This window comes from Chryseobacterium sp. PTM-20240506 (assembly GCF_048296755.1).
GTDB lineage: Bacteria > Bacteroidota > Bacteroidia > Flavobacteriales > Weeksellaceae > Chryseobacterium > Chryseobacterium proteolyticum.
Genome location: NZ_CP182581.1, coordinates 1 through 57,671 on the forward strand (window position 1 = coordinate 1; position 57,671 = coordinate 57,671).

General features: G+C 36.0%; 48 protein-coding genes (1 of these 48 running past the window's edge). 35 read left to right on the forward strand and 13 right to left on the reverse strand.

Annotated features, from left to right (window positions below; translation table 11 throughout):
- From dnaA to ACNFU2_RS00025, 5 genes are all read left to right on the forward strand, one after another.
- A complete protein-coding gene (dnaA, locus tag ACNFU2_RS00005) occupies window positions 1–1,455 on the forward strand; it encodes a chromosomal replication initiator protein DnaA (protein WP_172277724.1) in 1,455 nt (484 codons plus the stop codon).
- A gap of 103 nt (window positions 1,456–1,558) precedes the next feature.
- Window positions 1,559–2,008, forward strand: a complete 450-nt coding sequence (locus ACNFU2_RS00010) for a low molecular weight protein-tyrosine-phosphatase (RefSeq protein WP_273647496.1) — start codon at window positions 1,559–1,561, stop codon at window positions 2,006–2,008.
- Complete coding sequence (locus tag ACNFU2_RS00015; RefSeq protein ID WP_273647497.1) at window positions 2,009–2,509, forward strand: nuclear transport factor 2 family protein; 501 nt, start codon at window positions 2,009–2,011, stop codon at window positions 2,507–2,509.
- A 4-nt stretch (window positions 2,510–2,513) separates the two neighbouring features.
- The gene (locus ACNFU2_RS00020) at window positions 2,514–3,212 is read left to right on the forward strand and encodes an SAM-dependent methyltransferase (RefSeq protein ID WP_172277727.1); all 699 of its coding nucleotides are present in this window, start codon (window positions 2,514–2,516) and stop codon (window positions 3,210–3,212) included.
- Window positions 3,213–3,361: 149 nt separating this feature from the next.
- Window positions 3,362–3,739: a hypothetical protein gene (locus ACNFU2_RS00025; RefSeq protein WP_172277728.1), complete on the forward strand. Its 378-nt coding sequence runs from the start codon at window positions 3,362–3,364 to the stop codon at window positions 3,737–3,739.
- Window positions 3,740–3,779: 40 nt separating this feature from the next.
- On the opposite strand, the gene ACNFU2_RS00030 is transcribed toward ACNFU2_RS00025, so the two are convergent.
- Window positions 3,780–4,640 (reverse strand): DUF4349 domain-containing protein, encoded by an 861-nt coding sequence (locus ACNFU2_RS00030; RefSeq protein WP_418123160.1) that lies wholly within the window; start codon window positions 4,638–4,640, stop codon window positions 3,780–3,782.
- A 53-nt stretch (window positions 4,641–4,693) separates the two neighbouring features.
- Window positions 4,694–5,167 (reverse strand): DUF962 domain-containing protein, encoded by a 474-nt coding sequence (locus tag ACNFU2_RS00035; RefSeq protein WP_273647499.1) that lies wholly within the window; start codon window positions 5,165–5,167, stop codon window positions 4,694–4,696.
- Window positions 5,168–5,238: 71 nt separating this feature from the next.
- Here ACNFU2_RS00035 and ACNFU2_RS00040 point away from each other — a divergent pair, with 71 nt between their 5' ends.
- From ACNFU2_RS00040 to ACNFU2_RS00065, 6 genes are all read left to right on the forward strand, one after another.
- Window positions 5,239–6,084, forward strand: a complete 846-nt coding sequence (locus tag ACNFU2_RS00040; RefSeq protein ID WP_172277731.1) for a helix-turn-helix domain-containing protein — start codon at window positions 5,239–5,241, stop codon at window positions 6,082–6,084.
- A gap of 89 nt (window positions 6,085–6,173) precedes the next feature.
- Window positions 6,174–7,484: a TolC family protein gene (locus ACNFU2_RS00045; RefSeq protein ID WP_172277732.1), complete on the forward strand. Its 1,311-nt coding sequence runs from the start codon at window positions 6,174–6,176 to the stop codon at window positions 7,482–7,484.
- Between the two features lie 24 nt (window positions 7,485–7,508).
- Window positions 7,509–8,624: an HlyD family secretion protein gene (locus tag ACNFU2_RS00050; protein ID WP_172277733.1), complete on the forward strand. Its 1,116-nt coding sequence runs from the start codon at window positions 7,509–7,511 to the stop codon at window positions 8,622–8,624.
- 91 nt (window positions 8,625–8,715) lie between these two features.
- A complete protein-coding gene (locus ACNFU2_RS00055) occupies window positions 8,716–10,308 on the forward strand; it encodes an MFS transporter (RefSeq protein ID WP_172277734.1) in 1,593 nt (530 codons plus the stop codon).
- Between the two features lie 262 nt (window positions 10,309–10,570).
- Entirely contained in the window at window positions 10,571–11,383 is an 813-nt protein-coding gene (locus tag ACNFU2_RS00060; RefSeq protein ID WP_172277736.1) for a siderophore-interacting protein, read from the forward strand.
- Window positions 11,384–11,636: 253 nt separating this feature from the next.
- A complete protein-coding gene (locus ACNFU2_RS00065) occupies window positions 11,637–12,341 on the forward strand; it encodes a class I SAM-dependent methyltransferase (RefSeq protein WP_172277738.1) in 705 nt (234 codons plus the stop codon).
- 86 nt (window positions 12,342–12,427) lie between these two features.
- On the opposite strand, the gene metG is transcribed toward ACNFU2_RS00065, so the two are convergent.
- Window positions 12,428–14,464 (reverse strand): methionine--tRNA ligase, encoded by a 2,037-nt coding sequence (gene metG, locus ACNFU2_RS00070; protein WP_172277747.1) that lies wholly within the window; start codon window positions 14,462–14,464, stop codon window positions 12,428–12,430.
- A gap of 335 nt (window positions 14,465–14,799) precedes the next feature.
- On the opposite strand from metG, the gene ACNFU2_RS00075 reads away from it, so the two are divergent.
- From ACNFU2_RS00075 to ACNFU2_RS00105, 7 genes are all read left to right on the forward strand, one after another.
- Entirely contained in the window at window positions 14,800–17,520 is a 2,721-nt protein-coding gene (locus tag ACNFU2_RS00075; RefSeq protein ID WP_418123165.1) for a SusC/RagA family TonB-linked outer membrane protein, read from the forward strand.
- 11 nt (window positions 17,521–17,531) lie between these two features.
- On the forward strand, window positions 17,532–19,124 hold the full coding sequence (locus ACNFU2_RS00080; RefSeq protein WP_418123167.1) for a RagB/SusD family nutrient uptake outer membrane protein: 1,593 nt from the start codon (window positions 17,532–17,534) through the stop codon (window positions 19,122–19,124).
- A 19-nt stretch (window positions 19,125–19,143) separates the two neighbouring features.
- Window positions 19,144–20,214: a SusE domain-containing protein gene (locus ACNFU2_RS00085; protein WP_418123169.1), complete on the forward strand. Its 1,071-nt coding sequence runs from the start codon at window positions 19,144–19,146 to the stop codon at window positions 20,212–20,214.
- 109 nt (window positions 20,215–20,323) lie between these two features.
- The gene (locus ACNFU2_RS00090; protein WP_273647510.1) at window positions 20,324–22,480 is read left to right on the forward strand and encodes a glycoside hydrolase family 97 protein; all 2,157 of its coding nucleotides are present in this window, start codon (window positions 20,324–20,326) and stop codon (window positions 22,478–22,480) included.
- A gap of 74 nt (window positions 22,481–22,554) precedes the next feature.
- Complete coding sequence (locus tag ACNFU2_RS00095) at window positions 22,555–24,417, forward strand: glycoside hydrolase family 13 protein (RefSeq protein ID WP_418123171.1); 1,863 nt, start codon at window positions 22,555–22,557, stop codon at window positions 24,415–24,417.
- A gap of 26 nt (window positions 24,418–24,443) precedes the next feature.
- Entirely contained in the window at window positions 24,444–24,959 is a 516-nt protein-coding gene (locus tag ACNFU2_RS00100; protein WP_418123173.1) for a nuclear transport factor 2 family protein, read from the forward strand.
- 6 nt (window positions 24,960–24,965) lie between these two features.
- Window positions 24,966–26,348 (forward strand): MFS transporter, encoded by a 1,383-nt coding sequence (locus ACNFU2_RS00105; RefSeq protein ID WP_172277761.1) that lies wholly within the window; start codon window positions 24,966–24,968, stop codon window positions 26,346–26,348.
- A gap of 456 nt (window positions 26,349–26,804) precedes the next feature.
- On the opposite strand, the gene ACNFU2_RS00110 is transcribed toward ACNFU2_RS00105, so the two are convergent.
- Entirely contained in the window at window positions 26,805–27,401 is a 597-nt protein-coding gene (locus ACNFU2_RS00110) for an FMN-dependent NADH-azoreductase (RefSeq protein ID WP_418123175.1), read from the reverse strand.
- 90 nt (window positions 27,402–27,491) lie between these two features.
- Between ACNFU2_RS00110 and ACNFU2_RS00115 the strand changes: the two genes are divergently transcribed.
- The 10 genes from ACNFU2_RS00115 to ACNFU2_RS00160 all read left to right on the forward strand — a co-directional run bounded on the left by ACNFU2_RS00115 (window position 27,492) and on the right by ACNFU2_RS00160 (window position 40,956).
- Window positions 27,492–27,878: a winged helix-turn-helix transcriptional regulator gene (locus tag ACNFU2_RS00115; protein ID WP_172277765.1), complete on the forward strand. Its 387-nt coding sequence runs from the start codon at window positions 27,492–27,494 to the stop codon at window positions 27,876–27,878.
- 268 nt (window positions 27,879–28,146) lie between these two features.
- Complete coding sequence (locus ACNFU2_RS00120; RefSeq protein ID WP_172277767.1) at window positions 28,147–28,875, forward strand: pirin family protein; 729 nt, start codon at window positions 28,147–28,149, stop codon at window positions 28,873–28,875.
- Window positions 28,876–28,911: 36 nt separating this feature from the next.
- Window positions 28,912–29,466 carry an NADPH-dependent FMN reductase gene (locus ACNFU2_RS00125; RefSeq protein WP_172277769.1) on the forward strand — a complete coding sequence of 185 codons (555 nt, stop codon included), beginning with the start codon at window positions 28,912–28,914 and terminating at the stop codon, window positions 29,464–29,466.
- A 281-nt stretch (window positions 29,467–29,747) separates the two neighbouring features.
- Window positions 29,748–30,740 (forward strand): phosphoribosylformylglycinamidine cyclo-ligase, encoded by a 993-nt coding sequence (purM, locus tag ACNFU2_RS00130; RefSeq protein WP_172277771.1) that lies wholly within the window; start codon window positions 29,748–29,750, stop codon window positions 30,738–30,740.
- Window positions 30,741–30,816: 76 nt separating this feature from the next.
- On the forward strand, window positions 30,817–31,380 hold the full coding sequence (gene purN, locus ACNFU2_RS00135; RefSeq protein ID WP_172277773.1) for a phosphoribosylglycinamide formyltransferase: 564 nt from the start codon (window positions 30,817–30,819) through the stop codon (window positions 31,378–31,380).
- 149 nt (window positions 31,381–31,529) lie between these two features.
- Complete coding sequence (purH, locus tag ACNFU2_RS00140; protein WP_418123179.1) at window positions 31,530–33,047, forward strand: bifunctional phosphoribosylaminoimidazolecarboxamide formyltransferase/IMP cyclohydrolase; 1,518 nt, start codon at window positions 31,530–31,532, stop codon at window positions 33,045–33,047.
- 92 nt (window positions 33,048–33,139) lie between these two features.
- Window positions 33,140–34,378 (forward strand): phosphoribosylamine--glycine ligase, encoded by a 1,239-nt coding sequence (gene purD / locus ACNFU2_RS00145; protein WP_273647519.1) that lies wholly within the window; start codon window positions 33,140–33,142, stop codon window positions 34,376–34,378.
- Window positions 34,379–34,538: 160 nt separating this feature from the next.
- Window positions 34,539–36,068 carry a glutamine-hydrolyzing GMP synthase gene (gene guaA / locus ACNFU2_RS00150; protein WP_172277779.1) on the forward strand — a complete coding sequence of 510 codons (1,530 nt, stop codon included), beginning with the start codon at window positions 34,539–34,541 and terminating at the stop codon, window positions 36,066–36,068.
- 321 nt (window positions 36,069–36,389) lie between these two features.
- The gene (locus ACNFU2_RS00155) at window positions 36,390–39,365 is read left to right on the forward strand and encodes a glycoside hydrolase domain-containing protein (protein WP_418123182.1); all 2,976 of its coding nucleotides are present in this window, start codon (window positions 36,390–36,392) and stop codon (window positions 39,363–39,365) included.
- Between the two features lie 82 nt (window positions 39,366–39,447).
- On the forward strand, window positions 39,448–40,956 hold the full coding sequence (locus ACNFU2_RS00160; RefSeq protein WP_345989484.1) for a bifunctional GNAT family N-acetyltransferase/carbon-nitrogen hydrolase family protein: 1,509 nt from the start codon (window positions 39,448–39,450) through the stop codon (window positions 40,954–40,956).
- Window positions 40,957–41,022: 66 nt separating this feature from the next.
- On the opposite strand, the gene ACNFU2_RS00165 is transcribed toward ACNFU2_RS00160, so the two are convergent.
- A complete protein-coding gene (locus ACNFU2_RS00165) occupies window positions 41,023–41,184 on the reverse strand; it encodes a bacteriocin-like protein (protein ID WP_172277785.1) in 162 nt (53 codons plus the stop codon).
- Between the two features lie 157 nt (window positions 41,185–41,341).
- Between ACNFU2_RS00165 and ACNFU2_RS00170 the strand changes: the two genes are divergently transcribed.
- The 3 genes from ACNFU2_RS00170 (at window position 41,342) to ACNFU2_RS00180 (ending at window position 44,963) form a co-directional block, all read left to right on the forward strand.
- Window positions 41,342–42,991, forward strand: a complete 1,650-nt coding sequence (locus ACNFU2_RS00170; protein WP_418123185.1) for an ABC1 kinase family protein — start codon at window positions 41,342–41,344, stop codon at window positions 42,989–42,991.
- A 42-nt stretch (window positions 42,992–43,033) separates the two neighbouring features.
- Window positions 43,034–43,543, forward strand: a complete 510-nt coding sequence (locus ACNFU2_RS00175; protein ID WP_418123187.1) for a hypothetical protein — start codon at window positions 43,034–43,036, stop codon at window positions 43,541–43,543.
- A 67-nt stretch (window positions 43,544–43,610) separates the two neighbouring features.
- Complete coding sequence (locus ACNFU2_RS00180) at window positions 43,611–44,963, forward strand: DEAD/DEAH box helicase (protein WP_345989477.1); 1,353 nt, start codon at window positions 43,611–43,613, stop codon at window positions 44,961–44,963.
- A gap of 76 nt (window positions 44,964–45,039) precedes the next feature.
- Here the strand turns inward: ACNFU2_RS00180 and ACNFU2_RS00185 are convergent, their stop codons facing one another.
- From ACNFU2_RS00185 to ACNFU2_RS00200, 4 genes are all read right to left on the reverse strand, one after another.
- Complete coding sequence (locus ACNFU2_RS00185) at window positions 45,040–45,696, reverse strand: GDSL-type esterase/lipase family protein (RefSeq protein WP_273647525.1); 657 nt, start codon at window positions 45,694–45,696, stop codon at window positions 45,040–45,042.
- A gap of 70 nt (window positions 45,697–45,766) precedes the next feature.
- Window positions 45,767–46,228 carry a lipocalin family protein gene (locus tag ACNFU2_RS00190; protein ID WP_172277794.1) on the reverse strand — a complete coding sequence of 154 codons (462 nt, stop codon included), beginning with the start codon at window positions 46,226–46,228 and terminating at the stop codon, window positions 45,767–45,769.
- A gap of 206 nt (window positions 46,229–46,434) precedes the next feature.
- Window positions 46,435–47,598, reverse strand: a complete 1,164-nt coding sequence (locus tag ACNFU2_RS00195; protein ID WP_418123190.1) for an iron-containing alcohol dehydrogenase — start codon at window positions 47,596–47,598, stop codon at window positions 46,435–46,437.
- Window positions 47,599–47,713: 115 nt separating this feature from the next.
- The gene (locus tag ACNFU2_RS00200) at window positions 47,714–48,118 is read right to left on the reverse strand and encodes a winged helix-turn-helix transcriptional regulator (RefSeq protein WP_418123192.1); all 405 of its coding nucleotides are present in this window, start codon (window positions 48,116–48,118) and stop codon (window positions 47,714–47,716) included.
- A gap of 101 nt (window positions 48,119–48,219) precedes the next feature.
- Here ACNFU2_RS00200 and lpdA point away from each other — a divergent pair, with 101 nt between their 5' ends.
- Window positions 48,220–49,620, forward strand: coding sequence for a dihydrolipoyl dehydrogenase (lpdA, locus tag ACNFU2_RS00205; protein ID WP_418123194.1), 1,401 nt, complete (start codon window positions 48,220–48,222; stop codon window positions 49,618–49,620).
- A 249-nt stretch (window positions 49,621–49,869) separates the two neighbouring features.
- Here lpdA and ACNFU2_RS00210 read toward each other — a convergent pair whose 3' ends face one another.
- From ACNFU2_RS00210 to ACNFU2_RS00220, 3 genes are read right to left on the reverse strand one after another with little or no spacing between them, the layout of a single operon-like run.
- Window positions 49,870–50,475 carry a hypothetical protein gene (locus ACNFU2_RS00210; protein ID WP_418123196.1) on the reverse strand — a complete coding sequence of 202 codons (606 nt, stop codon included), beginning with the start codon at window positions 50,473–50,475 and terminating at the stop codon, window positions 49,870–49,872.
- Window positions 50,476–50,512: 37 nt separating this feature from the next.
- Window positions 50,513–50,917 (reverse strand): hypothetical protein, encoded by a 405-nt coding sequence (locus ACNFU2_RS00215; RefSeq protein WP_172277804.1) that lies wholly within the window; start codon window positions 50,915–50,917, stop codon window positions 50,513–50,515.
- A 54-nt stretch (window positions 50,918–50,971) separates the two neighbouring features.
- Window positions 50,972–51,637 carry a hypothetical protein gene (locus tag ACNFU2_RS00220; protein ID WP_418123198.1) on the reverse strand — a complete coding sequence of 222 codons (666 nt, stop codon included), beginning with the start codon at window positions 51,635–51,637 and terminating at the stop codon, window positions 50,972–50,974.
- Window positions 51,638–52,115: 478 nt separating this feature from the next.
- On the opposite strand from ACNFU2_RS00220, the gene ACNFU2_RS00225 reads away from it, so the two are divergent.
- Window positions 52,116–54,650 carry a phosphoenolpyruvate carboxylase gene (locus ACNFU2_RS00225; RefSeq protein ID WP_418123200.1) on the forward strand — a complete coding sequence of 845 codons (2,535 nt, stop codon included), beginning with the start codon at window positions 52,116–52,118 and terminating at the stop codon, window positions 54,648–54,650.
- A 68-nt stretch (window positions 54,651–54,718) separates the two neighbouring features.
- Here the strand turns inward: ACNFU2_RS00225 and ACNFU2_RS00230 are convergent, their stop codons facing one another.
- On the reverse strand, window positions 54,719–56,323 hold the full coding sequence (locus ACNFU2_RS00230; RefSeq protein ID WP_418123202.1) for a S8/S53 family peptidase: 1,605 nt from the start codon (window positions 56,321–56,323) through the stop codon (window positions 54,719–54,721).
- 86 nt (window positions 56,324–56,409) lie between these two features.
- Here ACNFU2_RS00230 and ACNFU2_RS00235 point away from each other — a divergent pair, with 86 nt between their 5' ends.
- Entirely contained in the window at window positions 56,410–57,534 is a 1,125-nt protein-coding gene (locus ACNFU2_RS00235; protein WP_306611551.1) for a DegT/DnrJ/EryC1/StrS family aminotransferase, read from the forward strand.
- A gap of 1 nt (window position 57,535) precedes the next feature.
- A protein-coding gene (locus tag ACNFU2_RS00240) for a hypothetical protein (RefSeq protein ID WP_418123205.1) crosses the window boundary here: on the forward strand, window positions 57,536–57,671 show its beginning. 326 nt of this gene lie beyond the right edge of the window; the window shows 136 of its 462 coding nt (coding positions 1–136); it begins with the start codon at window positions 57,536–57,538; its stop codon lies beyond the right edge, outside the window.

Sequence of the window (57,671 nt, forward strand, 5' to 3'; positions counted from 1 at the left end):
ATGGATGAAAATTTAATGATGATATGGCAGAAGTGCCTTCAGTTTATGCGTGACAATCTTAACGCAGCTGAAGATAATTCTGATTTGAAAAAACTTGAAAAATCCTTCGACTTATTGTTCGATAAGGTGCAGCCAATCTCTTTGGTTGACAATAATCTTACATTAATGGTACCTAGTGATTTTTACAAGGAATATATTGAGGATAATTACTTATCTCTACTTTCTGCGGCCCTGAAGAAAAATATAGGTAAAGGAGTAAAATTATGGTATTCTGTAATGGAAAATAAGCCTAATGGCTTAGAAAAACCAGTTACCATGAACATGAAAGGGAAAAGTGTTCCTACACCGAAAGTGCAGGAAACAATGCCTCAAGGTTTTTCATCCAATATTGTTAATCCTTTTGTTGTACCTGGAATTAAAAAAGTAAATATCGATTCCAATCTGAAATCTGATTTTTCTTTTGATAACTATGTAGAGGGAGAAAGCAATAAATTTGCTGCAACAGTAGCAAGATCTATAGCAAAAAGACCTGGTGCTACTGCCTTTAATCCATTGTTTTTATATGGAGGATATGGAGTGGGTAAAACACACTTGGGACAAGCGGTAGGATTGGAAGTTAAAAGCCAGTTTCCGGATAAAGTAGTCCTTTATTTGTCTTCTGAAAAATTCATACAGCAATTCATTTCAGCAGCAAAGGCACATAAGCAAACCGAGTTTGCTAACTTCTACCAGATGGTGGATGTTTTGATCATTGATGATATTCAGTTCTTGTCCGGTAAATCGGCGACACAGGATAGTTTCTTCCACATTTTCGATTATCTGCATCAGAATGGAAAGCAGATCATTCTGACTTCTGATAAGGCTCCTGTAGATATCATGGATATTCAGGACAGAATCGTTTCCCGTTTCAAATGGGGACTTTCTGCAGAGATCAAATCTCCGGATCTGGAAACCAGAAGAAAAATTATCGTTGATAAGTTAAGCAGAGATGGTATTGTACTGACGGAAGATATGCTCGACTTCTTAGCGGCTGAAGCAAAGACCAACGTAAGAGAACTTATAGGGGTGATCAATTCTGTAATTGCTTACTCCACAATTTATAAATCCGATCTTAGTCTTGAGTTATTGAAAGATACCATCAATAAGATTGCAGCCAATCAGAAAAAAATCATCAACATTCCTTATATTCAGGAGATCGTATGTGATTATTTTGGTATTAAAAGAGAGCAGTTACTTTCGAAAACAAGAAAAAGGGAAATTGCACTTCCAAGACAGCTGGCCATGTATTTTGCAAAGGAATTTACCAATGCTACATTTACTAAAATCGGTGAAGAAATGGGAGGTAAAGATCATTCAACGGTAATGTATGCTTGTGAAACTATTAAAGATGTTTCCAAGATAGACAAAGAAGTGAAAAAGTACGTAAAAGAGCTTACGGAAAGAATCAAACACTAGAATAATTTAATTTGATATAAAGAAAATGAAGGATAGGAATTATTCTTCATTTTTTTGTTTAATTTTGATAGATATGCTAGTCCTTAATTCATAGAATTGTAACATGAAAATATTGATGGTGTGCTTGGGAAACATTTGCAGGAGCCCTTTAGCAGAAGGAATTATGAAAGAAAAGCTCCCTCCCGGTTTTGTAGTGGATTCTGCGGGAACGATTTCAATGCATGAAGGTGAACATCCGGATAAACGGGCGATAAAAACGGCAGCTAATCATGGGATTGATATTTCCAAACAAAGATCCAGACCCATCACCAAAGCGGATCTGGAAAATTTTGATAAAATCTACTGTATGGATATTGATATTTATGGGGATGTAATTTCAAAAGCAAAAAATGAGGAACAAAGGCAGAAAATATTTCTGTTTTTAGAAGCTGCAGGAAATCATGAAAATGCTGAAGTTCCCGATCCTTATTGGGGAAATATGGATGATTTTGAAGATGTGTATCAACTTTTGGATGAAGCATGCAATACGATCCGTAATCAAATTATAAATTAAATGAAATACTTGATTTTCTTTTTTGTTTTAATTGCCAACTTTCTATTTGCCCAGACAAACGACGAGATTGCTATTAGGAAAGTAATGGATGATTTTATGACAAGCATCAAAACCAGGGATGAAAGTAAATTTCTTTCCCTTTTTCAGGAACCGGTTTTATGGACGGGAACATATAGTGAAAGGACTCAATTGAAACGTCTTGAAAAAAATCCAAAAGCAGAAAGCCACTTTACCGATGATTATAAAACCTTTATTAAGGGTTTTAAAGACGATAAATCAGAAGAAAAGTTTGATAATATCAGGATCATTGAAGACGGTTCCATAGCTTCCGCTAATTTCGATTATAGCTTTTGGTATGACGGAAAAATGAGTAACTGGGGAAAAGAAATATGGACCTTAATGAAGATCAGCGGGACATGGAAAATCACCTCAGTGACGTTCTCAATGGATCTGACCCAATATTTTCAACAACCCTCATTAAAAGAAAGAACCCAAAAATAAAAAAATGCTTTTTTTACTTCCAGCCTATTTATCAGAAAATACTCCTATCAATCATTTTTCACCGGTGATGAATGATTATATCATGCAAACCGATTATTTCTTTGTGGAAAATGAAAAAACTGCCCGAAAGGTCATTAAATTCTTTGCTCCTGAAAAAAAACAATCCGATCTCAAGCTTTTTTTACTGGATAAATACACCGAGAATGCGGACATTAAAGATGCTCAGGAACTCATGTTAAAAGGTCAGGATTTTGGATTGCTTTCTGAAGCTGGACTTCCCTGCATTGCTGATCCGGGAAATCTGATTGTGAAATGGTGCCATGAAAAAAATATAAGAGTAATACCTGTTTCAGGACCATCTTCTATTATCCTGGCTCTGATTTCAAGTGGGTTTAACGGTCAGGAGTTTTCGTTTAACGGATACCTTCCTATTGATAAAGGAGAAAAGAAAAAACAAATTCTGCATTTGGAAAGCCTTGTACAGAAGACAGGATATTCCCAGATTTTTATGGAAACGCCCTATCGGAATAATCCCCTTATCGAAGATCTGTGTAAATTTTTATCTCCCAATACAAAATTGTGTATCGCTGCTAATATCAACGATCCTGAGCATGAATTTATTCAGACGAAAACCATTAAAGAATGGCAAAAGAAAAAACCGGAACTTCATAAAATCCCCGCTGTATTTGTGCTTGGTAAATAATTATGTAGATCTTTCTTATAAAGAGTTTTCGTATAACAGGTCTTGTTTCATTGTTGTTTAATTTTTTTAGTGCAATTATTTTTAACATGCATTAACGTCGTCTTTGCACCATTGTTGTTCTATATAGAGTAACATTAAAATACAAGATTATGTCAGACAAAAAATTAGCAGGAATCTGGATAGATACCGAAAAAGCTATCGTTGCAAAAAATCACGATGCACAAAATGCCTTTAAATTTTTTCTTTGTAATCCTGTAAAAGCTGAGATTCAGCATGGTAATTCAAGTGAAAATGCAGGTAATAATGCGGAAAGGACGAATCGGATTAAGTTTTTTAAAGAAGTAGAACATTTATTAATAAATTCTCAGGAAGTATATATTACCGGTCCTGGAAAAATTCAGGAAGAATTAAAACACTATCTGCATGATACTGCTCAGTTCAAGGATCTGAAAATTACATTAGACACGTCCCAGCAAATGTCAGACGAGAAAGTGCTGGAAATGGTAAAGAAGCATTTTAATGCATAGTTTTAAAAACAAAAATAGATCCGGATATAGATATTCAGATCTATTTTTGTTTTCTTCTTCCTTTCCATTTTCTCCAAAGGAAAACAATAAGCGGGATGGCTAAAAAGAATGGCCAAAAAGAGATGAGTCCTAGTATGAAACTTATAAAACTATTCCAGCCTTGGGTAATGGAGTCTCCGAACCGGCTTCCAAAACCTATTTTTGATGTAGCTGAACTTCTTATTTTTTCTTTATATAAACTCAAATTGAGTGTGCTGTAGTTCACACGGTCATCAATAAAACGAAGTTTTCCTTCTGCAACATCTATTTCATCTTCCAGACCACGGATTTTTTCCTGGATTTCAAGCATATCCTTCGTATTGGAGGCTCTCCTAAGCAAATCCCGGTATTTTTCAAGATAAATCTTTTTGTTGGCTAGTTTGATGCTTACATCTGTATACTCTTCCGTAACATCTTCAGAGGAAATGTTTTTAGATAAAACAGAACCTATCCCATTAGAAAAAGAATTGATTAAAGCATCAAAATTTTTATGAGGCACACGGATCGTAAGGCTCAGGTTTTCATCTTCATCTGAGTTTTGAAAATCTTCTGTTTGTATATAAGCATTATTTTTCTTTAAGGCTTCATTTACCTGATCCAGGGATTTTTTAATATCTGAAACTTGGATACGCATTTCTCCATTTTTAATGATTTTTTTAGAAATGGTATCGATTTTTTTTGGTGTATTTTCCCGCGGTTCCTCTTGAGGCGAAGGAACTAGTTCGTTTTTTGAGAAATTAGCTGTTTTATCATCCGGTAGTACTTCTACAAGATCAGCACTAGCTCTTGGACTGGCGACACCATCTGATTTACTGCAATGAATGCATATTATGAGCAATAAGGGTAAAGTTAAGTTCTTCATGATTCTTTTTATGAATCTTATCAAAAATGATGCATAATTCAAAAGAAAGACTGTTAATATTTTATTCCTGTCTTTTTGAAAATAAAGGTTAATAACCAAATAGGCCCCATTAGAAGGAATTGAAGATCTTTTAAGAAGGGAGGCTTTTTACCTTCGATTCTGTGTCCGAAAAGTCTTAAGATCCAGGTAACCACGAATATTGAAAAATAAATAATCCATGCGTTTTTCAAGAATCGTATATTAACCATATATATTGAACCCTCCATCAATATCATGATAATAAGCATCATCATGCTGATCAGGAAGGATAGTCTGAGATAAAATAGTGTAATGAATGCAACTGCAACCATGCTTATGATGCTGGCACAACCAAAGTAAGGAGAGCAAATATGCGGTGAAGGAAGTAAGGAGATAAAGCCTAATATGCTCCAAAAAGTGAGAGGAACACACATCCAATGAATGAGCTTATTGGTTTTATTTCTGTGGTTTTTACAATATTCTGCGAAAAATAAATCTATCTTTCTCATAATTTGGAATTTGGTTAATACGAAATTAATAAAATTTTGCAATCGTCCAAGAGATTGAATACATTTGTGGCATGTCTGTCCTTGAAAAATTCGGTGTAGAGATCTTTACACAGCATAATATCTTTGAAAGAATTTCTGTCGAAAAACCCTTTCGTCCGGATAATCCTGCGTTTATATTTGTTAAAACCGGGACTATAAAGCTTCGTCAGCATTTCAGGGACCTTGAACTTATGCCCAATATGTTTATGGTAACCGATCCCCAGACTGTTTATGAAATGGTATCGGTAAGTGATGACTTTCAATCCAGAATGGTTTCTTATAAAAGGGAGTTTATTTCTGCTTTATCCCTGAAATTTAACCGTCTTATTGGATACCGTTATTTCAGGCAGCAAATGAATAAAGGAGTTCCTTTTCAGCAGGATGAAATGGAGTTGGTGTGGAAAAGTGTTAATTTCCTTAAATATATACTGGATTCGGAAACGGAAATGATGTATAAAAAGGAGATAGTGGAACACTTATTTTCCGTTTTTTGCTACCAGATGGCTGGGATTATTTCCAAGGAGGATAGCAACGCCATGGGGCAGATGTCTAGACAGGAAGAAATTGTTTTTATCTTCTTGACAGATCTCGCAGAACATCACCATACGGAAAGAGCTGTTGAGTTCTATGCGGAAAGACAGTCCATTACAACCAGACATCTTTCGTCCGTCGTGAAATCTATTACCGGAAAGTCGGCCAGTCAGATCATAGCGGCTATAGTGGTCAACGAAGCCAAAGTACTTCTAAACTCTTCCAAAAAGCCTGTTTCAGAGATTTCTTCCATGCTTGGGTTTAGTGATCAGTATTCATTTTCTCACTTTTTTAAGAAGCATTTAGAGATCAGTCCCACACAATACAGAAATCAGTTTGACAGGTAAATCCTACATTTGAACATCTTTTTCCAGTTATCAAACATTTGTTTGATTTCTGTGCTGCCGTAACTTTGCCTATGTAAAAACAAGGTAAAATGATACATTACATAAAAACAGCACTATCAGTTTTGATAGCTATATTCCCTGCGCTGTTTTTTTCTCAGGAAGTCAGACAAATGACAGCGAATGAGGTCGCTGAACTGGCTCTTCAGAATCATCAGCAGCTAAAAGTTACCGCTCAAAATATCAATATTGCAAAACAACAGACAGGTGTCGCAAAACTCCAGAAGTTACCTAATATAACGGCATCAACAAGTCAGTTTTACTTGGGAGATGCAGTAGCAATTGACAAAGATTTTTCGGGTTCTACCACTATTCCTATGCCTCACTATGGAAGCTCTTATGCAGTACGGGCTACTCAGTTGATCTTCAAAGGAGGATTGGTGAATAAATCTATAGAATTAGCCGGATTAAGGGAACAGCTTTCTGAATTGGATCTTGAAAAGAATAAACAGGACGTTAAGCTCTTAGTTATATCCAATTATCTGGATATCTATAAAATTCTTAATCAGGAATCCGTTTTTCAGAACAATAAGAAGCTGGCCCAGGAACGCCTGAAAAACATCCGGAAATTTTATCAGCAAGGAATGGTTACCCGCAATGAAGTGATCCGTGGAGAGTTGGCAATAAAAAATCTCGATCAGGGAATCTTAACGCTCGTTAATAACCGGAAGATCCTTAATTATAATATGAATATTGCATTAGGATTACCTTCTGAAACAGAAATTATTCCTGTCGAAAGTTTAGACAATAAGGAAGCGGGTATCGGAATGGGGTATTATATGGATCTGGCTCATAACAGTAATCCACAGCTAAAGTCTGCCAAAACGAATATTGATGTCGCAAATAAAAATATTGAGATTATAAAAACCGATCAGCTTCCCACGTTATCCGGTTTTGGAGGTTATACGTTACAGCGCCCGATTACGACAAGAAATCCTGTTCTGGATATGTATTCCGGAGGATGGCAGGCAGGAGTTTCTCTAAGTTACAATATCGACAATCTTTATAAAACGAAAGAGAAAATTAAACTTGGAGAAATACAAAAAACGCAAGCTGGAGATGCAATGACTTTAGTGCAGCAAAATGTAGACATGGGAGTTAATGCGGCTTATGTAAAATACCAGGAATCTATTCAGCAGGCTGATATTCTTAATGACGCCAAAAAACTGGCCGAAGAGAATTACAAGATTACAGAGGCTAAATATCTCAATCAGCTGGCTGTACAAGCCGAAATGATTGATGCCCAAAATCAGAAATTACAGTCTGAACTGGACTTTGCCAATGCAGAGATCAATGTTCTGTATCAATATTATAATCTTTTAAAATCTACGGGAACACTTTAATTTTTAAAACTGAAAATCAAGATAATGGAAAATAAGGAACAACAAAATATAGAACAGGCACCTGCGGTTTCAAGCGCAGTAGCTAAAAAGAAAGAAGCCAGGAAAAATAAAATTAGAGCAATTATTTCCAATATTATTGTATTTCTGGCTATTGGTTTTGGCTTATTCTGGCTGGTTAGGGAATATTTTCATATCGGAGATAAGACTTATACAGAAGCAGCCCAGGTTGAAGAATTTATCAACCCAATCAATACCAGGGTTTCAGCCTATATCAAAGAAATTAAATTTATTGAACACCAGCAGGTAAAAAAAGGAGATACTTTGGTCATTTTAGATAAAAATGAAATTTTAACCCAGCTAGGCCAGGCCGAAGCAGCGTATCAAAATGCTTTGGCACAGCGCTCTGCTACATCATCATCCGTAAATACGGTTTCTAATAATGTTAACGTGATGGAGTCTAACATAGCAGGGGCTAAAGCCAGATTATGGAATGCTGAACAAAACCTGAACAGGTACAAAAACCTATTGGCTTCAGAAGCTGTTACCAGACAACAATATGACCAGGTGAAAACAGAATATGATGCACAAAAAGCAGCTTACGAAACATTAGTTAATCAAAAGCAGTCAGCCAACCTTTCTACGACAGAAGTTAAAAGCAAGCTTGGGATCAATGATGCCGAGATCAAAAGAACAAAATCGGCATTGGATATGGCAAGAATCAATCTTTCTTATACCGTAATTACAGCACCCTATGACGGCGTTATGGGGAGAAGAACGATTTCCGAAGGCCAGCTGATCCAGTCGGGGCAGCAGGTAGCTACGATTGTACTGAATGGTCAGAAATGGGTAACTGCCAATTTTCTGGAGAGCCAGATGCCAAATGTTAAAATTGGAGAGAAGATGATAATGACGGCGGATGCGCTCGGCGGACAACAATTTGAAGGAATTGTTACGGCTATTTCTGCAGCTACTGGATCGAGATATTCCAGTGTTCCGACAGACAACTCTACCGGTAACTTCATTAAAGTACAGCAGAGAATTCCCGTAAGAATAGAATTTACTGCCGCTAATAAAAAAGAGGATATCAATAAACTGAGTGCTGGGATGAATATGAATGTGAATGTTAACAAGAAAGATTGAAAGATTGAAAGATTGAAAAATTGAAAAATTTGTCCGTAAGATATCTTTTTCAACTTTTTCAATTGTCTGTAACATCTAAAAAAATTAAAAAATGTATAACAAAGGCTTATATCATGATTGGGTTCCAAAGCCGGTTCAGCTTTTACTGATCGTATTACTTCTTGCCGTGGTAATGCCGTTGGGGGGAGTGTATACAGGTAATATAAGTTATCTTGTAGGAGGAACGGGGGCTCTGTCAGAATATTTTCTATGGGCAAATTATGCAACGACAATAGGAATGGGAGCCTGTATGCCTGTAGTTCTAAGAATGAAGATGAGATTTAAGGTACGCGATAAGATCACTTTAATTCTTGTTCTTTTAGGACTATTAAGCTATGTTAATGCTACCACGCTGCAGCCAATGGTAATCGTAATAACAGCACTAGTCATCGGTTTTCTGAAAATGATGGTTACTATTGAACTTTTTTTACCTTTAATGGCAATGATAGGAAACAGGGGGATGTTCTACGGAGCATTTTATACATTCGTCCTTATGATGAATCAGGTGGCAAGTTATTATGCTGTAGAAGTGTCTGTTCTTTACAACTGGCAGCATTTTTACATTATTGTGTCCGTTTTATGTTTTGTACTGGCGCTGATTCATTGGATCTTTATGCATGATAAATATTTTGCCCTTAAAGTTCCTTTGCATTATATTGATTGGCTGAGTATTCTGCTTTTTATTTCCTCATTCATGTTTTCGGCATATGTATATTCTTTTGGAAAGCAGCAGGATTGGTGGAATTCTTCGAAAATAATGAAGGCCAGCATTGGTGCTTTTATAAATTTTGCGTTATTGGCAACACGACAATTAACATTAAAAAGACCTTATCTGTCATTTTCCATATTCAAAAGAAACAATGTCCAGAATGGATTGTTCATGTTGTTCTGGCTGGGAATGTTTTTAGGGACAACAACTTTGCAAAATACGTTTGCGGTGGGAGTATTGGGATATGATCAATTGACCAATGCGAGACTCAGTATCCTGATGATTCCTGGAATTATTCTGGCCGGAATTACAGCTATTTTCTGGTTTAAAAATGAAAAACCTTTAAAGATGTTCATTTTTTCAGGATTTTCTGCGATGATAGGATATGCTATGATCATGTACTTTTCAATGGTATTGGAATTCAATTATGAAGGTTGGTATCTGCCTATGTTTTTAAAAGGTTATGGGATGTGTTCATTGTTTATCTCAGTATGGTATTATACGCTTGATAAACTGGAACTTGATGATATGCTTGCTGCAATCGGCTTGGTGCTGGTTTGGAGAACATTCTTAGCGGTAGGTATATTTTCAGCAATCTATTCATGGTTTCAATACCACTTTCAGGTGGTGGCGGTAGGAGATCTGGCTGTTTATATTGATGGAATGACAGTGACTCCTCAAACACTTTCCGGTAATATGAAACTCGTTCAGCTGAATGCGATCATTATCGCGTCCAAAAAGATATTTGGTTACATTATAATAGTAGGTTTAGGGGTATTGGCTTACGTTTTAACCCATCATTTCGGTAAAGAACGGTTTCAGTATGGTAGATTTATCAGAATGCTGGGTGGTAAATCCGTGATTGCCAGAAGGAGATTGAGAGAACGTAAAAAATTGTTAGAAGAAATAAAAGATGCGGCTGGTCCCGCTATGTAAAGATACCTTGTTTTTCACTTGTAAACCCCGGATTTATTTTGAGTCTGGGGTTTACGTTTTCTTGTTTGGTATCTTATGGTATGAAAATGAACCCGATAAAATGTAATTTATTTCAATAATATTATTTTTATTTAGACGTAATAAAAATAATTAACTACATTTGTATCATTCTTTATGAAGAATGTTCTTTATCCTTATGTCCTATTATCAAAGGCTTCAAAGGATGATTGGTGTATAGCATATTAATTAAAAAAGAAAAGGTATGGCTACAATGCAAGCAGGGCAGATCGTTGCCGAAGTAATCAAAAAACAGTACATAACTCCTCATTTTATCAGAGTTTATCTTAAAGCCGAAGATGTTTCGATGTTCAGAAATACAACGATCGGTGATAACAATAAAATTGCGATTCCTCCCCAGGGGCTGAACGAGATCTATTTTCCAATTCTAAATGAAAATCATGAATGGATCCATCCGTCAAAGGAAGTCGCTCCCTTTATCCGTACGTATACGCATCGGGGAATTGATTTTGAAGCTAATGAATTAGTTATTGACTTTATTGATCACGGAGATAGTGGTCCTGCTTCAAAATGGGCTAGAGAGGCGGAAAAGGGCTCAAAGCTAGGCGTGATGATGCGTACAGAGGCCAAGGAACTGTATCCTCAGGCAGATTGGTATTTTCTTATTGGTGATGGTACTGCAATTCCGGTTTTGAGCGCCATTTTAGAAACCCTTCCCGAAACGGCAAAAGGAGTTTGTGTCATTGAAGTCCATGGCAGGGAAGACGAGCAGGAATTGGAAACCAAGGCCGATATTGAATTCATATGGGTTCATAATCCTGATGCTCACTTAGGAAACAAGCTTGCTGAGGTGGTGCGAAGGGTGGAGATCCCGGAAACTTCAAAATTTGGATATATCGCCTGTGAACTCTCCACCATGAAAGAGGTTCGCAATTATTTCAGAAAAGAAAAGAGCTGGAATCAGTCTGAGCTATATGCATATTCATACTGGAAAACCGGTGCTGCGCAGGATGAGTCACAGGCAGAAAGGAGGAGAGAATTGCATGCGAATGAATAAGAATGGTCCCGACAAATCGTTCGGGTTTCTTCTGATAGGTATATTTTGAAGCTTTTTCCCGCTATCCACTTATACTCCTCGCGCCTTGCTTTCCCGATTCTTGCTGTGGGGTAACCGTTCCTATCGGGGCTATCTGTTACTACCTGTAAACAAATAAATCTCCGCTAATTGGATTAGACTATCTTTTGTCCTATCAATTACCGCGATAGCTTTTCAAGGCAAAAATCTTATCTTTGCTTGATTAAAAGTTATTATGAAAGATTTAATGGGAAAAGCGATCTGGGATTACCATCATAATGAAGATCCTGAAGATTTGCAGACTGAAACTTCAATTTCCGAACTGGATGAACTTCCTGTAGATTATCTTTTCAGAACCTTTGAAGAGATGAATGCCTTGGAACAAAAAGCTCTGGAATCATCTTATGGAAAGGTTTTAGATATCGGAGCCGGAGCTGGTTCTCATTCTTTATATCTTCAGGATATCAGGAATCTGGATGTTGTGGCATTGGATATTTCCCCAAAATCGATTCAGGTGTGTCAGATAAGAGGAATTAAAAAAGCTGTTTGCCAGAATATGCTTGATTTCTCTGGCGAAACTTTTGATACCATATTGTTGTTAATGAATGGAACCGGGATTTTTGGAAGCCTGGCTGAAATAGATAATTACCTCCAAAAACTGCATTTATTGCTCAATGATAACGGACAGGTTTTAATCGACAGTACAGATATTTTATACATGTTTGACCGGGATGAAGATGGCGGAGTATATATCCCGGCAGAAGGTTATTACGGAGAATTGGATTATATCGTACACTATAAAGGAGAGTCCGAAGATCCTATCAAGTGGTTATACCTGGATTTTGAGACTTTAAAGAATGCTGCAGAAAATAATGGTTTCAATATTGAAAAGGTGATGCAGGATGAAGATGCTTATTTGGCAAAACTAAAGAAGAAATAGAATATGAGTATCCCTGCGAGGACAATTGTATAAAAATAAAAATCCCCTAAAACCTTAGGGGATTTTTTTACTATGCATTTAAATATTTAGCCTATTTCAATACCGTTTTCAACATTGCTGTCATCCGGAGTAACGAAAGATAGTTTTCCATCCGGCTTTGTGGTTAATAATAACATACCCTGAGATTCTATTCCACGAATTTTTCTTGGAGCCAGGTTTAATAAGATCATCACCTGTTTTCCAATCAATTCTTCCGGAGTAAAACTCTCAGCGACTCCTGAAACTACTGTTCTTACATCAACTCCTGTGTCAACCGTGAACTTTAATAGCTTATCGGCTTTTTCTACTTTTTCAGCCTCTAAAATGGTAGCCGTTCTTAAGTCTATTTTGGTAAAATCATCAAAAGTAATTTCCTCTTTCATCGGTTTTGCGTTAGGATTTGTTTTTTTATTATTCTGTTTTGTATTCTCCAGTTTTTGGATCTGTGCTTCTATAACGTCATCTTCAATCTTAGAGAAAAGAAGAGAGGCTTCATCGATGGTATGCCCGCTTTCAATTAAAACGGATTTTGTCTCTACATCACTCCAGCTTAATTTCTGAACATTGAACATTGTCAATAGCTTTTCCGAGCTGAAAGGCATAAATGGTTCACACAACTGAGCGAGAGCTACAGCAATCTGAGCCCCTACAAATAAGGAATGTGCTGCTTTTTCAGGGTTATCTTTAATCGTTTTCCATGGTTCTTCAGTTTGAAGATACTGGTTTCCAAAACGAGCTAAATTCATTAAAGCTGTTAATGCATTTCTGAACTCGTAGTTTTCTAAGAATCCTGAAATTTCTTTTGCAGATTTATTAATTTCCTGTAATTCGGGAGAATTTTGATCACCCTGTGGAACCACTCCGTTATAATATTTATGGATAAGTACCGCAACCCTGTTAATGAAATTACCAAAGATTCCTACTAGTTCCGAGTTATTTTTTGTTTGAAAATCTTTCCACGTAAAATTATTATCCTTTGTTTCAGGAGCAGAAGAAAGAAGAGCATATCTCAAAACATCCTGTTGTCCCGGGAAATCCTCAACATACTCATGGGCCCATACCGCCCAGTTTCTTGAAGTTGAGATTTTATCGTTTTCAAGGTTCAGGAACTCAAATGCCGGAACATTTTTAGGCATTATATAATCTCCGTGTGCCTTCATCATTGCCGGGAAAATAATACAATGGAATACAATATTATCTTTTCCGATAAAGTGAATCAGGTCACTGTCTTCACTTTGCCAGTAGTCCTTCCAGTTTTTTCCGTTTTTCTCTGCCCATTCCTGAGTGAATGAAATATATCCGATAGGAGCATCGAACCAAACATACAATACTTTTCCTTCGGCATTAGGAAGTGGAACCGGAACTCCCCAGTTGAGGTCCCTGGTCATTGCACGTGGTTTTAATCCGTCATTTAACCATGATTTTACCTGCCCGTATACATTGGGCTTCCAGTCGTCTTTATGGCCTTCAATGATCCATTCGTTTAAGAAATCTTCATATTCATTTAAAGGTAAATACCAGTTTTTGGTTTCTTTAAGGATGGGAACATTTCCACTTAACATTGATTTCGGATTGATCAGTTCTGAAGGAGAAAGGGTAGTACCACATTTCTCACACTGATCTCCGTAAGCATTTTCATTTCCACAATTAGGACATGTTCCTACAATATAGCGGTCCGCTAAAAACTCGTTAGCCTGCTCATCAAAATATTGTTCAGAAACTTCCTCAGTAAATTTTCCCTTTTCATATAATGTTTTAAAGAAATCCTGGCTGGTTTCATAATGTTTTTTAGAAGTGGTTCTGGAATATTCATCGAATGAAATTCCAAGGTCTGAAAAAGATTTTTTAATGATCTCATGGTATTTATCCACAATATCCTGAGGAGTAACTCCTTCCTTTTTGGCTCTTATCGTAATAGGGATCCCGTGCTCATCCGAACCACAGATAAACGCTACATCTTTTCCTGACCTTCTTTGAAATCTTGCGTAAACATCCGCAGGAATATAAACACCTGCCAAATGTCCTATATGAACCGGTCCGTTTGCATAAGGCAAAGCTGCCGTAATCATCTTTCTGTTTGACATTTATAGTAATAATTTAACTACAAATATACGGATTATCTCCCGAAAATTCTTGATAGCCCTTAATATTAGCAATAATAAGCGATTATTGGGAAATAAATATTACATTTTGTTAAACGTTTGTTTAACTTTTTGTTAATCCTGCGATAATATTATGTAATGCATAAGATCGTGTAAATTGATGAAAAGCAGAAATCTAATCTTTGGACCGCGTTTAATTTACATAAAATTATCTAAAGTTTTATTAAATTTATGATAATTCTAATTTTTTTCTAAATTGCAAGCATGGTTTTCACGCCATTATTACTACAAAAACGAAACTATATAAAAAAAATATTGTGAGAAATTTTACAACGGTATTAAAAATAGCACCTGCTTTTTTATTAGCCAGTTCAATGGTTTATGCACAAGACTCTGTGACTAAAGAAAAGAAAATAGAGGAAGTGGTGCTGATTGGATATGGTGCAAAGAAAAAATCAGATCTTACAGGTTCTGTTACGGCAATTTCAGCTAAGGACTTTAATGAAGGAAGTATTAATTCTCCTGAACAATTAATTCAGGGGAAAGCTTCAGGTATTCAAATTACCAATAACAGTGGAGCCCCTGGTGCAGGTTCTACCATTAGAATCAGAGGAGGGGCATCACTGAATGCAAGTAATGATCCTTTAATTGTTATTGATGGCGTCCCTGTTGATAGTAATGGAATTAGTGGTGCTTCAAATCCTTTAGCGCTAATTAATCCAAATGATATTGAAAGCTTCAATATCTTAAAAGATGCTTCAGCGACTGCCATCTACGGAAGTAGAGCATCTAATGGAGTTATTATTATTACAACAAAAAAAGGAACATCAGGTAGGCTAAGGCTTAATTATACGGCAACAACCTCTATCTATGAAAAGATGGGAAATATAGATATGCTGTCTACTGATCAGTTTAGAAATGTTGTAATGAGTAAAGCTTTACCTTCTTATCAAGCTTTACTAGGAAATGCAAATACTAACTGGCAAAATCAGATTTATCAAACAGCACTAGGATTTGATAATTCTGTTTCTATTTCAGGAGGAATTAAAGGGCTGCCTTATAGATTATCTTTAGGGTATCTAAATCAAGATGGTATTATCAGAACCAATAATATTGAAAGAACAACAATGTCATTGAATTTAAATCCTAAATTCTTTGATAAACATTTGGAAATTAATTTCAATGTTAAAGGAACTTATGTTGAAAACAGGTTCAAAGATGATGGTTCTATTGGAGCTGCTGTTGTTTTTGATCCTACAAAACCAGTTTATGATTCGGCCTTCGGTAACTATGGTGGATATTGGGAATGGTTAAATGCATCTAATGGGTTACCTAATACAAATGGTACAAAGAATCCTGTTTCTATGCTTAATCAGAGATGGGATCTTTCTTATGTAAGAAGAGTTTTGGGAAATGTTCAGTTTGACTATAAATTCCATTTTTTACCTGAATTAAGAGCTAACTTAAATTTAGGGTATGATTATAGTGATTCTAATGGAGATACTACAGTTTTGCCAACTGCTGCAATGGCTTTTTATCAAAAAGGAACATACAGACGATATACACAAGAGAAGAAGAATAAAGTTTTAGACTTTTATTTTAATTATCTTAAAACTATTGAATCTATTAAATCTACTTTTGATCTTACGTTGGGATATTCATACCAGGATTGGACAAGATCTGAACCATTCGCGCCAACAATAAATGGTGACGGAACTAGAGTTCCTAACCAAGGAGTGGATCTTTTTACTCAAAATACTATTTTATCTTATTTTGGACGTTTCAATTATACATTTAATAATAAATACTTATTAACAGCAACGTTAAGAAGAGATGGTTCTTCAAGATTTAGTAAAGATAACAGAGTTGGATATTTTCCATCTGTAGCAGTAGCCTGGAAAATTGATCAAGAGAATTTCTTGAAAGATTCAAAAGTTATTTCTTCCTTGAAGTTAAGAGCGGGATGGGGACAAACCGGACAACAGGATATACAGAATAATGATTATCCATACTTAGCGAGGTATGTCATGTCAAATAGTGGGGCAATGTACCAGATAGGGGATGACTTTTTTAATACACTGAGAGCGCAAGGGTATGATAAAAACATAAAATGGGAAACTACAACAACAAAGAATATTGGAGTAGACTTCGGATTTCTGAAAGAGAGAATAAACGGCTCAATTGAAGTTTATGAAAAAGAATCAAAAGATCTTTTAAGTGTTGTACCTGTACCTGCCGGAGCCAATCTTACCAATCTTCTTCTTACCAATATTGGCGATATGAGAAACCGAGGTATTGAAGCTAACGTCAACGTAAAAGCTATTACAAATAAAGATTTTACCTGGGAGTTTAGTGTTAATGCCACTCATTACAAATCTGAAATTACCAACTTGGCCTCTACTCAGGTCTTAGTAGGCGGTATTGGAGGGGGTGTTGGTAATACCATTCAGGTACAGTCTCAGGGATATCAACCCAATGCATTCTATGTATATCAACAAGTATATGATAATGCAGGAAGACCAATTGAAGGAGCCTATGTTGACAGAAATGGAGACGGGGTTATTAATAATTCCGATTTATATCAATATAAATCTCCAGCTCCAGATGTTTTACTTGGCTTTTCTTCAAAATTTACTTATAAAAATTTTGATCTAGGCTTTACTATGAGGGCTAGTATTGGGAATTATGTTTATAATAATGTGGCTTCTCAATATGGTAATTTGCAAGGAATTGCAAATAACGGCTTTTTACAGAATATTCACTCAAGTTATTTAGAAACTGGTTTCTCAAGAGCACAATACTTATCGGATTATTACGTAGAAAATGCATCTTTTTTAAGGATGGATAATATTAATGTAGGATATAATTTTCCAAGCTTTATCAATGAAAACTCTAAGATAAGAGTTTTCGGTTCCGTTCAAAATGCATTTGTGATTACTAAATACAGTGGCCTGGATCCGGAGGTATTTAATGGTATTGATAATAACCTTTATCAGAGACCAAGAATTTATTCATTAGGATTTAACTTTCAATTTTAACTAAGGATATCATGACTTTTAAATATATTAATAAAACAATCTTTACTGCCGGTATAACTGCAGTATTGTTTCTTTCTTCTTGTGAGAAAGATTTAGACAGAATGCCAGAGTCAGAAATTACTTCGGCATCTGTTTACGCAAATTTTTCAAACTATAAAGGAGTTTTGGCCAAAATATATGCAGGTTTAGCAGTGAGTGGCCAGGAGGGAGGAGATGGAAATCCTGATATAGGAGGTATTGACGGAGGAACTTCTAACTATTTAAGACAATATTTCCAGATGCAAGAGCTTCCTACAGATGAGGCTGTGATTGCATGGAATGATGCTTCGTTACCTGACATGCATAATATGACCTGGTCGGCAAATAATGAATTTATCAGAGCAATGTATTATAGAGTATATTATCAGATTGCTATTTCGAATGAATTTATCAGGGAAACAACAGATGAAAAATTGTCCTCAAGAAATATAACAGGGCAGGATGCAGAAACTGCAAGATTATATAGAAATGAAGCTAGATTTATGAGGGCATTAAGCTATTATCATGCAATTGATCTTTTTGGTAATGGTCCTTTTGTAACTGAAACAACTGAAGTGGGAATAACACCTCCACCTAGAATAGAGAGAAAGAATTTGTTTTCCTATATAGAAAGCGAACTTAAAGATCTTGAGAATATTCTAAAAGATCCTAGAACAAACGATTATGGAAGAGCAGATAAAGCTGCTGTTTGGATGCTTTTATCCAAACTTTATCTGAATGCTGAAGTATATACAGGACAATCGAGATATTCTGATGCAAGGATATATGCCGAAAAAGTAATTAATGCTGGATATTCATTAAAATCTAATTACGAAGAATTATTTTTAGCAGATAATAATGTTGGCAATAATGAAGTTATTTTTTCAATTAATTTTGATGGGCAGCACACAAGAACTTTTGGTGGTACAACTTACATTATCCATGCGGGTGTAGGCGGAACTATGAAACCTGCTCAATTTGGAATCAACAGTGGATGGGGAGGTTTAAGATCAACAAAAAATATTGTTAATTTATTCCCGGATTCAAATGGTACTTTAGATAAAAGAGGAAGGTTTCATTCCGATGGACAGAATCTGGAAATAAATAATCAAACTGAATTTACGGATGGTTATCCTTTGATAAAATTTAAAAATATTAGAAAGGATGGTACTCAGGGATCTGATAATGCTGGAGATTTTGCAGATACTGATTTCCCTTTATTTAGACTGGGGGAGGCTTATTTGATTTATGCTGAAGCTGTCTTAAGAGGTGGCGGCGGATCTACGGCTACTGCTGTGCAATATGTTAATTTGTTAAGACAAAGAGCTTACGGAAACACTTCTGGAAGTGTTAGTTCTATTAATCTAGATTTTATTTTGGATGAACGTGCAAGAGAACTAGCTTGGGAAGCTACAAGAAGAACAGACCTGATCAGATTTGGAAAATTTACTTCTGCTTCTTATTTGTGGCCTTTCAAAGGTGGAGTTAAGAATGGTAAAGGTGTGGAGGCTTACAGATCGCTTTATCCAATTCCAAATACAGATTTAAGTGCTAATCCTAATTTGGTTCAAAATCCTGGGTACTAATTTTAAACAGAATCTAAAAATGAAACATCTTATTAAAATATTAACAATAGCATTTATTGGATTTTTAGTTATTTCTTGCGAAAAAGACGAAGATCAGGCAGTTATTACTGAAACTACAAAGAGTAAGATTACAACAGATAAAACAACTCTTGTTTTAGATAAAGATAATCCAGATAATGTGGCATTAAATGTTACTTGGAGTAAGTCGGTATTCGATTTACCTGTTGTTTTTACTCAACAATTGGAGTTCGGAAAGAAAGGGAAGAATTTCGAAGGTTCATCTACTGTGGATGCAACAAATTCTCCATTGGTATTTACACACAAACAACTTAATAGTATTGCACTAAGTTTGGGTGCAACTCCTAATGTTGTTACTGAAATTGAGGTGCGATTAAAAACTTTAGTTGGGGCAGGACCATTTTATTCGAATGTTATTACTTTAACAATCACTCCATATCTTTTAGGACCTGTTTATAACTATACAGATCTATATCTAATAGGGGATGCCACATCAGCCGGATGGACAAATACAACAGCTAATACTAATTTCCTTCCATTGCAAAAAACGGCTACTGCCGGGATCTATTCTTATACTGGGTATTTTGCACAGGGAGAATTTAAAATGATTAAAACTCCCGGATCATGGGATCCGCAATATGGATTAGGTTCTCCAGGAACATTAAGTACAAGTGGTGGATCAGGGAATATTCCTGTTGCAGCTGCGGGGTATTATAAGCTCAGTATTAATACAACCGCTTTGACTTATACATTAGTATCCGTACCTGCTCCGTCAACAACTTATACAACTATTTCAATGATTGGAACAGCATCAGGGGACTGGAATACGGATCTTGATCTTCAGAAATCAACTTTTGATCCTCATATTTGGGTGAAGAAGAATGTTGCAATGAATTCCGGTGAATTTAAGTTCAGAGCTAATCATGATTGGGGAACAAGTTGGGGAGTAGCACAGGAATTCTTTGGAGTAGCAGCCGTAGGAGGAGCCAACATTCCTTTAGCTACAGCATTCCATTATGATGTATATTTTAATGATATAACAGGTGAATATTCTGTAATTCCTGTATTTTAAAATATCCTGAAAAATACTATATCAAATATTAAATTACATAGAATTTAAAAAGTAAGGTGTTGCTTTTTAGTAACACTTTATTTATTTTTTAAACATATAAATAGTCATTATGAAGAAAATTACAGTTGGAGCTTTATTGTTCTCAATGATGTTTGCGGGTGTTAATGCACAAACTTTAAAATCGCCGGACGGAAAGTTCGAAATGGACTTTCAGCTAAAGCAGGGAGTACCTTATTATAACTTAAAATATAATGGGGCAGTAGTTGTTGAAGATTCTAAATTGGGATTGAGATTATTTAAAGACACAGCTATTAAATTTGCCTCTGAAATTGCAAAAGCAGAAGACGCTAAATTTGACCTGAATAACGGGTTTACCAAGACAGATGAGAAAAGGGATTCTAAAAATGAAACCTGGCAGCCTGTACTTGGAGAAAAGAAAAACTATATCAATAACTATAATGAATTAGCTGTTACGCTTAATCAGGCTTCCACAGACAGAAGCATTGTGGTAAAATTCAGGTTGTTTAATGACGGATTAGGTTTCCGATATGAATTCCCACAACAGAAGAACCTTAATTATTTTGTGATCAGAGAGGAAGATTCTGAAATTGATTTTCCGACAGATATGAAAGCATGGTGGATTGTGGCTGATTATGATTCTCAGGAGTACCAATATCAGGAAACAAAAATTTCCGAAATCCCGGGTCGATGGGACAAAGCGTTTGATGCCAATGCTTCTCAGTCATTGGTTAAAAATGCAGTTCAGTCTCCTTTAATGTTAAAGAAAGAAGGTAAAAGTCCTTTATACGTCAATGTAGCTGAAGCGGCGGTTTTGGATTATCCTGCTTCGCATCTGGAAGTGGATGCTCAGAATTTTAAATTTAAAACGCATCTTACAGCCGACAGACAAGGCGCGAAAGGATATATTCAAACTCCTTCTGTTACGCCATGGAGAACGATTATAGTATCTCCAAAAGCAGAAGAGGTAATGGACTCAAAAATGATATTTAATCTTAATGAGCCGACTAAATATACCGATACTTCTTATATTCACCCTACAAAATATATGGGTGTTTGGTGGGAAATGATCATCGGAAAATCCCAATGGGCTTATTCTACGGCAGAAAATGTTCATTTAGGTAAAACCGATTTTACCAAATTAACTCCAAACGGAAAGCATGCTGCGAACAATACTAAAGTTAAAGAGTATATCGACTTTGCTGCTGAAAACGGATTTCAGGGACTTCTGATCGAAGGTTGGAATATCGGTTGGGAAGACTGGTTTGGACATTCAAAGGAATTTGTTTTTGACTTCATTACACCTTATCCGGATTTTGATATCAAAATGCTGAATGATTATGCCCACTCCAAAGGGATCAAATTGATCATGCATCATGAAACTTCAGGTTCGGCAACCAATTATGAAAGATGGTCCGATAAAGCTTTCCAGTTAATGAATAAATATGGATACGATGCTGTAAAAACAGGATATGTAGGAGATATTATTCCAAGAGGAGAGCATCATTATTCTCAGTGGACGATCAATCATTTTTACAGAATTGCAGAGAAAGCGAATGAATATAAGATCATGGTTAATTCTCATGAATCTGTACGTCCGACAGGAGAAAGCCGTACCTATCCGAATTACATTTCCGCAGAAGCAGCCCGTGGAACGGAATATGAGGCATTTGGAGGAAATAATGCAGATCATCAAACCATTTTACCATTTACAAGATGGATGGGAGGCTCAATGGATTATACTCCGGGAATTTTCCAGACTAAACTGGATTATTACTTCCCAGGTGATAAACGATTTGTAAAGACTACTTTGGTAAAACAGCTGGCATTATATGTTACCATGTATATGCCGCTTCAGATGGCTGCCGATCTACCTGAGAATTACAAGAAGCATATGGATGCTTTCCAGTTTATCAAAGATGTAGCAGCGGATTGGGACGATACAAAAATCCTGGCAGCAGAGCCTGGAGATTACGTAATTACAGCCAGAAAAGCTAAAGGAACCGACAATTGGTTCGTGGGTGGAATTACAGATGAGAACAAACGTGAATATACAGTAGACTTCTCTTTCCTGGATAAAGGTCAGAAATATGAGGCAACAATTTATGAAGACGGTAAAGACGCAGATTACATTAATAATCCTCAGAGCTATAACATCTACAAAAAACAGATTACAAGCAAGTCTAAAATCAATTTTAAAATGGTAAGAAGTGGTGGTTTTGCAATCTCCATTAAGCCCATAAAATAAATTTTAAGAACCAACTTAAAACTTAAACCTTACAGGTATATGATTCCTGTAAGGTTTTTTTAAACCAGTCCATTATGAAAAAACTATATATAATATTAGCTCTTTTGACAGGTTTTCTTGCTTTTTCCCAGTTGAAAACATTAGAAAGAGTAGAGCCTGCATTTTGGTGGAAAGGGATGAAAAATCCTGAGCTTCAGTTATTGATTTATGGAAAGAACATCGCAGATTATGGGATTGAGCTGTCCAATGGTATTAGAATTAAAGATATCCGGAAAGTTGAGAACCCAAACTATCTCTTCGTTACCATTAATACGGATGAAATTAATGCTTCTGAGTTTAAAATCAACATAAAAAGAGGAACTGAAAATATAGCTTCTTATTCTTATGAACTCAGACAAAGAAATCCCAATTCAGCCAACAGGGAGTCCTTTACCTCCAAAGATGTGATGTATCTGATCATGCCGGATCGTTTTGCCAATGGTGATGAGAAGAACGATTCTCAGCCTGATCTTACTGAAAAAGCAAACAGAAAGCTTCCCAACGGAAGGCATGGTGGCGACCTCCGCGGTATTATCAATAATCTTGATTATATCCAGAATTTAGGTGCTACATCCGTATGGCTAACTCCGGTTACTGAAGATAATGAAAAAGTATATTCTTATCATGGATATGCACAAACAGATCTTTATAAAATCGATGGACGTTATGGTACCAACGAAGATTACCGTGAACTGTCCCGTGAACTGAATAAACGGAATATGAAACTTGTTTTGGACTATGTTACCAACCACTGGGGAGTTTCACACTGGATGATCAGGGATCTGCCAACCAAAGATTGGATCCATTGGTTTGATCAAGGAGAAAAAGGCTTCTATCGTTCGAATTATAAAACAACGACTCAGTTTGATACCAATGCATCTGATATTGATACAAAATATGCTTTGGATGGATGGTTTGATAAAACAATGCCCGACATCAACCAAAAAAATCCTTTGGTTCTGAAATATCTGATCCAGAATGCAATCTGGTGGATTGAATATGCTGAGCTGGGAGGTTTTCGTGTGGATACCTATCCTTATAACGATAAAGAAGCGATGGCAAAATGGGCAAAAGCCATTACTGATGAATATCCGAAATTTAATATTGTTGGTGAAACGTGGTTATATACGGCCGGTCAGATTTCAGCCTGGCAGAAAGATTCAAAAACAGGAGAAGCGGCTCACTATAATTCCAATTTACCTTCTGTAATGGATTTTATGCTGTATGGTGATCTATCTAAAGCATTTACTGAAAAAAATGGTTGGGATAGCGGGCTGATTAAATTGTATAACGTATTTACCAGTGATTTCCTGTATCCTGATATTGATAATGTGATGGTCTTTTTCGAAAATCATGATACCGAGAGATGGAATGAAATTTTTAATGCTGACCCGGATGCATACAAAATGGCTTTAACAGTAATTTCAACTGTCCGGGGAATTCCGCAAATATATTATGGTTCTGAAATAGGAATGAGGGGGGATAAAAAGAAAGGAGGAGATGCCGATATTCGCAGAGACTTTCCGGGAGGATGGAAATCAGACAGTCAAAATGCTTTTAATCCTTCAACCCAAACGGAAAAGCAAAAGGAATTTTACACTTTTACCCAAAAACTACTGAACTGGAGAAAAGGGAAAGAGGTTATTCATACGGGAAAAACCAAAAATTATATTCCCCAAGACAATGTTTTCGTATATTTCAGGTATAATGAAAAAGACAGTGTTATGATTGTTTTAAATAATAATAAAAAAGAACAGGTTTTGGATTTAAAACGATTTGCTGAATCTATAGGCACCATTAAAAAGGGAAAAGATATCATTTCAGGGAAGGAATTTTCATTACAGAACACCATCACCATACCTGCAAAAACATCGCTGGTGATTGAATTGCAAAAATAATGACATCAAATATATTAAATTAGAATATGAAAAAAATAACAATCATTTATACGCTGGTAGTCCTGGTGTTTACTATTAACTATTCTTCAGCGCAGTCTAAATTCGAGAAAGATAAAGCAGAGATCGGAACCATGCTCGACGGATTCAATGTTGCTGCTGCCAAAGCAGATTATACTGCATATTTTAATTATTTTGCTGATGAGTCCACATTCATCGGGACTGATGCTACAGAAGTTTGGGATAAGAAAGCTTTTATGATTTGGGCTAAGCCGTATTTTGATAAAAAGAAGACCTGGAATTTTACTGCTTTGAAAAGAAATGTGTATTTCAGTAAAGACGGTAAACTAGCCTGGTTTGATGAATTACTGGATACCCAGATGAAAATCTGCCGTGGTTCCGGTGTGGTGGAAAAAATAAACGGAAGCTGGAAAGTAAAACAATATGTCCTTTCCGTAACGGTTCCAAATGATGTAATAGATAAAGTGGTGGCTGAAAAGGCACCGATTGAGGATGTGCTTTTGCAGCAATTGAAAACCAAATAACAGACAATGGCTAAAAAAGTAAAACCGAATCTTTCCATGGCTCAGATCATCAATATGAGTATGGGATTTTTAGGGATTCAGATGGCTTTTGGTTTACAAAACGGAAATGCCAGCCGGATTCTTGCCAACTTTGGAGCAGATGTTCACGAGCTTTCCTGGTTTTGGTTGGTCGCTCCCGTTACCGGATTGATTGTTCAGCCTATTATCGGTCACATGGGGGATAATACCTGGAGCCCATTGGGAAGAAGGAAGCCTTACTTCTTAATAGGAGCCATTTTGTGCGCAATAGGCCTGGTACTACTTCCCAATGCTGCTTCCGCAACCCATATGATGGCAGCAAATGTCTTATTATTAGCTGTTATATTTTTGGCCATGATGGATGCATCCATCAATGTTGCAATGGAACCGTTCCGTGCGCTGGTAGGGGATATGCTTCCAAAACATCAGGGAACAATCGGATTTTCTGTTCAGACAATACTGATAGGAATCGGAGCGGTTATCGGGTCCTATTTGCCGGATTGGTTAACTCAACTTGGAATTTCCAACGTTGCTCAGCCTGGTTTTGTAGCGGATAATGTAATTTATGCCTTTTATATCGGAGCAGGGTTTTTACTGGCAAGCATACTGTATACCATAGTGAGTACAAAGGAATATTCCCCAGAGGAGTTTGCAGAATTTGAAAATGGAAAAGAAATGGTTCAAGAACCATCTAAATTTACTGATATCTTCAAAGATTTTGCTAAAATACCTTTGCTTATGAAGAAATTAGGTGCAGTTCAGTTTTTTTCATGGTTTGCTCTTTTTACGATGTGGGTATTTACCACAAGTGCTTTGGCAACACATCATTTCGGACTGTCCCCGCAGGATACTCATTCAGCTGAATTCAATAGGGCTGGCGATCTTACAGGAAAATTGTTTGGATATTATAACTTGTGGGCAATTCCGTTTGCTTTTCTGCTCACCCCAATCGCCAAATTAATCGGAAAAAAACAAACTCATGCATTAGCTCTTTTTTGTGGAGGGATAGGACTGATTTCTATGTACTTTATCAAAGATGTAAGTTATCTGAAAATCTCAATGATAGGATTAGGCTTTGCCTGGGCAAGTATTTTAGCAATGCCTTATGCGATGCTGATTGATGCTATTCCTCAAAAGAAAATGGGAGTATACATGGGAATCTTTAATTTCTTTATTGTAATTCCTCAGATTATCAACGGTCTTTTTGGTGGGCCTATTGTAAGCGGACTCTTTGGGAATTATGCAATTGGGTATGTTGTTGTAGGAGGTGTTTGTATGTTGCTTGGAGCTGTCCTTACGATGATTTTTATTAAATCTGAAGATGAAACACCTAAAGAAATTGAAGAAGAAATTCAACAGGTCCATTTTTAATTTTATATTAGTAATAATATATCAGATATTAGAAGTTAGAAGGCAGCAATACAATTATGTCGAAAAATATATCAATAGAAGCGGGCTTTAGTCCGCTTTTCTAATTTATACAATAGCTTTAGCCAAAATATAGTTTAAATTACAGATTTATTCATCATAAATGAAGTTTGCAACTGTTCCATAAAATTGATGAGATTATTTAATATATCTATATTCAAAGAGAATAATAGCTCAATTATACATCTGCAATTTTAGAATCTCTGATTGCCCCCTTATGCTGATTATTTTCGCTTTACTTTTCTATCTTAACGAAATCCAAAATTAAGGAAGCTTTTTAACCTTTCTACAAAAAATACTAATCCTCCTGTAATGAAAAAGGTGGGTTTAAACCCACCTCAACAATAAGAGTATAAAAACGGCTTAGCCAAAACTTACATTTTTATTAGCTCAATTGAATTATACCAGTTCTTCAATCTCAGCAATTACTTTTGATAAATTTGTTTCTTTCAACTGTGGAACCATGGTTCCCTGAGATTTGAAAACTTTGATATCCGTAATACCGATGAAACCGAATAAGGTTTTTAAGTAGGTTTCCATATTTTCAATAAGTCCATTTTCATACACACCTCCGGATGCGAAATTCAGGTATATTTTTTTATTTTGCAGAAGACCTTTTGGAACCCCGTCAATATAAGAAAATGTTTTCCCTGCAACAGATATGCTATCGATCCAGGATTTTAAAGTTGACGGAAAACTGAAATTATAAAAAGGAACTCCTATAACAATAATATCTGCATCCTGAACTTCTTTTAATGCTTCGTTAGAATATTTTGAAGCTTCTTTCTGTTCATCATTCTTTTCCTCATCCGGAATTCTTGAAGCACTAAAATGATGAATCTCCAGATGGGGGATAGGATTTAAACCAAGATCACGGACAACAACCGTGCTCCCGGGATTTTTATCCAGTAATTGATTGATAACAGTCTGAGATAATTGATTGCTTATAGAATTTTCTCCTACAATACTTGTTTTGATATTTAAAATGTTAGCCATTTTGTTTAAATTTTTTTGTTTTTATTAATGTCAAAATTATTGTAAATTTACTTTCAAAAGTATAGTGGTTACCTAAAGGAAAGTGGAATAATGGAAAAACAACATAATCATAAAGATTGTACAAAGGCTCTTAAACCTGTTCAGGATACATTGGATGTCATTAATGGGAAATGGAAATTACAGATCATCATTTCTTTGAATGCCGGAAATAAGCGTTTCACAGAGATTGAACGTAGCATTCCCAAGCTTACTTCGAAAGTTTTAGCCAAAGAATTAAAGGAATTAGAACAAAATGGTTTGCTTGAAAGGGTTGTGAAGGATACATATCCTGTTTCTATTGAATACTTACCGACGGAATATACAAAAACACTTCACCCTGTGGTAGAATCATTGGGAAATTGGGGTAAAAATCACCGTCAGCATATCTTTGGGACAACAATTGAAGAAGAGGCGAAGAATGACGATGTGGCTGAATAGATGAAAAGCAAAATGGCAAAAATGCCGAAAGGCGAAAAGTCAGAACAGTTAAATCGTTTAATCGCTAGGAATGTTTGTTGAAAAAAGTTTTTATCAAAGGGTGAAAGTTGTTCATCGACAAAGATGGCGATTTTGCAGTTCCGCAATTCAGCGATTTTGCCTTTTCACCTTTCAACGATTTCACCTTTTTTCCTTTCTTCCTTTCTTACCCTACATCAATATCCACTCCGTCTACGCTCCGTACATTTGTACCATAATTAATCACAATATGAAAACAGTATATCATAAATCAGATTCAAGAGGCCATGCTAATCATGGTTGGTTAAACAGCTACCATACTTTCAGTTTTGCAAACTATCAAAATCCTGAAAGAACAAACTTCGGAGTTTTAAGAGTGTTGAATGACGATACCGTCTCTCAGGGAATGGGATTCGGAACACATCCTCACAGAGATATGGAAATCATTTCTATTCCATTAGAAGGAGATCTGGAGCATAAAGATTCAATGGGTACAACGGCGGTTATCAAAAAAGGAGAGATTCAGGTAATGAGTGCCGGGACAGGTGTTCAGCATAGCGAATACAATAAAAACAAGGATGAGGAGGTGAAATTTCTTCAGATCTGGGTGTTTCCAAGAGAGCTGAATGTAGAGCCCCGATATGATCAGAAAAGCATCAAAGAAGGAGAGAAAATTAATGGTTTCCAGCAGATTCTTTCACCCAACAAAAATGATGATGGAGTGTGGATTCATCAGGATGCATGGTTTAACCTGGCTAACTTTACAAAAGGGAATGGTAAAAACTACGTATTTAACAAAAAAGGAAATGGGGTGTATGCATTTGTTCTAAAAGGAAGTGCAAAAGTAGGCGACAGAATCTTAAATGAGAGAGACGGATTAGGAATCTGGGATACCCAAAGCTTTAATATTGAAGCAATCGAGGACACAGAAATATTATTGATGGAAGTGCCAATGGAATTACCATCTTATCTAAAATAAAAATTAAATTTGTAGACATTAAAAAAATTAAACAGAATGAAAGTTTTAGCAATAGCAGGAAGTAATTCCGAAGCATCAATGAATAAGCATTTGGTATCCTACGCAGCTTCTTTGTTTGCGGGAAAAGCAGAAGTAGAAGTAGTAGACCTTAACCCTTTCGAAATGCCTATTTATAAGCATGAGAGAGAATTGGCAGGAGGAGTACCTCAGGAAGCAAAAGATTTTGCAGCAAAAATTGATGGCGCTAATGTACTCTTGGTTTCTTTACCTGAACATAACGGAACATATTCAACAGCTTTTAAAAATGTATTTGATTGGGTTTCAAGAATCAAGGACAGAACAGTATGGAATGAAGTACCAATGCTTTTAATGTCTACATCACCGGGAGGGAGAGGTGGAGCCGGGGTTTTGGAAGCCGCAACAAAACGTTTCCCTTTCCACGGAGGAAATATTGTAGAAACATTCTCCCTTCCTTTCTTCAACGATAATTTTGATAAAACAGCTGAAAAGATCTCTAATGAAGAAAAAGATAATGAGTTGAGAGAGAAAATTATTAAGATTTCTGCCATTGAAACAATCCTTGAAAAATAGAATTTGAATTTTAATTTAAAATTACTATTTTTGCAAAAAGAAAAAGAGATGAAAATTCAGTCCACTTTCAAAGAATGTTTTTCCATAAAAGGGAAAACTGTGGGCTCTAAAATTCTCAGATAAAATACTGGCCGATAATCTACTAAGATTGTCGGCTTTTTTATTTTCTAAATTTTAAATAAAATTATAATATAAAAAGGTAGGATATACTTCAGATGTAAGATATTAGATTTTCAATAGTCTGCAATCTGAAATCTGGCATCTAAAATCTAAATAATAACATGAGCAATACTTACAAATCTGCAGGAGTAGACAAAGAAGAAGGATACAAAACCGTTGATAAGATCAAAAAAGCGGTTGGTGAGACCCACAATTCCAATGTACTGAACCATTTGGGAAGTTTTGGGGCTTTCTATGAAATCGGTGGATATAAAAATCCGGTACTCGTTTCCGGTACGGATGGAGTAGGAACTAAGCTTAAAGTAGCTTTAGATTCTAAAAAATATGACTCTATCGGTGTAGATTGCTTCGCAATGTGTGCCAATGATATTTTATGTCACGGTGCCAAGCCATTGTTCTTCCTGGATTATCTGGCTTGTGGAAAATTAGACTCTGAAATTGCAGCAGAAATTGTTTTAGGAATGGTAGAAGCCTGTAAAGATAACAACTGTGCATTGATAGGCGGTGAGACCGCTGAAATGCCGGGGATGTATCAGCCTGGGGACTATGATGTTGCAGGATTCTGTGTAGGAATTGTTGAAAAAGATCAGATTATTGATGGCTCTAAAATAAAACCGGGAAATAAGATCATTGCATTACCAAGTTCAGGATTCCATTCCAATGGATTTTCACTGGTAAGAAAAGTATTCCCGAATTTTGAAGAAGAATTTGAAGGAAAACCTTTGTATGAAACTTTATTGGTTCCTACAAGATTGTACTATAAAGATATTCATAAAGTAATCGGAGAAGTAAAAGTTGCAGGAATCGCTCACATCACGGGAGGTGGGTTGTATGAAAATATCCCAAGAATTATTCCTGAAGGTTTGTGTGCTTCTATCGATGCTTCAAAAATACAGATCCCAAGCATAATGCTTGAACTTGAAAAAAGAGGTGGAGTAGCGCGCGAAGAAATGTTCGGAACTTTCAATATGGGAGTGGGAATGATCGTTGTTGTAGATGCTGAACATGCCGAGAAAGTTTTACACCTGCTGGATGATGCTTACGAAATAGGAGAAATCACGGAAGGAAGTGAGAAAATAAAATTAACATTTTAAAAGACTCAAATGTCAGATATCAGATACAAGACGGAATAGTCTGAAATCTGATATCCGACATCTAGTATCTAAATTAATGAAAAACATCGTTGTACTCGTTTCTGGTTCCGGGACCAATCTTCAGAGAATCTTAGATACCATTGAAAGTGGAGAAATCCAAAATGCAAGAGTGTCCTTGGTTGTTGCAGACAGAGAATGCTACGGGCTGGAAAGAGCAAAAAATCATCATATAGAAAATATACTCATTCCAAGAGGGAAAAATTTCAGCAGTGAATTGAGCAAAGTAATTCCTGAAAATACTGATTTAATTGTATTGGCAGGGTTCTTATCTATTCTGAAACCTGAATTCTGCGAAAACTGGAATGGTAAAATAATTAATATTCATCCTGCTTTGCTCCCCAAATTTGGTGGAAAAGGAATGTGGGGAATGAATGTTCATAATGCCGTTATTGAAGCTAAAGAAAAAGAAAGCGGGGCAACAGTTCATTTTGTAACTCCGGGAATTGACGAAGGCCAGGCTATCCTTCAGAAAGCATTTGACGTTACAGAAAATGATACTCCGGAAACATTGGCTGAAAAAGTACACAAGATTGAGTACGAAATTTTTCCGATAGCGATCAATAAAGTATTAGGGAATTAATACAATATACCTGTTTGATAATATTACATTGCTGGAAAGGGACATTGTTACAATTAAAAAAAATCTAAGTAAAATAAAAGTAAATCCGGAGGTGAAAGACCGGGAATACAGTTTGAGATAGCTGTGAAAAGTAAAAAATTGAAAGTAAGATGAGTAAAAAGAGAGTTTTAATCAGTGTTTCTGACAAAAGTGGATTAATAGAATTCGCTCAGTTTTTGGAAGCTCAAAACTACGAATTGATTTCTACCGGAGGTACCTTCAAACATTTGAAGGAAGCCGGTCTGAATCCGGTTCAGATTGATGAGGTGACCAATTTCCCTGAGATGCTGGATGGCAGAGTAAAAACCCTGCATCCAAAAGTTCATGGCGGGCTCCTTGCTGTCCGTTCCAATGAAGAACACATGAAGACGGTTCGGGAACACGGAATTGGTTTGATCGATATGGTTATTGTAAACCTTTATCCTTTCTTTGAAAACGTAAACAAAGATATTTCTCTACATGAAAAGGTAGAATTTATCGATATCGGTGGTCCTTCAATGCTTCGTTCAGCAGCCAAAAATTTTGACTCTGTTACTGTAATTACTGATGTTGAAGATTATACAACCGTAAAAATTGAAATGGAACAGAATGGAGACACGTATATCGAAACCCGTAAAAAGTTGGCCGGTAAAGTGTTCAATCTTACTTCTGCTTACGATGCTGCTATTTCAAGAATGCTTTTAGAAGAGGAATATCCTACTTATTTAAGTGCATCTTATAAAAAAGCTGCTGATCTGAGATACGGTGAAAACCCTCATCAGACTGCTGCTTATTATGTTTCCACTTTCGAAAACGGAGCGATGAAAGATTTCGAACAACTTGGAGGAAAAGAACTTTCCTTCAACAATCTCCGCGATATGGATCTTTGCTGGAAAGTGGTTACTGAATTCAAAGAAGAGATGGCTTGTTGTGCAGTGAAACACTCTACACCTTGTGGCGTGGCGATCGGTACTTCAGCATTGGAAACGTATCAAAAAACTTTTGAATGTGATCCTATTTCAATTTTTGGCGGAATTGTTGCAATGAACTATAAGATCGATGCGGCTACTGCTGAAGAATTAAACAAAACTTTCCTTGAAATTGTTATGGCTCCTGATTTTGATGAGGAGGCTCTTGAAATTTTAAGAAAAAAGAAAAACCTAAGAATTATAAAGATCGTAAATCCGGTTTCCGATAAGCAGACATGGGTGAAAATTGATGGAGGAATGCTGGTTCAGGATAACGATACTTATTTCTCTGAAGATATTAAAGTAGTTACCGATGTACAGCCTACTGAAGAGCAGAAAAAAGCATTGCTTTTCTCTCAAAGGGTTGTAAAATATGTAAAATCTAATGCGATAGTAGTTTCTAACGGTATTCAGGCTTTTGGAATCGGAGGAGGCCAGGTTAACAGAATCTGGGCAACTCAGCAGGCAATCGAAAGAGCTAAAGAGAAATTCTCCGGAAATCTTGTATTAGCTTCAGACGCTTTTTTCCCTTTCCGTGATGTTGTAGATTTCTGCGCTAAGGAAGGTATCAAAGCGATCATCCAGCCGGGAGGAAGTGTAAAAGATCAGGAAAGCATCGAAGCTGCAAATGAGCACGGAATTCCGATGATGTTTACAGGAGTTAGACATTTTTTACATTAATTAAATTAGAATTAAAAAGTAGTTTTGAGGTGGCATTTATCGCTTTCAAAATTATATATTTGTATAATATAGACTAGATAATTAAATAAAGTATGAGAATCTTAATCATAGGTGAAGGTGGAAGAGAGTCTGCATTGGCAGCGAAACTTCATAAAGACTCCAGAGTTACTAAAATGTTTTTTGCTAATGGAAATGCAAGTACGGATGTAATAGGGAAAAATGTTCATTTATCAGAAATTAAAGAACTTAGAGACTTTGCTATCAAGGAAAAGGTGGATCTAACGATTGTAGGTCCTGAAGCTCCACTTGTAGCTGGTTTGAAAGATGAGTTTAAGAAACATGATCTTAAAGTTTTTGGTCCGAACCAGAAAGTGGCAAGTCTTGAAGGAAGCAAGGCTTTCTCTAAGAAATTTATGCAGACCTATGATATTAAAACAGCAAAAGCTGTAGTATTTGATTCGTATAACGAAGCTAAAGAATACGTTCAGACTCAGGAATACCCTTTAGTGATCAAAGCAAGTGGTTTAGCAGGCGGAAAAGGTGTTGTAATTTGTGATACCCTGGAAGAAGCTGAAGCTACAATCCACGATTTCATGATTCGCAGAATTTATGGAGATGCAGGTATCCGTTTGGTTATCGAAGAATTTTTACAGGGTTTTGAAGCTTCAATCATTGCTTTCTCAAACGGAGAAAAACTATTCCCTTGTATTGCTGCTAAAGATTATAAAAAAGCCGGAAACGGAGATACAGGACCTAATACAGGTGGTATGGGATCTGTGGCACCAAGCCCGGAATTTACTGCTGAACATCAGGCTGATTTTGAAAAAAATATTTTGGAGCCTACTGTTCGCGGTCTTAAAGAAGAAGGATTCAGCTTTAAAGGTATTATCTTCTTCGGATTAATGGTTACTAAAAACGGGACTTACCTGCTTGAATACAACATGAGATTCGGTGATCCTGAAACTCAGGTATTGATGGCTCTTATGGAAAACAATCTTTTGGATGTAATCAATGACTGTATGAGCGGAAAAGACATCGAGCTTAAGTTTAAAGACGAGAAAGCCGTATGTCTGGTAATGTGTTCAGGAGGTTACCCGAGAAATATAGAAATAGGCTTCGAGATCAAAGGAGAAGATAAAGTAAAACACAGTCAGTTGCTACACGCCGGAGCGATCCGAAAAGGAGACAAAGTGGTTTCCAACGGGGGTAGAGTTCTTAACCTGGTTGCAACGGGTGCTACTTATGAAGAAGCTCGCAAGAAAGTATACGAAGATGCACTTCCGGTTCACTTCGATTACAGTTTCTACAGAGAAGACATCGGAAAGTTTTAATAAAAATCATAAAAAAAGATTTGGAACGTTTCCAAGTCTTTTTTTGTAAAACAGTTAATATTAGAAACAAGAAGTCAGATGCTCGATTCAAGACTTCAGACCTAAAAATCTGAAATCTGATGTCTGAAATCTGATATCTTTCAAACAAATCAATTATAAAATGAACAACGGTATTATCATATTAGATTTCGGATCTCAGTACAACCAGCTTATCGGAAGAAGAATCCGTGAAATGGGAGTATATTCGGAAATCTTACCTTACAATACACCATTACAAGAAATTCTTGAACGCCAGCCTAAAGGAATTATCCTTTCTGGAGGGCCAAGTTCTGTAAATGCAGAAAATGCTCACCTGGTTGAGAAAGCATTATACGAACAGGGAATTCCTGTACTGGGTATTTGCTACGGAATGCAGCTTACGGCACATGTTTTAGGAGGAAAAGTAAATAAAGGAGAAAAAGGGGAGTACGGAAAGGCTCACCTTGATATTATTAAAGAAAATGCTCTATTAGAAGGGGTAAGTCAGAATTCTGTGGTTTGGATGAGCCATTTTGATGAAGTAGGTGATCTGCCAGCAGGTTTTGAATTAAATGCAAAATCGGGAGTTATCGCTGCTATTTCAAATTCTGAAAGAAAAATCTATTGCGTTCAGTTCCACCCAGAAGTTTCTCATACAGAAGAAGGTGGTAAAATGCTTGAAAACTTTGTTTTCTCGATCTGTAATGCTGAGAAAAATTGGAAGCTTACCAATTATATTGAAAGAACAGTTGCTGATATCAAAGAAAAAGTAGGAGATAATAAAGTAATCCTTGGGCTTTCAGGAGGTGTTGACTCTTCTGTTGCTGCAGTTTTGATTCATAAGGCAATTGGCGATCAGCTGACTTGTATCTTTGTGGATACTGGTCTTTTGAGAAAAAATGAAGATGTAAAAGTGATGGAGAATTATGGAGAGCACTTCCATATGAACATTAAATTGGTTGATGCTTCAGAAAGATTTTTATCAAAATTGGCTGGAGTAGATGATCCTGAACAAAAAAGAAAGATCATCGGAAACGAATTTATCCATGTTTTTGATGAAGAATCTCATAAAATTGAAGGAGCTAAGTTTTTAGCACAAGGAACAATTTATCCTGATGTAATCGAAAGTCAGTCCGTAAACGGACCATCAGCAGTGATCAAATCTCACCACAATGTAGGAGGGCTTCCTGAGGAAATGGAATTTGAGCTTTTAGAGCCTCTTAGAGAGCTTTTCAAAGACGAAGTAAGGAAAGTAGGGGAAGAGTTGGGAATTCCTCATCATTTGGTATACAGACACCCTTTCCCGGGTCCTGGTTTAGGGATCAGAATTTTAGGAGCTGTAGATGCAGAAAAAGTAAGAATTCTTCAGGAAGCTGATGATATCTTTATTGAAGAATTGTACAAAAATGATCTTTACGAAAAAGTTTCTCAGGCTTTTGTAGTATTGCTTCCGGTTAAGTCTGTTGGAGTAATGGGAGACGAAAGAACCTATGAATACACTGCGGTAGTTCGTTCTGCCAATACAATCGACTTTATGACGGCAACCTGGAGCAGACTTCCTTATGAATTTTTAGATACTGTTTCCAGCAGGATCATTAATGAAGTAAGAGGAATTAACAGGGTAGCTTATGATATTTCAAGTAAACCACCTGCAACTATTGAGTGGGAATAATCTTACTTATAAACATAAAAATGCAGAATCCTACTTTTTTAGTAGGATTTTGTATTTTATGATTAAGCTCATGATTTATTTTATTTTTAGGTCGTACATTTGTACGAGAATTACATGATTTATATTCTAATAGATATAATAATTTTTTTTTCATCATTTGTGTTTTTGAACCTCCCTTATGGGAGGTTTTTTTATTTCTGAGGAGATATTTTTTCTTTATTTACCTGTAATGTGTTAAGAGTTATTTAATATTTTCTATGTATTGTGATTTATCTTAAATTTGAAAAATAGTAAATCATTGACCACTTTATCTCATTTAATATGCTTTTAAAAAAACTTTTCCCACTGATTCTGACAGGAAGCCTTATTCCAAATTTTAGTAATGCACAACATGTCTATCCTCCTCAAATCCAGAAATGGAATGCCGATGAATTGGGTAATCAACGGGCAGTATTGTGGTGGAATGCATCTTCAAAGCAGGCAAAGGCCGTCATTCCCTGGCGAAATATTAATGTAAAAGCTGATCAGAAGATGATAATTATAGACAGCCTTACTCAAAAACAGTATGAGCCGGATGCGTACCTGAATATGAATGAAGAAGAAGGTTCATTTGTTTTTAATCCGGTTTCAGGAAAAGGAATTTACTATGTCTATTTTCTTCCCTATAAGTTGGATGAAAGAACGAATTACCCCAAAGCGACTTACCTTAAGAGGACCAATACAGCGACTGCTAAAGATGTTGGAGCCGTACCATTGGCCAGTGTGATAAGAATAGAGTCGGTGGATAAGTTCAACTCCAATGATCCGATGGAAGTAATTGCTACTAAAAAAGAGATTGCAGAATACATGAAAAAACATGAAGGTCAGTCTTATTTTGTATTCCCGGAGACTAGAGAAAACCCTGTTAAAATGAATATAATCCCTCAACGTTGGGTGGATGATAAAAAGGACTCATCTGTTCTTCATGGAAATACTGAAAGAGGCCTATTTTATGCTTTTCAGATTGGGGTTTTACCAGTAAAAATTAATCTTGAAAAAGTAAAAATAACAGCTTCTTCATTAAAAAGTACTTCAGGAGCGACAATAGATTCCCGATATTTTAATTGTATTAATACAAACGGTACAGATTATAAAGGAGAAAAGCTGGAGTTAAACGCAAATGTAAAAAAAGATGATTTACAGGCTTTCTGGTGTGGCTTTGATATCCCTGAAAATACTTCTCCGGGAATCTATGAAGGGACAATTACCATTCGTCCAGAAAATGCTGCTGTACAAACAGTGAAAATTGTATTAAACATAAGTGGGGAAAAACCTGTTAATAAAGGTTTTGATGAACCCTGGAAAATGACCAGGTTGCCATGGCTTAATTCTACCTTGGCGCAGGCTAATACCGTAATCAAACCATATACACCATTACAGCTCAAAGGACAGGAAATTTCCTTACTGGGAAGGAAGGTACAATTAGATGCTTCAGGATTTCCTAAGCAGATTCAGACTTTTTTTACTCCGGAAATGACATCAATCGGAGAAAGGGCCAATTCAATACTAAGTGAACCTATACATTTTGTAGTAAAAGGACCAGGGGCAAAACCTGAGAACTTCAAAAATTCAGGAATTAAGTTTATAGGAAAAGAAGAAGGTAAAATATCCTGGATAAGCACAAATACTTCAGGGAACTTACAAATGAAGGTAGAAGGTTCCATAGAATTTGACGGATTTATGGAATACAGTGTGAAGATTACTGCATTAAAAGATATGCAGATTGATGATATTGCCTTGCAGATTCCTTTTGAGAAAGATAAAGCAACCTATATGATGGGATTAGGACAGAAAGGAGGTTACAGACCGGATCATTTTAACTGGAAATGGAATGTTGCCAAAAAAAACCAGGATGGAGCATGGTTGGGCAACGTAAATGCCGGAATACAATTTTCTTTAAGGGACCAGAATTATTCACGTCCGCTTAATACCAATTTTTACCTTCAAAAACCATTGATTCTGCCATCTTCATGGGGTAATGAAAATAAAGGAGGGATCACGATAAAAGAAGCCGGAGGAAAAATTGTTGTCAATAATTTTAGTGGGGCCCGCAGCATGAAAAAAGGAGATGAACTATATTATAACTTTCATCTGTTGATTACTCCGTTCCATCCGATCAATACAGAGGAACAATGGAATAACCGTTTTTATCATGCTTATAAGCCGGTTGATACGATAAAAGCCAGTGGAGCTAATGTAATCAACATTCATCACGGAAATGAGATCAATCCTTATATCAATTATCCGTTTGTAGCGACGAAAGAGATGAAGGACTACATTATGAAAGCGCACGAGAAAGGTTTAAAGGTGAAAATTTACAATACGATCAGGGAAGTTTCTAACCGGATGTATGAGCTGTACCCCGTGAAAAGTTTGGGTCAGGAAGTTTTTTCCGCAGGAAAGGGTGGAGGCTATTCATGGCTGCAGGAGCATCTTCATGATCACTATATCGCAGCCTGGTATGTGCCGGAATTTAAAGATGCTGCAATTATTAATAGTGGGATGAACCGTTGGCATAATTATTATGTGGAAGGGATGAATTGGCTGGTCAATAATTTAGGGATTGACGGAATTTATCTCGACGATGTAGCATTTGACAGGGTAACCATGAAGAGGATTAAAAGAGTAATGACCCAGAATGGACATCCCGGTATCATTGATCTGCATTCTGCAAATCAGTATAATGATAAGGATGGTTTTAATAACAGTGCCAATCTTTATCTTGAGCATTTTCCTTATATCAACCGTTTATGGTTTGGGGAATATTTTGATTATAACAACAATAATCCTGAATTTTTATTAACTGAGGTGAGTGGTATTCCTTTCGGGCTAATGGGAGAAATGCTTCAGGATGATGGCAATCCTTGGCGGGGAATGCTTTATGGCATGACAAGTCGTCTGGGATGGTCGGCAAAAAGTAATCCAACTCATCTGTGGAAAGCCTGGGATGATTTCGGAATTAAAGGCTCAAAGATGATTGGCTATTGGGTTCCTGACAATCCTGTGAAAACAGATAATCCAGCAGTACTGGCTACAATTTATAAACAGGAAAAAAAGATCATGGTTTCCCTTGCAAGCTGGGCTCCTCAGGATATTCGAGTGAAGCTGAAAATAGATTGGAAAGGTTTAGGCATAGACCCGAAGAATGTGAAAATAAGTACTCCTGCAATTAAAGATTTTCAGGAAGCAAAGACATTTAATATCAATGATGAAATTAGTGTGGAGAAAAACAAAGGATGTTTAATAATTATTCAATAGATTAAAGAACTCGCCCCGGATACAAGGAAATCTGGCACATAATCTGATTTATTTTACTTAAATTTAATAAAATTTATATAAAATGCAAGTAGATACAAGGACCTTAAGTGTACAGGATTATGATGAACTGGTAGAAACAATGAGGCGTGCCTACCCTCAGATGTCAGAATATGTATGGTCTAAAAAAAGCATCGAAAAATTAACGAAAATATTCCCAAAGGGACAGATCTGTATTACAGTAGATGGCAAATTAGCTGCTGTGGCGCTTTCCATCATCGTAAATTATGATGAATTCGGAGATGATCATACTTATAGTGATATTACCGGAAATTATACTTTCAATACCCATTCGTCAACAGGAAATGTACTGTATGGGATCGAAGTTTTTGTAGATCCGGAATACCGTGAACTGAGATTGGGAAGAAGATTGTATGATGCAAGAAAAGAATTATGCGAACAATTGAATCTGAAATCGATTGTGTTGGGTGGAAGAATTCCGAATTACCACAAATACAGTGACGAATTATCGACGAGGGATTATATACGGAAAGTGAGGGATAAGGAAATTTATGATCCTGTTTTATCTTTTCAGCTTTCCAATAACTTTTTACCCATCCGTGTTTTAAAAAAATATCTTCCGGAAGATGAATCTTCAAAGGAAAATGCAGTTTTGCTGCAATGGAATAATATCTATTACAGTAAAAAGCCAAACACGATGCAGGATAGTATTATCCGGCTTGGCCTTGTACAATGGCAAATGAGGCACTTTAAGAATATTGATGCCTTTTATGAGCAGGTGGAGTTTTTTGTTAATGTAATGGGAGATTATAAATCTGATTTCGTTTTGTTTCCGGAACTATTCAATACTCCTTTGCTGGCACCCTTTAACAAACTATCGGAAAGAGATAGCATGATTGAGTTGGCAAAATTAACTGACCAGATCAAAGAGAGAATCTCGGAATTGGCTATTAGTTATAATGTGAATATTATTTCAGGAAGCATGCCGGTTTTTGATCCTGAAAATAATGACCTTTATAACGTCAGCTACCTGTTGCACCGTGACGGACGCATTGATGAATACAGGAAAATTCATATTACGCCTAATGAAAGAAAATACTACGGAATGAAAGGTGGGAGTGAAATTAAAGTATTCGATACCGATTGCGGAAAAATAGGTCTTGTAATTTGCTATGATGTAGAGTTTCCGGAACTGCCTAGAATTCTGGCAGACCAGGGAATGAAGGTCCTTTTTGTCCCTTACCTTACAGATACTCAAAACGCTTATATGAGGGTTCGCCATTGTGCAGCAGCAAGAGCCATTGAAAATGAATGTTATGTTGCCATAGCTGGCTGTGTGGGGAATTTACCGGGGGTGAATAATATGGATATTCAATTCGGCCAGGCAGCTGTATTTACCCCTTCTGATTTTGCTTTCCCATCTAATGCCGTAAAAGGGGAAGCTACCCCTAATACGGAGATGACCTTGATTGTGGATGTAGATCTAAATCTTTTAAAAGACCTTCACTACAATGGTTCTGTTCAGATTCTAAAAGACAGGAGAAATGATCTCTATGAAACTTATCTTAAATAGTTAACAAATAAAAACAGAATGCAAAAGCATTCTGTTTTTTTATAAATAATTTTTGTTACCTCTATCTTATTGAAGCTGTGGACAAACTACAGCCGGGCAAATCAATTTTGGACATCTAGGTCTTCCGTCTGTAGGACAACATTGATTTGAGCATCCTACGATAATTCCAGCTCCTGAAACAGTTCTTAATTCTTCTCTTGATAATTTTTTGATCGGTAAATTTTTCATTTTGTAATATTTTACGGGTTAGTAATAATTTTTGTACCCTATAAAGATAAAAAAATCCTGCAAATAACAATAAAGATGGATTTTTTTTCTTCTATAGTTCTTTGGATATTGTATTAGGAATGGTTTTTGGAGTAATTTGCACTTATTATTCACAATTATGTTTGATAAGCAACAGAGAAAACTGAAAAGATCTGCCAGGCTGATTTCCGTATTAAGCAAATATGGTTTTAAAGATATGCTGGCCCGGATGAATGGGAATAAGCAGGAAGAGGAGGATTCTGAACGTTCTGATGAAATTATTTCAAAAGGAACTGTTTACGAAAGGATCAGATTGGTTTTGGAAGAGTTGGGACCAACATTCGTGAAATTGGGACAAACATTTAGCAACAGGGAAGATTTACTTCCCCCGGAACTGATTCAGGAATTACAGAAACTACAGGATAAGGTGGATACTGTAGAAATGAATGTAACTGAAATCCTGGAAAATGAATTCAATATTTCAGTGAAGGATCATTTTCTGGAAATTCAGTCCCAACCCTTAGCAACCGCATCCATTGCACAGGTGTATAAGGCTACTTTAGCAGATGGGACCAGTGTAATCCTAAAGATAAAAAAAGCCGATGTACAGACCGTTATTGAGGATGATTTGCTTTTGATCAAAGACCTGGAAAGGCTTGTTTCTTCTTATTCTGAAATTGGAGAGAAACTGAACTTAAAACAGGCTATATCCACATTTGAGAAATCGTTGCTTGAGGAAGTTTCTCTGATCAATGAAAAAGATAACATTTTACAGTTTACACGAAACTTTAAAAATAATAAGGAAACCTACGTTCCAAAAGTCTATGAGGAATTTTCCAATAATAACATTCTCTGTATGGAATTTATTGATGGAATAAAGGTCACAGATAAAGCAGGACTTTTAGCCCATAATATTGATCCTGTAAAGGTTTCTGAAGTGGGATTAAGGTTGTTTGTATCTCAGATCCTCGACTATGGTTTCTTTCATGCAGATCCGCACGCCGGGAATATTCTGGTAAAGAAGGATGGGAAAGTTGTTTTTATTGACTTTGGAGCAGTAGGACAGATTCAGCCTAATGATAAAGAAATACTTGAGGATCTTATTGTAAGTTTTGTGGCGAAAAACTCACACAAAATAGTGAGGTATCTGAAGAAGATGGCTGTCAGTTATGAAATTCCGGACGAAAGAAGATTTGAAAATGATGTAAATGATATTCTGAATTTTGTTCATAGTTCTTCTTTGCAGGATATCAATGTTCAGACGGTAATCAATAAAATGAAAGACATTTTGAAAGATAACCGTCTTCATATGCCGGACTATTTTTATCTGTTGTTTAAAGGAATCAGCCTTATAGAGGGAGTAGGAAGGAATATTAATCCGGATCTGGACATTGTTAAAAGTCTTAATCCTTATACCAAAAAGATATTTGCCAAAAAGATAAGTCCGAAAAATATACTTAAAACCGGAATGGATAAAATGATGAATTTCACGGATAATGTAGATGAAATTCCCAGAGAACTCCGTTCTGTTTTACAAAAGCTGGATGAAAATAAGTTTAGCATTTCCAGTGAAATTAAAAATATCGACAAAACGAATCAGATCATCAAATCCAGTGCGGTTAATATGATTTTAGCGCTCATATTGGGGGCAAACATGATTGCAACGGCAATTGTTTTTGTGTCAGAGGCTCCTCCGAGGATCGGAGAAATGTCACTGATAGCGGTATTGGGGTTTATCTTTTCAGTGATATTGGTTTTGATTCTGTTACTGAGGATAACCAGAAAGTAATTTTTTTAGAAGAAATATTCATTTAAAATAAAAAATAACCATATGAAACTAATGATTTTAGCTGTTCTGACATTCGGAGGTTCTATCCTGTCAGCTCAAAATAAAGAAGAAAAAGGAATCCTGGGTGATTACGATGGAAATGGAACAAAGGAGTATGCTTATTTTAAAATAAATGACTGCACTGAAGAATGTGATGGAGCGTGCGAAACGGTAATTTATTTTAGTGACAAAAAAATAAAGTCTTTTACCGTTTCAAAAGCAAATGGTGTTGAACTGTACAACCTCGGAGACCTTAATGGGGACGGAAAAGATGATATCGGGGCTTATACGCTTTGGTGTACAAGCTGCTGGGCTCCGTTTTATGTATATACCAACAGTAAAACCGATTGGAAGCCTATAGTGAAACCTATTTCAACCCATTGCTCGCAATGGGAAGCCGATAAATTTCCGATCAAAAAAGATCCTCGGAAGAAAGGACATGTAATTATTACGTCAAGCCAATGGAAAGATGATGATATTAAGATAGTGAGTCAAAGCGTTAAAGTAAATTAAAACCTGCTATTCATCAACCATTCAACTATCATTTCACATTGTACATTTTAATACCTATCTTTGCAAAATGGAAAAACTCACTTTTGCAGATTTTGGCCTGCCGGTAAAAATTCTTGATGTTTTAGCAGATTTGGAACTGTTTGAACCTACTCCTATTCAGGAAAAGAGTATCAGCCCGATACTTTCGGGTAGGGATGTAATGGGAATTGCCCAAACCGGAACAGGAAAAACTTTAGCATATCTTTTACCGGTTCTTAAGACCTGGAAGTATAACAAAAGTGGAAATCCAACGGTATTGGTATTGGTTCCTACCAGGGAGCTGGTGGTACAGGTAACTGAAATTCTTGAAAAGTTAACCGCCAATATTACCGCAAGAGTTATCGGAATTTACGGAGGAAAAAATATCAATACACAGAAGCTTTTATTTGATAACGGATGTGATATTTTGGTAGGAACTCCGGGAAGGGTAATGGATCTGGCAATTGATAACGCAATTTCTCTTAAAGAAGTTCAGAAGCTGATCATTGATGAGTTTGATGAAATGCTTAATTTAGGTTTCAGACCACAACTGACTCATATTTTTGAAATGATGAAAGAGAAAAGACAGAATATTCTTTTCTCTGCTACAATGACGGAAGCTGTAGATGAAATGCTGGATGAATATTTTGCCCATCCTATAGAAATTTCATTGGCAAAGTCCGGAACTCCTCTGGAAAAGATAGAACAGACAGGATATAAAGTTGAAAATTTCAATACGAAGATCAATCTACTGGAGCATTTACTAAAAAGTGACGCTGAAATGTCTAAAGTTCTGATCTTTACCAATAATAAGAAGAACTCCGATTTGTTATTTACAAAGATTGAGGAACTTTTCCCCGGACAATTTGATGTTATCCACTCCAATAAATCTCAAAACTATAGATTGAAAGCGATGAAACGCTTTGAAAATGAAGAAATAAGAGGTCTTATCACTACAGACGTTATGGCAAGGGGGCTTGATATCTCAGATATTACCCATGTCATCAACTTTGAGACTCCTGAAGTTCCTGAACAGTATATCCATAGAATTGGTAGAACAGGTAGAGCGGATAAAAATGGTAAAGCTGTTACCTTTGTTACTAAAAAAGAAGAGCCATTGGTACTGGATATCGAGCTTTTGATGGATAAAGAGCTGAAATTTATAGATTTCCCTGAAGAAGTAAAAATCAACCCTAAGAAGATTGCATCTGAAGAAGACCAGATTATAATGAAGAATCCGGCACAGGTGAAGCTTTACGAAGGAGGTGGAGCTTTCCATGAGAAAAAAGATAAGAATAAAAAGGAAAACTGGGGTGGACCTTCTAAAAGAAAAGCACCAAAGAAATTTGGGGCTAACAGGGCACAGCAGAAAGCAATTTCGAAATCAAAAAGAAAGAAATAATAAACAAAAAGCTTCATCGGTTAAGATGAAGCTTTTTGTTTGCGGATGTGGAGAAGGTATCTTCTGTTAACAACTGCTATTTCATATAAGGTCTTATCACATCTGCCCAGATCTTATTTCCTTCCGGAGTTAAATGAAGCATATCTTCAAGGAAAATATCTCTTCTTACATTTCCATTCGCATCTTCCATTGCCTTAGTGATATCAATATATTCAGCATTTTTTTCCTTTTTCATGAAGGCGGCAATCTGTTTGTTGGTTTCTCTCATTTGTGGCCAGAGAATTTCCCGGCTGGGCGAAAATTTAATTGAAATGTAATCGACTTCTATGTTAGGAAACCTTTGACGAATCTTTTTATAGAAAGTTTTAAAACGCTTGACAACCACATCTGCTTTTAAATCGTGATTATCTGCAAAATCATTATCCCCGCAATAAATGATGATTTGTTTGGGTTGATAAGGAGCGAGAAGATCATCAGCATAGGCATTCAGGTCTGTTAACCTTGAGCCACCAAATCCTCTGTTGATGATTACCTTACCAGGAAAATAACTCGCCACATCTGTCCATCTTGTAAAAGATGAGCTGCCGATTAAAAGAATAGCATCTTTGGGTGGTGGAGTTTCCTTATCTAATTTTTTGAAATTTTGAATGTCCTGCCAGAACATCGGTTTTTTTTCCTGTGAAAAGAAAATGGCAAATGACAGCAATAAGAATGCTGATAAAATCTTCTTCATTTTTTTAATAATTTTTAGTTATTGAAAACCCGTCTCAAAAAAAACTCCCGAACTTTTCGGGAGTGTGGTTTTATCTTTTATAGGTAATGTAGGCGATATCTACAACCTGGTCTCCATTGATATCTATATTGCCAAAAAGCTGTTGGAGCTTAAGTTCCGTACTATTTAAAATCGCAACTCTGTATTTTAGTTCCCCACTATTTCCATAGGTTATGGTAAGATCTTTAGAGTCTGTATCATATTTAAAGGTTCCTTCACTTAATCCATTCTGCTGACAATCTGCACCAACTCCGGCATAAGAAGTATATGAAGTAAAATAATCGGTTCTGAACACGGTAGTATTTTTGGTACTACATCCGCTGGGAGTATCAGAGGCAAGTACAGTTTTATTGTCTTTTCCGGAGATAATTTCTGTTTTACTTGTCTTCCATTCTCCTTTCATCATATCCAGTTCATAAGCCTGCATGTTGTCATCTTCACACGAAGTAAGCGCTAGCGCTGAAAAGGCAAATAAAAGTAGTTGTTTTTTCATTTTCACAAATTTAAGAATATGCTAAAATATAAATAAATTTGAAATATAGATAATGAAATTAAGGTTTTTTAAACAAATGTTTACAAATAAAATAATTTTATATTAAAAGTTGGAAGTCAGAAAAGATTAGAATTTATATATTTTAAAATGAAGGAATTGATCATTCAAATAACTTCCCATTATCTGACTTCCAGCCTCAAATCTGTTTAGTAACTCATTTCTACGATCTTATAAGCATCCTGAGGAGTTAACTTTTTGTATTCTCCCAGACCTAGCCAGTTCCTGTCTGTAAAAGCTTTTTCCACTCTTTCAGCAGTTCCTTTAAATTCTTGGGTATATTCCGAGAGTTTAGTCTGGATATCTAAGCTATGGAAAAATTCTTCCAGCTTCTTAATACCAGCTTCTGCTTTTTCCTCAATACTTCCTTCTTTAATTCCCCAAACTCTTTCAGCATATTGTGCCAGTTTTCCTTTTTTGGAATCAAAATTATACCGGTAATGAGATGGGGCAATAATGGCTAAAGTTCTCGCGTGATCAATGCCATAATACGCTGTTAATTCATGACCCATAGCATGAACAGCCCAGTCTGTGATTACTCCTTTCTGGATCAGACCATTTAGGGCCATTGTACAGCACCACATAAAATTTCCGGCAGCATCATAATCAAAATTGTCGGCCATTACTTTTGGAGCCGTTTCCTGAAGACTGATCAAAATACTTTCTGCAATTCTTTCCTGCAGGTCTGCAGAAGATGGAGCCGTCATATATTGTTCAAGAACGTGCGTGTATGCATCAGTAATTCCATTAACGATTTGTCTTTTAGGGATCGATCGTACAACCTCCGGGTCTAAAACTGAAAATTGCGGGAAAAGACCGGGACCTCCTGTGGATAATTTTTCGTTAGTTTCTCTTCTTGAAATAACATATCCTGAGTTCATTTCGGAACCTGTTGCAGGAAGAGTCAGAATACTTCCGAAAGGCATCCCTTCTCCTTCAAAGGTTCTTACCGGTTTGGTGAGGATTTCCCAAGGCTCACTATGGTAGTTGGCTGCCGCGGAAAGAAATTTCGTTCCGTCAATAACCGAACCGCCACCTACTGCCAGGAGAAAAGTAATTCCTTTCTCTTTGATCACCTGCAGTGCATTGATAAGTACCTCGTATTCCGGATTAGCTGGAACACCCCCGAATTCATGCACTTCATAATCTTTTAAAGCTTCTTTTACCTGATCATAAACGCCGTTACTTTTAATGCTTCCACCTCCGTAAATCATTAATATTTTGGCATCAGCAGGAATTTCTTTTGAAATTTTAGCGATTTCACCTTTTCCAAAAAGTATTTTGGTTGGATTTTTAAATTCGAAATTGAGCATTAGTGTAAATTTATTTTACCCAAATTTACGGAATGCAAAGTGAAAACTGAGTTAATGGAGTTTTAAAATTATTATGATTCTGTTTTATGAAAACTATTAGTGTATGGGAATTGTATCATTTTCCTTTCAGGTACGCTTTGGCAGTTTCTATAAACTTTTCTTTATCTTTTTTTATTCTTTTCAGCATCTCTACTTTATCAGGAGGTGTTGATAAATATTTATCGCCCCAAAGATTGATCTCTACGATGATAGGGACGAGGTCAATTCCTTTCTCAGTGAGAGAATAAAGGACTTTTAATTTATTTTCAGGATGATCTTTTTTATCAATAATACCGTTTTCCAGTAAATGTTGTAACCTCGAGGCTAATATATTGGTGGCTATTTTTTCCTCTGCTTTCAAAAAAGCTCCGTAAGTACATTCTTTATGAAGCATAAGGTCACGGATGATAAGCAGGGACCATTTATCTCCCCATATTTCAAGGGAAGAGCTGATAGGGCAGTCGGATCTTTTTTTACTCATAATTTTAATTGAAAAAAAAAAACACTTGCAAAATGAAAGTTTTTATTTAATTTTACTTTTATTTTGCAAGCAAATTTAATTATAAATAAATTAATAAATCAATGGAAAATTATGACGTTGCTGTAATAGGCTCTGGCCCTGGTGGATATGTAGCTGCAATCAGAAGTGCACAACTGGGTTATAAAACTGTAATCATAGAAAAATATACAACATTGGGAGGTACATGTACAAACGTTGGCTGTATTCCTACAAAAGCATTACTGGATAGTACCCATCACTACGCAGAAGCACAGCACGGGTTTGGTAGCCATGGAATTATGCTCAATGAAATTAATCTTGATTTTAGCCAGATGTATAAAAGGAAATCGGAGGTCGTAACTAAAAATACTTCCGGGCTTGAATTTTTAATGAATAAAAATAAAATCACCCATATTCAGGGGATGGCCCGATTTATTAATGATTCCACTATACAGATCAGCGGAAAGGAAGGTGAACAAACTGTTGTGGCTAAACATTATATCATTGCAACAGGTTCCAAGCCTTCAACTATTTCCGGGATTGAAATTGATAAGAAAAGAATAATCACTTCTACCGAAGCTCTTTCTCTTCAGGAAAAGCCTAAAACGATGATAATTATCGGTGGTGGGGTAATCGGTGTTGAAATGGCCTCTATTTTTAGCAGAATAGGGACTAAAGTTACCATTCTTGAATACGCGGATCATCTTATTTCCACAATGGATCACGGGTTGGGCAGGAGCCTTCAAAAGATTCTTAAAAAAGAAGGAATTGAAATACATCTTAACCAGTCTGTTTATAAAGCGGAAAATTTGGGAGCTTCGGCAAAAGTTTTTTTTCGTGATCAAGACGGAAAAGAAAATGAGCTGGAAGGAGATTATGTATTGATGGCGGTGGGAAGAAGACCTTACACAGATGGGTTAGGACTTGAAAATACAGGGGTGCAGGTTAATAACCGTGGTTTTATTGAAGTAGATGAAAAATGCTGCACAGCAGTTTCTACTATTTATGCAATAGGTGATGTTATCGGTGGTGCAATGTTGGCCCACAAAGCGGAGGAAGAAGGGGTTCTTGTTGCAGAAACAATCAATGGCCAGAATCGCCATATCCATTATGACCGTATTCCTTCAGTGGTGTATACCTGGCCGGAAGTGGCATCTGTTGGATTTACAGAAGAATATCTTAAAAAAAATCAGATCGAATACAGGTCAGGATCTTTTCCTTTCTCGGCCAGTGCCAGGGCCAGAGCATCAATGGATACGGAAGGTTTTGCAAAAGTACTGGTAGATCCTAAATATGGTGAGATCTTAGGAGTTCACATTATTGGAGCAAGGGCAGCGGATTTAATTGCCCAGGGGGTTATAGCCCAGGAATATGAAGTGACAGCAGAGGACATGTTCCGTATTTCCTATGCACATCCTACCTATTCTGAAACTTTAAAAGAGGCTTACCTAATTGCTTCAGGACAAGGAGCAATTAATATATAAAGTAATCATGCTAAAATTTTAACCATTAAGATCTGTGAAGGGCATAAGAATAATTAAGATTCATCTTAGATGAAAAAAAGCATCTTGCAAAAAAATAGCTTTAGCTATTCCCTTAACTATCCTCATCAACTTAAAAAATCTTAATGGTTTAAAATAGCAGTTTATAAATTTTATCGCAGATAAAATCCTCGCGCCTTAAAGCTGTATCTTGTTAAATTAGTTTGCGCCTTGGCGTTTTTTAAAATTCAGTTACAAAGAAGTACAGTTTTCATCCTTCGTGTATACTCCATTGCTTTTTGCCTCCAGTTTTCCGGTTTTTCTATTGATTTTAACCCAAAAAGATTCTTTCACAGCCGGACAACCCTTTGATTGCATAAGGTACATTGAAATATGGCGGTCTTCAATTTTATATGATCCGGTAAATCGGTTACTTGTATCCACAGAATACCCATACGTTTTTGCCAGTAAAATAGCCTCCGGAAGATTGTCTACTGTTCCGATAAAATCTCTCAGTTGCTGTTCATTGGAAAAATAAATAGACCTTTCGTTTTTGCACGCAAGAATATATGAAAAGCAGTTGTTCCCAATACATTTCTGGAAAAAACCTTTTTCAGGAACAGGTTCATTGATGGTCATAAAGTCAGGAGCCTGGCTTTCATAGAGTACTGATTTTTCATAGTCCATATCATTGCTCAGAACGCGCCAGTAAGCATAGTCTTTATCAGGAACAATGAACGGGTAAAGGTATTCTACCGTATCGAGAATATCAGGAATTTTTTTATAATCATCAGGAACCTTGATCTGGCTGTAAAGCAGATTGGAGAGAATCAGGGAAAATGCGATGATTACTTTCATACAGAATGTGTTTCCGGTGCAAATTTAAGAAAGAGAATTATTCCAATACAATTTTATAATATCCTTTTTCAGCAGTTACATCAATATCTATACCTGTAAACGTTAATTTATTGATTTGATAGCCATCACACCCTCCATTAAATTCTGATGACTGTATTGAAAAATCTAAGTCTTTAATATTAGAAAAGAATTTATACTTTTTTGTTCCATTATAAGCACCTACATTTTCTACAATGATCATATTGTCAGATGTTTTGGATAGTTGTACGCTATTGTTATCTTCGTCCTGAACTGAATAAGTTGTCAATGTTCCATTGGCAATAAGATTTTCATCATTAGAATCCACAAACTTAAAAAGAATCGGCAGAGGAGCATTATAACAATCTTTTTCACATGAGATGAAGAGAAGGGCTACGAGTAAAAAAGTAAATATTTTTTTCATGGATGATGGATAGTGTGAAGAGTAAATTTAGGTATTAATATTTGGTAATCAAAACTATACTATACTTGAATTATTAAAACGACCTCTGAATATTTTCAAAACTTGTGCAAGCTGACCATCTGTAATATCAAAATCATCAATGTTGATTTCTATTTTTTCATTGTTGTGGAAAAAGTATAAATAATTTATTTCAGGCTTATAATCATGTTTAGATTCACGGCTCACCAAACGCTTTACAATAATCTTTTCAAGTTGAATTTCACTCCACAAATACCTAGTATTATTTTTTATCTGAATCCCTTTTCCATTAATAGAAATGATAATTTGTGATATTTTTTTGATCTCTGAAATTATTTTGAACATAAAATAGCCAGTAAATCCAAGAAGTATACATAATATAAATATTGCAGCTCCGTTAAATTTGAATTTAAAACCTAAAAGAAAAAACAAACCTAGAATCACAAATATACCGTAAGTGGCAATAGCAATAATTCTACCCGAACGCGAATATTTGATTATAATTTCATCAGGAACTGAATTTTCATCATATTCAATTTTATCACTTTTATGAAAAGAATATTCTTTATAAATGAAAACGCCATTGATGAATGAAGCAATGAAAAAAATAATAGAAAGAGGAATAAAATATTGTAGTAAATAAATACCTATGAATAAAGCTAAACTTCCTAAAATTGCATAAAAAATAATTCCGAATTTCATTTCTGGTTAAATTTTTTGCGAATATACATTTTAAACTCAATTTACACGAGATTCATAAAAAAACATTTCCGTTCCAAGGATATTCAGAACCGCGCCAAATAGTAGCTTTTAAAACAATTATAATAGTTTGAATTAAAAAAATCAAAGTGAGAATAGCATGAAATGAATTGCTTTTTTTTCTAAAAATTAAAGTAAAAATTAAATGGATAATTGTTGTTAAGTATAAAATAGCATATCCTATTAGATCTCCCAATCCCCAACCAAAAGAAATGTGTTTGTAAAATGTTCCTAATAAAGAAATAATAATTAAAAAAAATAAGAATAATTTAGTTGAATCTTTTCCAAAGATAGTTCATGGTTAATTTATGTGTTTATTCTGCAAAAGTATTTATAAAATTAATATTATTTTTTTGCATTTTGGTCTTAATTTTTGTCATTTGTCAATTAAATTAATTTCAAAATCGCTTACATTTGTTATATGATACATGACCAACGCGCAGAGAAATTCAGGCAGATTGTAGAAAATAAATTCCAGATCTACAATTCATTATTTATGAGTTTGCCTTATGATAAAATGACCAATATCGGGATGTTACTCCCATTTTTATACGAAGAAAGCAAAAACGGTTACGAGGCCGGAAAGACCCCTGAAGAAATCGTAGAGGAGTTTTTTAAAAGCCATACCGACCTGCATACTGAGGAACAGAAACTGGAATTGCTTTTTAAAATCATACAATATATCGAAAGGCAGGTAGTTTTATTTGACAGTATTGAAGATGCTGCCTTTCCGAATCTACATTCGGAGAGCGATAATGGAACGGTAACCAATCTTTTTGAGCGCTCCCAGCAGGATCATAAACTTGAAAAAGTTCGTGAAAAGTTGAGGGATTTTACAGTAAAGGTTGTGTTCACCGCTCACCCTACACAATTTTATCCAAGTTCTGTACAGAGGATCATTCAGGATTTAAGGTCAGCGATTACCACTGATTCTGTTACCAATATTGATATGCTTCTTCAGCAGCTGGGAAAAACTCCTTTTGTTAATAAAGAAAAACCGACTCCTATTGATGAGGCATTGAGTATCATTTCCTATTTACGCTATGTGTATTACGATACCATTGGTGAATTGTTTACCAAGATCAGAAAAACATTCGGAAACGGACATTTTCATTTGCATGAAGATATCATACAGCTTGGTTTTTGGCCGGGAGGAGACCGGGATGGTAACCCTTTTGTAACGGCTGATGTTACCAAAAGAGTCGCTGAAGAACTTCGTTCTGCAATTTTAAAATCTTATTACAGCCATTTAAAATTTATCAGAAGACGTTTAAGTTTCAGAGGCGTGTCGGAAGTTTTACAACAGCTTAATGATGAATTGTATGCGGCTATTTTTAATAACCACAAAATTACCACTGAAGATATCCTGAAAAGGGCAGATGAAGCAGAACATTTTCTTATACGGGAACATAACTCATTATTTTTAGATCTTCTCGTGAATTTCAAAGACCGGGTTAAAATTTTCGGGACCCATTTCGCCACATTAGATATTCGTCAGGACAGCAGGATCCATCAGCAGGTTATAGATGAAGTTTTTGCAAAATTATATGGAGATAAGGAAGCTGATCATAATGAAAAATTCAACCGATTAATTCAGGATTTAAAAACAGTTAAGGCTGATGATTTTGAAGGCATTGTAAAGGATACTTTGCTTACTGTTTCAGAAGTTGCTGAAATTCAGCAATTGAATGGTATGAGAGGAATGAACCGTTATATTATATCCAATTCCGATGCTGTGAAAGATGTGATGAATGTATATGCATTTTTCAAAATTTGCGGTTATCAGGAAGAAAATATCAATATGGACATTGTTCCTTTGTTTGAAACCATGGAAGGGCTTGATAATGCTGAAAAGGTAATGAAAGAACTTTACGAAAATCCGGTTTATAAAAAACATCTTGAAAAAAGAGGTAATCAGCAGACCATTATGCTGGGCTTTTCCGATGGAACAAAGGACGGTGGGTATTTAAAGGCCAACTGGGAGATTTACAAGGCTAAAGAAGTTCTTACTAAACTTTCCGAACAAAGGGGGATCAAAGTCGTATTTTTTGATGGAAGGGGAGGACCTCCGGCCAGAGGAGGGGGCAAGACCCATGATTTTTATGCTTCTCAGGGAAATACCATTGCCAATAATAAAATTGAGCTAACCATTCAGGGACAGACTATAACCAGTATTTTTGGAAATAAAGAGCAGGCAAAATACAATTTTGAGCAACTATTAACGGCGGGAGTGGAAAACGATGTATTTAAAAACTCTAAAAAAGACCTTACTGAAAAAGAAAGAAAGCTGATCAGTGAACTGGCAGAGATCAGTTATAAAAAATATTCCGATCTGAAAGCACATCCGATGTTCGTTCCGTACTTGCAGGAAATGAGTACATTGGAATACTATGGTAAAACGAATATTGGAAGCCGTCCATCAAAACGAGGAAACGGGAACGAATTGAAATTCGAAGACCTAAGGGCTATTCCATTTGTTGGTTCGTGGTCCCAGCTGAAGCAGAATGTGCCGGGATTTTTTGGTTTTGGTTTTGCCATGGAGGAAATGAAAAAGCAGGGAAGGTTTGAAGAAGTAAGAGAATTATACAAAGGTTCGGACTTCTTTAAAACTTTAGTTTTAAACTCTATGATGAGTATGAATAAATCTTATTTCCCGCTTACTTACTATATTAAAAACAATCCGAAATTCGGAGCATTCTGGAATGTGCTCTTTGAAGAATATAACCTTTCAAAAGATATCATGCTTGAACTTACCGGATTTACCATGCTTCAGGAAGAAGATCCATTGTCAAGAAAATCTGTAAAGATCCGTGAAAAGATTGTATTGCCTTTGTTAAGCATCCAGCAATATGCTTTAATGAAGATCCAGAAAGGAGAAGGGAACAAAGAAGCTTATGAAAAGCTGGTAACAAGATCATTGTTTGGAAATATTAATGCGAGTAGGAACTCAGCTTAGCAAACGATCTCAAAACTATTATAATTAATCTCGTTATAACAAAGCCACTCAATTTGAGTGGCCTTTGTTTATTCTTTTATAAATTTCTCATAATAAGATTTATCTTTTGTCTGAATCTTAAGGTAATAAGTACCTTTCGGAAAATGCTCAACTTTAATCGACTTTTGATGGTTGCTCCGGATGATGAGCCTACCCAGGTTATCATAAACTTCCAATGAAATAACATCTGCTTCTGATGCGACATTTAGAATGCTTTTTACAGGATTTGGAAATATAGCAACTTTTTGCTTTTTTACCACTTCGGAAGTGTTTAAAGTTCCATTATAGAAGTTTCCGAAATTAAGAATCCCATAACCCATCTGATCTGTGTAGGAAGGATATAACGAGGCCGTTTGTCGTAATTTATTTTTCATCAGATCTCGGTTCATATTAGAAAAAGCCTGAATTAAGCAAGCTACTCCACCTGCAGCAATTGGTGTTGCAATTGAGGTTCCGGTAGCAGAAGTTATTGAATTATTGAAAACAGTAGCAGAAGCAGTACCTCTTGTACTGCCGTCTGGCTTTATTACACCCAACGTATTAGGCCCGAAAGATGAAAATCCGGATGAGATTCCGGAAGAATCTACTGAGCCTATTGTAAAGACCTGGGGATTATCTGCAGGAGTGCTGATATAATGCCAGGGAAGCTGTCCCGAGTTTCCTGCTGCAATTAAAACAAAAATACCTTTGGTTGTTGCAATCCCGGCGGCTCTGGCTATAAAAGATGTGCTTCCATTCATATCAGAATACTGATAATTATATCGTGTATCATCAAATGTGGTATATCCCAGAGATGTAGTAATAAGGTCGACCCCTTTTCTATCAGCTTCCTCTGCTGCTTCAATCCAGTATAATTCTTCTTCCGGAATTTCTACAAGGGAATTTTCGCTTCGGTAAAGATAGAAATCAGCATCAGGTGCAGAACCGACAAATATATCCTGAATATAACCTCCAATTGCGCCTAAAACAACAGAGCCATGGACATTGAGTGATGGGTTATAAATATCATTAGTTTTAGTAACAAAATCAAACCCTCCCTTTATTTTATTATTGGTCCATAATCTGGCAAAAGCAGAGCCTGTGTTTACTGTCGGAAAGCCGGTGTCTATAACTGCGATGGTTATACCATTTCCCGTAAAGCCTGCAAGATGAAGAGGTCTTAGATTGATCTGATCAATTTGTTCTGAGCCTGAACCATAATCAAATGTGGTCAGGTTTTTATTTGTATTGTCAAAATTTTCCCATTTATTAGGGTTGGTCTGTTTGATCCCTGCAGAAGCATTTCTTGCAAAACTTTCTACTGACTGGACATAGGGTTGTGACTGGAGTGTTGCAATCTGAGCTAAAGAGGCATTTACGGCTACTCCGTTAAGCCATTTTGAGTAATCGGTAACTGTAAAACCAAGGTTTTGGATATTCTGAATATAAGATTGCTCAATAGGAGCATCCTGATCATTCAGGGGAATTCCCAAAGCCGCTCGTCTGTTCAATGATTTCTGGCTAAGCTCAGAAAGGGGATTAGCATAAAATGCTGACTTATTAGGCTTATCAGTGAAATACACGAATACCAGTGCTGTTTGTGCAAAAGCCAGAGAGTAACCGGTTAAGAAACAAAAGAGTAGAGTTTTCTTCATGGTGTTATTTTGTATAAAGGTAAAACAAAATCAATAAAATTTTTGAATGGATTGTAAATTCCTTATTTTTACGGAAATATTTATTTATGAAAAAAATTCAGATGGTTGACTTGCAAAGTCAGTATTACAAGATAAAGAATGATGTAGATAATGCAGTATTAAATGTAATGGATTCAGCGGCTTTTATAAACGGCCCAGAAGTGAAGTCTTTCCAGAATGAATTGGAATCTTATTTAGACGTAAAGCATGTTATTCCTTGTGCAAACGGGACTGATGCTTTACAGATTGCTTTGATGGCTTTAGACCTTAAAGAAGGAGATGAGGTGATCACTGCTGATTTTACTTTTGCAGCTACTGTAGAAGTTATTCATTTATTGAAACTTAAATCTGTTTTGGTAGATGTAGATTACGATACATTCACAATTTCCACGGAACAGATTAAAAAAGCAATTACTCCGAGAACGAAAGCGATCATTCCCGTACACATTTTCGGACAATGTGCTAATATGGAAGAAATTCTGAAAATTGCTGAAGAGAATAACTTATTCGTTATTGAAGACAATGCGCAAGCAATTGGTTCAGACTATACGTTTTCCGATGGAACTGTAAAACAGGCAGGTACGATGTCTACGGTAGGTACCACCTCATTCTTTCCATCTAAAAATTTAGGTTGCTATGGAGACGGAGGAGCTATCTTTACCAATAACGATGAACTGGCACACCGTTTAAGAGGAATTGTTAATCATGGAATGTATGAAAGGTACTATCATGATGAAGTAGGAGTGAACTCTCGCTTAGACAGTATTCAGGCTGCTATTTTAAGGAAAAAACTTCCTAATCTTGATTCCTATAATGAAGCGAGAAGAAAAGCTGCGGATTATTACGATGAGGCTTTTGCGGGAAACCCAAACATATTAACACCAAAAAGAGCCGAAAACACAACCCACGTATTTCATCAGTATACTTTAAGAATAGTAAACGGAAAACGTAATGAGTTACAAAAATTCCTTGCAGAAAAAGAAATTCCTGCGATGATCTATTATCCGGTAGCATTAAGAAAGCAAAAAGCTTATTTCCAGGAAAGTAATGATGCAGATTTTGTAAATACGGATAAATTATTGGATCAGGTGATTTCTCTTCCGATGCATACAGAATTGGATGAAGAACAGTTGAAGTATATTACGGATGCTGTGCTTGAATTTATGGGATAGAATGAAAAAAAGATTATTCAAATATAAGTGGTTAAATGCTCTTGTAATTGTATTCAATTTTTGTATACTTTTTATATTTGGTTTTGCCACTTTTGATGTTTATAATCTTTTTAAAAGTGAGTCTGATAGCATTTCCA

Coding starts and splice junctions, on each gene's coding strand:
- dnaA (WP_172277724.1), top strand. CDS start 1: ATGGATGAAAATTTAATGATGATATGGCAGAAGTGCCTTCAGTTTATG.
- ACNFU2_RS00010 (WP_273647496.1), top strand. CDS start 1,559: ATGAAAATATTGATGGTGTGCTTGGGAAACATTTGCAGGAGCCCTTTA.
- ACNFU2_RS00015 (WP_273647497.1), top strand. CDS start 2,009: ATGAAATACTTGATTTTCTTTTTTGTTTTAATTGCCAACTTTCTATTT.
- ACNFU2_RS00020 (WP_172277727.1), top strand. CDS start 2,514: ATGCTTTTTTTACTTCCAGCCTATTTATCAGAAAATACTCCTATCAAT.
- ACNFU2_RS00025 (WP_172277728.1), top strand. CDS start 3,362: ATGTCAGACAAAAAATTAGCAGGAATCTGGATAGATACCGAAAAAGCT.
- ACNFU2_RS00030 (WP_418123160.1), bottom strand. CDS start 4,640: ATGAAGAACTTAACTTTACCCTTATTGCTCATAATATGCATTCATTGC.
- ACNFU2_RS00035 (WP_273647499.1), bottom strand. CDS start 5,167: ATGAGAAAGATAGATTTATTTTTCGCAGAATATTGTAAAAACCACAGA.
- ACNFU2_RS00040 (WP_172277731.1), top strand. CDS start 5,239: ATGTCTGTCCTTGAAAAATTCGGTGTAGAGATCTTTACACAGCATAAT.
- ACNFU2_RS00045 (WP_172277732.1), top strand. CDS start 6,174: ATGATACATTACATAAAAACAGCACTATCAGTTTTGATAGCTATATTC.
- ACNFU2_RS00050 (WP_172277733.1), top strand. CDS start 7,509: ATGGAAAATAAGGAACAACAAAATATAGAACAGGCACCTGCGGTTTCA.
- ACNFU2_RS00055 (WP_172277734.1), top strand. CDS start 8,716: ATGTATAACAAAGGCTTATATCATGATTGGGTTCCAAAGCCGGTTCAG.
- ACNFU2_RS00060 (WP_172277736.1), top strand. CDS start 10,571: ATGGCTACAATGCAAGCAGGGCAGATCGTTGCCGAAGTAATCAAAAAA.
- ACNFU2_RS00065 (WP_172277738.1), top strand. CDS start 11,637: ATGAAAGATTTAATGGGAAAAGCGATCTGGGATTACCATCATAATGAA.
- metG (WP_172277747.1), bottom strand. CDS start 14,464: ATGTCAAACAGAAAGATGATTACGGCAGCTTTGCCTTATGCAAACGGA.
- ACNFU2_RS00080 (WP_418123167.1), top strand. CDS start 17,532: ATGACTTTTAAATATATTAATAAAACAATCTTTACTGCCGGTATAACT.
- ACNFU2_RS00085 (WP_418123169.1), top strand. CDS start 19,144: ATGAAACATCTTATTAAAATATTAACAATAGCATTTATTGGATTTTTA.
- ACNFU2_RS00090 (WP_273647510.1), top strand. CDS start 20,324: ATGAAGAAAATTACAGTTGGAGCTTTATTGTTCTCAATGATGTTTGCG.
- ACNFU2_RS00095 (WP_418123171.1), top strand. CDS start 22,555: ATGAAAAAACTATATATAATATTAGCTCTTTTGACAGGTTTTCTTGCT.
- ACNFU2_RS00100 (WP_418123173.1), top strand. CDS start 24,444: ATGAAAAAAATAACAATCATTTATACGCTGGTAGTCCTGGTGTTTACT.
- ACNFU2_RS00105 (WP_172277761.1), top strand. CDS start 24,966: ATGGCTAAAAAAGTAAAACCGAATCTTTCCATGGCTCAGATCATCAAT.
- ACNFU2_RS00110 (WP_418123175.1), bottom strand. CDS start 27,401: ATGGCTAACATTTTAAATATCAAAACAAGTATTGTAGGAGAAAATTCT.
- ACNFU2_RS00115 (WP_172277765.1), top strand. CDS start 27,492: ATGGAAAAACAACATAATCATAAAGATTGTACAAAGGCTCTTAAACCT.
- ACNFU2_RS00120 (WP_172277767.1), top strand. CDS start 28,147: ATGAAAACAGTATATCATAAATCAGATTCAAGAGGCCATGCTAATCAT.
- ACNFU2_RS00125 (WP_172277769.1), top strand. CDS start 28,912: ATGAAAGTTTTAGCAATAGCAGGAAGTAATTCCGAAGCATCAATGAAT.
- purM (WP_172277771.1), top strand. CDS start 29,748: ATGAGCAATACTTACAAATCTGCAGGAGTAGACAAAGAAGAAGGATAC.
- purN (WP_172277773.1), top strand. CDS start 30,817: ATGAAAAACATCGTTGTACTCGTTTCTGGTTCCGGGACCAATCTTCAG.
- purH (WP_418123179.1), top strand. CDS start 31,530: ATGAGTAAAAAGAGAGTTTTAATCAGTGTTTCTGACAAAAGTGGATTA.
- purD (WP_273647519.1), top strand. CDS start 33,140: ATGAGAATCTTAATCATAGGTGAAGGTGGAAGAGAGTCTGCATTGGCA.
- guaA (WP_172277779.1), top strand. CDS start 34,539: ATGAACAACGGTATTATCATATTAGATTTCGGATCTCAGTACAACCAG.
- ACNFU2_RS00155 (WP_418123182.1), top strand. CDS start 36,390: ATGCTTTTAAAAAAACTTTTCCCACTGATTCTGACAGGAAGCCTTATT.
- ACNFU2_RS00160 (WP_345989484.1), top strand. CDS start 39,448: ATGCAAGTAGATACAAGGACCTTAAGTGTACAGGATTATGATGAACTG.
- ACNFU2_RS00165 (WP_172277785.1), bottom strand. CDS start 41,184: ATGAAAAATTTACCGATCAAAAAATTATCAAGAGAAGAATTAAGAACT.
- ACNFU2_RS00170 (WP_418123185.1), top strand. CDS start 41,342: ATGTTTGATAAGCAACAGAGAAAACTGAAAAGATCTGCCAGGCTGATT.
- ACNFU2_RS00175 (WP_418123187.1), top strand. CDS start 43,034: ATGAAACTAATGATTTTAGCTGTTCTGACATTCGGAGGTTCTATCCTG.
- ACNFU2_RS00180 (WP_345989477.1), top strand. CDS start 43,611: ATGGAAAAACTCACTTTTGCAGATTTTGGCCTGCCGGTAAAAATTCTT.
- ACNFU2_RS00185 (WP_273647525.1), bottom strand. CDS start 45,696: ATGAAGAAGATTTTATCAGCATTCTTATTGCTGTCATTTGCCATTTTC.
- ACNFU2_RS00190 (WP_172277794.1), bottom strand. CDS start 46,228: ATGAAAAAACAACTACTTTTATTTGCCTTTTCAGCGCTAGCGCTTACT.
- ACNFU2_RS00195 (WP_418123190.1), bottom strand. CDS start 47,598: ATGCTCAATTTCGAATTTAAAAATCCAACCAAAATACTTTTTGGAAAA.
- ACNFU2_RS00200 (WP_418123192.1), bottom strand. CDS start 48,118: ATGAGTAAAAAAAGATCCGACTGCCCTATCAGCTCTTCCCTTGAAATA.
- lpdA (WP_418123194.1), top strand. CDS start 48,220: ATGGAAAATTATGACGTTGCTGTAATAGGCTCTGGCCCTGGTGGATAT.
- ACNFU2_RS00210 (WP_418123196.1), bottom strand. CDS start 50,475: ATGAAAGTAATCATCGCATTTTCCCTGATTCTCTCCAATCTGCTTTAC.
- ACNFU2_RS00215 (WP_172277804.1), bottom strand. CDS start 50,917: ATGAAAAAAATATTTACTTTTTTACTCGTAGCCCTTCTCTTCATCTCA.
- ACNFU2_RS00220 (WP_418123198.1), bottom strand. CDS start 51,637: ATGAAATTCGGAATTATTTTTTATGCAATTTTAGGAAGTTTAGCTTTA.
- ACNFU2_RS00225 (WP_418123200.1), top strand. CDS start 52,116: ATGATACATGACCAACGCGCAGAGAAATTCAGGCAGATTGTAGAAAAT.
- ACNFU2_RS00230 (WP_418123202.1), bottom strand. CDS start 56,323: ATGAAGAAAACTCTACTCTTTTGTTTCTTAACCGGTTACTCTCTGGCT.
- ACNFU2_RS00235 (WP_306611551.1), top strand. CDS start 56,410: ATGAAAAAAATTCAGATGGTTGACTTGCAAAGTCAGTATTACAAGATA.